This is a genomic window from Chitinophaga barathri (assembly GCF_003807585.1).
In the GTDB taxonomy this organism is placed as follows: Bacteria; Bacteroidota; Bacteroidia; order Chitinophagales; family Chitinophagaceae; genus Chitinophaga; species Chitinophaga barathri.
The window spans coordinates 173,015-230,685 of sequence record NZ_RMBX01000008.1 but is presented as its reverse complement, the minus strand read 5'-3'; the positions used below and the strand labels follow the sequence as shown (position 1 = coordinate 230,685).

The following is a 57,671-nucleotide window of genomic DNA, read 5'->3' as shown; positions in this document are numbered from 1 at the left end:
CTCCGGCAGCCTGTTTGGGGCTTATGCGGGGCTCGCTATCATCATCGCCTGCCTGGGCCTGTTTGGCCTGGCCATGCTGGTGGCAAGGCAGCGCACCAAAGAGATCGGCATCCGTAAAGTGCTGGGCGCATCAGTGGGCAGCATCACCGCCTTATTGTCCAAAGATTTCCTGCAGCTGGTAGCCATATCCATCCTGATCTCCTCGCCGCTGGCCTGGTTCGGAATGAACAAATGGCTGGCGGAATTCCCGTTCAGGGTGGATTTTCCATGGTGGTCCTTCGCCGCGGCAGGCCTGCTGGCGTTGCTGATTGCTTTCCTGACTATCAGTTTCCAGTCTGTAAAGGCTGCATTATTAAACCCCGTGCGCTCCCTGCGCTCGGAATAACGCTGACTGACTATGCTCCGTAATTACTTTAAAATAGCGCTGCGTAATTTGTGGAAACACAAAACCAATACGTTCATCAACCTGCTCGGGCTCACGGTGGCATTCACCATTTGCCTGCTGCTGTTGCTGAGCGTATATTTCGAGTTTTCGTTCGATAAGTTCCACCAGCAGCCGGAAGACCTTTACAGGACCTATTTTAAAGTACAGCAGCCCGAAAAGCCCATATTGCAGTCCTCCATGCCGGAGCCTATGCTGAAGGCGCTGAAGGAGCAGTTTCCCGCGGTGCAGTACGGCACACGTTACAACCGCAACGGCTGTGAGATCGTCTACAACGGCAAACATTTTTTCAATGAACTGGCTTTCGGAGATCCGGACTTTTTTACCATGTTCAATTTCCCGCTGGAGAAAGGAAATGCCCCGCAGGCGCTGGAAGGCCGTAACAATATTGTGCTCACTCGGGCCACTGCCAATGCTATTTTCGGGAACGAAAACCCGATCGGCAAGCAGCTGCAGGTGCAATCCGGCGGCCCCTGGAAGGCGTTTATCGTGAGCGCTGTGGCGGCGGAAATTCCCACGACTTCCAGTATCCGGTTCGATGCGGTGGTTCCGTTCGAACATGGGTTCACTTATCCCGCGACTGTTGGCAAATGGGACGCTACCAATCATGATATTATCCTGCGCCTGAAACACGGTACGGATGTGAAAGCCTTTGAAAAGGCTGTGCAGGGCTTAATAAACCTCCAATACAAAGACTACATCGGCGACCTGAAGAGGGATGGCGCTGTAGCTGCACCCAACGGGCAATACATGGAGCTGCTCATGCAACCTTACCTCAATATGCATACTGATAGCAGCATGCGCGGGGCAGGAGAAACCATCAGCCGGTCCTATCTCTACATGCTGCTGTCTGTAGCAGTGTTTGTGATGTTCATCGCCTGTATCAACTTTATCAATCTTTCCGTTGGCCGCTCCTTCACCCGAACCCGGGAAGTAGGATTGCGCAAGACGCTTGGCGCCCTGCCTTTCCAGGTAGGTTTACAGTTCTGGGGCGAGGCGGCTATTATCTGCGCGCTGGCGCTGCTGATCAGCATACCTGTTTTTTACGTCGTACTGCCTTATTACAAAGCCGTTTTCGGCAGCAGTCTTGAAACGGGGGTACTGAACCAGCCCGTCATAATAGCGAGCATCATCGGGAGCTTTTTGCTCGTAACACTTTTGGCGGGCGGTTATCCCGCGCTGGTAATGACCCGCATGGACGCCGTGAATATCCTTAAAGGAAAACTGAGACTGAAAACCTCCGGCGGACTGCGCAACGGCCTCATCATCGGGCAGTTCGCCATCGCCATCCTGCTGATAGGCTGCACACTGGTGGCTTGGAATCAGCTCAACTTTTTACGTGCCCGCCCGCTGGGCTACAACTCCAGCCAGGTGGTGAGCATCCCCGTTGGCCAGGAAGTGAATGGCCGCGAAGCCCTCGAGCTGCTGCGCCAGAAACTCAATGCGGAGCCTTCCGTGCTTAGCGTGACCGGTCTTTCGAAGAACATGGGCGTGGGCATAGACGGCGGCAGTTATACCTTCTCCCTGGGATTTGATTATAAAAACCGCAACATCAGCATGGAATGGCTGAATGTGGGGTATGACTTCACACAAACCATGGACCTTGCCATGGCAAGCGGCCGCGACTTCTCCCGCAACTTTTCCACGGACAGCAGCGGCATCGTGATCAATGAACAGATGGCCAGGAAGATGGGGGTGAAAGATCCTGTGGGAGAAATATTGCAGATCGAGGAGCTGAACCTGCCGATGAAAGTGATCGGCGTGGTGAAGGACTTCAACTTCCAGAGCCTGCACAGGCCGGTGGAGCCGATGGGCCTCGTGATGTATAAAGAGATGCCCATCAATTACCTGCTGGTAAAAGTGCGGCCGGACAACCTGCCTGTGATCATGGGCAAGCTGAAGACTCACTGGGCGCAGATCGCGCCGCGCTCCGAGTTCAGGGGCAGTTTCCTGGACGAAAACATTAACCGCCAGTATAACCGTGAAGAACGGTTCACACAGATATTCGTATATGCCGCAGTGGTAGCGATCGTGCTTTCCTGTCTCGGCCTTTTTGCCCTCGCCGTGCTCGCCATCATGCAAAGGACCCGTGAGATCGGGATACGCAAGGCTTTGGGCGCTTCCACCGTCAGCATTGTACAACTGATCACTAAAGATTTTGTAAAACTGATCGTGATCGCCATGATCATCGCCACGCCGCTGGCCTGGTATTTTATGAGTATCTGGCTGAAGGATTTTGCTTTCAGCGTTCAGATTCAATGGTGGTGGCTGCTGGCTGCCGGCCTGATAGCCCTCGCGGTAGCACTTTGTACGATCGGGTACCAGTCCCTGAAGGCCGCATTTGCCAACCCGGTTAAATCTCTTAAAACTGAATAGTATGCTGAGAAATTATATCAAGATAGCCTGGAGAAACCTTTGGAACAACAAAGCATTCGGCATCATCAATATAGCCGGTCTGACCATCGGCCTCACCTGCTGCATGTTCATTTTATTGTGGGTGGCCAATGAGTGGAACTTCAACCGGAACCACGATAAACTGGATAACATCTACCAGGTGTACGAGCAGCAGTATTATTCGCACGACGAGATACTGACGGTAACCGCTACCCCCGGCCCGCTTGCGGACCAGATGAAGGCGGAAACGCCCGGCATACTGAAAGCCGGCCATTTGTCCTGGAGCAGCGAAATGCTTTTTTCCGCCGGGAGCAAACACCTGAAATTTGAAGGCCAGTACGCGAACAACGATATCTTTTATGTTTTTTCTTTCCCCTTTATTGAAGGCGATCCCGCTACCGCGCTGAAACGCCCCAATGACATCGTGCTCACGGAGAAAGTGGCCAGGAGCCTGTTTGGGGACGCCAAAGCCGTTGGCCAGATCGTGCGGGTGGACAACAAACATGATTATATGGTTTGCGGTGTGATGAAAGACCTGCCGCTGAACTCGACTTTCACCTTCACCTGGCTGCTGCCAATGGACAGGCTGGCGGAAGAAAATCAATGGCTGAAAAACTCCTGGACGAGCAATGCTCCCCGTACCTACGTACTCCTCGATCCCAAAGCGGATTTCGAAAAAGTGAATGCCAGGGTGAAAGGCGTGATACAACGGAACGCGTCGGAATCCAAAACGGAGGTATTCCTCTACCCCTTCGAAGATATTTACCTGAAAGGCCAGTTCGACAAAGGCAAACTGACCGGTGGACGCATTGAATACGTAAGACTGTTCATCATTGTGGCGGTTTTTGTATTGCTGATCGCCTGTATCAATTTTATGAACCTTTCCACCGCGCGGGCCATCCAGCGCAGCAAGGAAGTGGGTGTACGCAAAAGCATCGGTGCCGGCCGGCCCGCGCTGATCTGGCAATTCCTCGGAGAGTCTTTCGCGCTGGTGTTCATCGCTTCAGTGCTGTCCGTACTGCTGGTATGGGTACTGCTGCCGTTTTTTGAAACAATGGTGAACGTAACGCTGACGGTGAAAATATTTACCTGGTACAACCTGCTGGGTCTCTTTTTCCTTGCGCTGTTCACCGGTTTTGTAGCAGGCAGTTACCCCGCGTTTTACCTCTCTTCCCTGGACCCTGTGGCCACGCTGAAGGGCGGTATGCTGCGGCTTCGTACCAGCGCTATCTGGCTGAGGAAAGGGCTGGTGGTATTCCAGTTCGTGATCTCCACGGTCCTGATCGTAGCCGCGTTCCTGATTTACCAGCAGATCCAGTTCATCAAAAACCGTAACCTTGGCCTGAACAAAGACCAGGTGGTATATATCCTGAATGAAGACAACATCCAGAAAAACGAAGACGCTTTCCGTAATGCACTGGCAGGGATGCCGGGTATTGTGGCCTCTTCCACATCGGACCAGCTGCCGATCAAGGTGGGCAGCAACTTCCAGGGCGTTTCCTGGCCAGGCAAAGGCGCGGACGAATCCGTGCTGATCGATTACCTCTGGGTGGGATACGATTTTGAAAAAACAATGCAGCTGGAAATGGTGGAAGGCCGGACATTCTCTCCCGCATATCCTACAGACCAGCGTGGCCTGGTGATCAACGAGACGGCGGCGAAACTGATGAAGCTGAAACGCCCCTACGTTGGCCAGCTGCTGACAGTAGAAGATGAACAGCGGCCCATACTGGGTGTTACCAAAGATTTTTCCAGCAATCACCTTTCCAGGAAAATAGCGCCCACCTTATTGCGTTACGCCAACGGCAGCAACCGCTACGTGCTCGTCCGCATCCAGCCGGGCAAGGTGGATGCCGCGCTGGCCAGCCTCGAAACCGTGTACAAAAAATTCAACCCGGAATATCCCTTCAGCGTAAAATACATGGATGACTCTTTTGCAAAAATGTATAGCAGCGAGCAGGTGATAGGCCGCCTTTCCGCCAGCTTCACGGTCCTGGCCATCCTGGTGGCCTGTCTTGGATTATTTGGCCTGGCTACTTTCACCGCGCAGCAACGCACGAAGGAGATTGGTATCCGTAAGGTGCTGGGCGCCACTATCGGCCAGATATTGGTGTTGCTCAGCAAAGAGTTCCTGCGCCTGGTGCTGATTGCAGTAGCTATCGCGATGCCATTGGCCGCTTATTTTATGCACGGCTGGCTGGAAAAATTCGCTTATCACGTGGAGATCGCCTGGTGGGTATTTGCCGTAACCGCGCTGCTGGCCATTGTGCTGGCGATGCTGACGGTGAGTTATCAATCTGTGAGAACGGCTCGTATGAACCCGATCAAATCACTCAGAACAGAATAACCTATGATCAGGAACTACATCAGGATTGCATTGCGCAACCTTTGGAAAAACAAGTTCATGTCAGTTGTGAACATCCTTGGCCTCAGCGTTGGCCTCAGCGCTGCGCTGGTGATATGGATGATCGTGCATTACGATCTTTCCTTTGATACCTTCCACAAAGACAGGGACCGTATGTACCGTGTAGTTTCGAAGCTGGACTTCAACAAGATGATCATCAAAACCTCCGGTGTGCCTATTCCAATGCTGCCCGAGCTCCGGGCCAACGTGCCGGGAGTGGAAAAAGCGGCGCTGATCTACCAGTATTCGCCTAATGTCAAAATAAAGGAACAGAAATTCGGTGTGCAGAAACGCATTGCGTTTGCCGAGCCGGAATATTTCAGCCTGATCGATTATAAATGGATATATGGTTCACCCGCTGTGCTGAAAAATCCATTGCAGACAGTACTCACAGAAGAGCGCGCGGCACAGTATTTCCCCGGGACCGCTTTGCAGGATGTGATCGGCAGGGAGGTAACCTACGATGATTCCATCAGGGTGGCTGTGAGCGGTATCGTTCAATCCCTGAAAGGAAATACTGACTTTACTTTCCAGGAATTTGTATCCATGCAGACGGTCCTCTCCGATCAGGGGCTTAAGAAAATGCGCGGCTGGGATGCATGGAACAATTTTAATTCCGGTATCAGCATGTTTGTGAAGCTGAGGCCTGGCGTTGAAAAGGAAAAGATCGAAGCGCGGATCATGGGTATCACCAAGGCTCATGATGATGAAGATTCCAAAAACCAATATACCCTGCAACCCTTGCGGGAGATACATTTTAATTCGGAGATCGGCGCCTTTGACCAGCGGCAGGCGAACCTGCCGGTATTATACAAACTCGGTGCGCTGGTGGTGTTCCTGCTGTTGCTGGGCTGTATCAATTTCGTGAACCTGCAAACCGCGCAGGCGGGTGAAAGGGCGAAAGAGATCGGGATACGTAAGTCGCTGGGCAGCTCCAAAGGAAGAGTGATACTGCAGTTCCTCGGTGAAAGTTTTGTGCTTACCGCATTTGCAGCTGCATTATCTGTATTGATGGTGCCGGGCATATTGTCCGCATTCAATAGTTTTATCCCGGATGGCGTGACCATGGCCATGTTCGCCGAATGGCAGATATTCCTGTTCATACCCATACTGGTGCTGCTGGTAGGACTGATGGCGGGTATTTATCCGTCCTTTGTACTGGCGCGTTTCCAGCCGGTGGCTGTGCTGAAGAACCAGGTACATGGCATCAAAGGCAAAGCACGCCTGCGCCAGGTGCTGACCATTTCGCAGTTCAGCATAGCGCTTGTACTAATTATGGCTACGGTTATTGTAGGCGAACAGACAAAATACGCCTATCGCAAAGACCTTGGTTTCGACAAAGAAGCCCGGTTTTTCCTGAAAGCTCCCGGCTCAAGAGCCACTACAGAAGCATTGAAAGCCAAACTGGACGCTTTCCCGGAAGTGGAAATGCTCAGTTATGGATATTCCGCTCCCTTGTCCCTGGGCACCAGCTCCACCACCATGTCCCTGGGGACCGGTGAAATGGCTGAAAAGGCAATGGTGGAAGCAAAATACATCGACGCCAATTATGTTCCTTTTTATAAGATCAAGCTGCTGGCAGGGCGCAACATCCTCCCGTCGGATACCGCCCGCGAAATGCTGATCAACGAAAGTTATGCCCGCGCGGCTGGCTTTGCAAAACCGGAAGACGCTATCGGGCAGCTACTCTCGTTTAATGACAAAAAAAAGCCGGTGGTGGGCGTCGTAGCGGACTTTCATACAAAAGGCATGCAGACGGAAATAATGCCGCTGGCCCTTACATCAGACTGGCTGGCTAAAACTTCTCTGCATGTTTCCCTGCACCGCGATGCGGACGTTCACCGCACAATGGACAAGATCAAAGCCGCCTGGAATGAAGTGTTCCCGAACGACGAATTCAAAGCTACATACGTGGATGATGCGCTTGAGATTTTTTACCAATCAGAAAAGAGGCTGAACCAGCTGCTGAGCTGGGCTACAGGTGTGGCGATCTTTATCAGCTGTCTTGGTTTGCTGGGTCTGGCTATTTATGCCACCCGCCAGCGTACCAAAGAGATCGGGATACGGAAGGTGCTGGGCGCCAGCGTGGGCAGCATTGTGATGCTCTTCAGCAAGGACGTGACAAAACTGATCTGTATCGCGGCATTCATTGCGACAGGCATTGCCTGGTACGCCATGGATTCCTGGCTGCAGAACTTTGCTTATCATATCAATATTCCCTGGTGGGTATTTCCTTTGGCGGCCGCGGCAGCACTGCTGCTCGGGCTGGTCACGGTAGCCTCACAGGCATTTAAAGCAGCCATGGTAAACCCGGTGCGCTCGCTGAAATCAGAATAAAAACATTACAGGTTATGTTCAGGAATTATCTCAAAATAGCGTGGAGGAACATCTGGAAAGCAAAACAGGTGTCTGCTGTGAATATCGTAGGCCTGGCGGTGGCTATTGCAGCCGCATTGCTGTTGTGCATTACCGTGTACAGGGAGTTTTCCTTCAATGATTTCCAGGAGAAAAAGGATTATCTCTACGAAGTGTACAAGGAGGATTTTCATGCGGATAAAACCGAATCGCAGTCCAACATGAGTTACCCGATGGGCCCTGCCCTGAAGGCGGAAATACCCGGCATTAAAGAAGTGGTGCGGTTTGCCAACGACGCTTCCGTGATGAACGTAGGCGAGATTTCCCAGAGCATCGGCCTGCGATTTGTAGACAGTTCTTTCCTGAATGTGTTCACATTTCCCGCCGTCAGCGGCAACAGCGCACTGGGGATGAATAATGTGCAGATCACAGAAAAAATGGCCGGTATCTTTTTTAAAGACCAGGACCCTGTGGGCAAAACAATCCGTCTCCGCGTGGGAAATGAATGGAAAAGTTATGTCGTGGGTGCAGTAATGAAAAACGTGCCGGATAATTCCAGCATCCGCTTCGATGCCCTGCTGCGGCTGGAAAATCATCCCAGCTTCCCGGAAGACCGGGAGAACTGGGGCAATTTCAGCCTGGAGATATTCGTTCAGCTCAATCCCGGTGTAAAACCGGAAGATATTGAGCGGAGGGGCAAAACCTTTCTCGAAAAACATTATACCGAAGATATTGAGCGGATGAAAAAGGCGGGTGCGCGGAAAGATAAATTCGGCGGCGTACAGCATATGGGGCTTACCCCGATAAGCGAGATACATTTCAGTAATAACAGCAATCTGCAGGATGCAAAAAAGCCCATACTGTATATGTTGTTGTTCATAGCGGCATTCCTGCTGTTCATCGCGAGTATCAACTTCCTGAACCTCACGCTGGCACGCGCTTTCACCCGCGCCAAGGAAGTGGGTATGCGCAAAATGCTGGGCGCGGCAAGGATACAACTGGTATTGCAGCTCTGTGGCGAAGCCCTGGTGCTTTTCCTGATATCGCTGGTGCTGGGCCTTGCTATCACATATTTTGTGCTGCCGTTTTACAACGCGATGTTTTTTGCAAAAGCGGTGTATGCCTTTGGCATATTGCTGCAGCCGAAATTCCTGGTGGGTATACTGGCCGCGCTGCTGATCATCAGCCCGCTGGCCGGCGGATATCCCGCATGGGTATTGTCCCGCACGCATACGCTGCTGGTGCTGAAAGGGAAGGTTTCTTCCGGAAGGACCAATTATTTCCGCAACACGCTGATCGTTACACAATTCGTTTTTTCCTCCCTGCTGATCTGCGGGACTATCATTGCCTGGCAGCAAATGAGCTACCTGCGCGACAAACCGCTGGGATTTAATACACATGAGGTGGTGAGCATTCCCGTGAGCAAAGACCTGGATGGTCACCTGCTGCTTGCGCGGCTGAGAACGGAACTTGCACAACAGCCGGACATTCTCGCCGTTTCCGCTTCCGGCCATAACCTCGGCCGGGGCAAAGACGGCAGTCAATCTACTTCCATTATCACCTTCGAACTGGAGGGGAAAGAAATAAGCTCGCACTGGCAGGCTGTGGACTACGACTACATCCGGACCATGGACCTGAAACTGCGCGGCGGCAAAGACTTTGACCCGAAGATGGGGCTTGATTCCTTCGGGCTGGTGATCAATGAAAAAATGGCAAAACAGCTTGTAGGCGCGAAAGACGCGGTGGGTTACCGTTTCAGGATGGATAACGAAGGGCCGGAATATCATATAAACGGTGTAGTGAAGGATTACAATTTTAAGTCCCTGCACGAGGAAATAGGACCGCTCACGATGTACCTGAACCAACAGGACGAGCCGCCGGCTTACATTTTTGTGAAAACAAAACCCGGCAACCTGCCCGCTTCCATGTCCCGCATCGAAGCGGCCTTTAAAAAAGCCGCTCCGGGCCAGACATATCTGGCATCATTTGTAAACGAAAACACGGAAAAACAATACAAGTTCGAATCCACGCTGATGAAGATCTTTATCTGCGGGGCGGTACTGACTATCATTATTTCCTGCATGGGCCTGTTTGCCATCGCGATGCTTACTATCGGGCACCGTACGAAGGAGATCGGCATCAGGAAAGTGCTGGGCGCCAGCGCCGCGGGCATAGCCGGGCTTATTGCCAGGGATTTCCTGAAACTGGTGGCGCTGGCCATCCTGATAGCCACACCGGTGGCCTGGTACGTGATGAGCGAATGGCTGAAAGGGTATGCTTACCGGATAAATATCAGCTGGTGGGTGTTTGTACTGGCAGGGCTGGTGGCGGTGTTTATAGCGGCGGCCACGGTGAGCTTCCAGAGCATAAGAGCCGCTCTGATGAACCCTGTGAAGTCGCTCCGTTCAGAATAATCAATAAATTTTTTTACATTAATATCATGATTCAACTGCGCAACATCTCAAAACATTACCCGGTCGGGTTTGGCAAACATGAAATATTAAAGGAAGTGAACCTGGTGATTCACGAGGGGGAGTTTGTGTCTATCATGGGCCCTTCCGGTTCGGGGAAGTCTACCCTGTTGCACATCCTTGGGTTGCTGGAAGAGCCTTCTGACGGGGAATACCTTTTCCAGGGGGAGCTGGTCCACAAAATGAACGATAAAAAACGGACCCAGCTGCACCGGGGCGCCATTGGCTTCGTATTCCAGGCGTATCACCTGATAGACGAGCTGACGGTGTATGAAAATATCGAAACACCTCTTCTGTATAAAAACATGCCTTCCTCGGAGCGTAAAAGCCGTGTTGCGGATATTCTTGACCGTTTTAACATGGTAGCCAAAAAGGACCTGTTCCCGAACCAGCTTTCCGGCGGCCAGCAGCAGCTGGTGGGCATAGCCCGGGCCATCGTGGCTGAGCCGACGGTGATATTTGCGGACGAGCCTACCGGCAACCTGCATTCCGACCAGGCCAAATCCATCATGGAACTGTTTGCAGAGCTGAATAAAAAAGACGGCATCACCATCGTCCAGGTAACCCATTCGGACCTTAACGCCGGTTACGGGAATAAGGTCATTGAAATTATGGACGGCCGGGTAAAGTAACCTCTTCATTATTTTCCGGAAGCTAAAAACTCATCATATGATGTTTTACCTTAAATTCGTGTGGCCCGGAGCCATACCTACTAGTAATTTGCCATCTATCAAGTACGGCCGCATGGTGTCAACTCAATTAATATATTTTTGTCAGGCTATGAAAATAAAGTCCCTTGCAATCGCATCGATACTGGCTTTTGTTTTGTTTGCCAACCCGGTAGCAGCCCAGGATAACTGGAGCTATCAGCGTGCGCTGGACTATGCGCTTTCCCACAACCTGACCCTCCAGCAGAGTGTGCTGCAGCGGCGTCTCCAGGAGCTTACCCTGAAGCAGAACCGGATGTCCCAGCTGCCTACCGTCAACGCAGGCGCGAACGCCGGTTACCGTTTCGGCCGCTCTATTGACCCTACTACCAACACCTTCGTGACCCAGACCCTCTTCAATGCGGGCCTGAATATGAGTTTCGACGCGGATCTTTTTGGCTGGTTCACCAAACAAAATACCATTGCCGCCTCAAAATACCAGGTGTATGCCGCCAATTACCAGCTTGAAAAAGCCCGTAATGACATGGGCGTGAACGTTGCCAATGCCTTCCTCCAGATATTACTGGCCAATGAACAGGTGAAAATCAGCAAATCGCAGGTGGACCTGAGTATCGCCCAGCTGGACAATACCAAAAAACTTGTGGCGGCGGGTTCCGTGCCGGAAAGCAACCAGGCGGACCTGGAAGCTCAGCTGGCGAGGGATAGTTCCACACTGGTGACCGCGGAAAACAACGCCGTGATCAGGGTGCTGACCATGAAAGCTTTACTGAACCTCGATTTTGCGGTTCCTTTTAATACCGAGCTGCCTAAAGAAATTGAGGCGGTGCCGCTGCTCAACCTCTCCGAAACCGCTCCTGAAATGGTGTTCAGCGCAGCGCTGGCCAACCAACCGCAGTATAAAGCGGACGAAGCGATGGTAAAAGCGGCGAACCGCAGCCTGGCAGCCGCAAAAGGGGCCTTGTACCCGAGCCTCAGCATTGGCGGCGGCGCGGGAACCAATTATGCCAATTCCAATTATCAGCAGTTCGGCCCGGCTATTCCTTATGTAGATACCACCGGTTTTGTGAACGTGAACGGTACGTTGTATCCTTCCCTGAAAGCTGGCGCCTTCAGGCAGAGCAGGCTGACGCCCTTCGGTGAACAGTTCAGCAATAACTTCGGTCAGAATGTCGGTATCACCCTCAGCATACCCATCCTGAACGCATGGCAGCTGCGCGGAAACGTGGAAAGAGCGAAGATCGACCAGCAGGATAAACTGCTCACGCTGGACATCAACCGCCAGAAACTCCGCCAGGACATCTACACCGCGCATGCGGATGCGGTAGGCGCCCTGCAGAAATACCAGGCGGCCATTACTACGGAACGAGCCTCCCAGAAAGCGTACGACTTTGCCACCAAACGTTTTAACGTGGGCCTGTTGAACACCGTGGAATATGTAACAACTCAGACGAACCTGTTCAGAGCGCAGATAGATAAAGTATCGGCCCTGTACGACTATATATTTAAAATCAAATTACTGGAATTCTATCGCGACCAGCGAATAACGCTATAGTATTCCGGGGCACAGAAATACAAAGCGTATATGAAGAAGAAAAAGAAACTGCTTTTCTGGATTATCGGCGGCATTGTCCTGTTGATAATCCTTGTTCTGTTTATAAAAGGTTCCGGCAAAGACGAGGGCATCAAAGTGGCCGTCGATAAAGTAGCCAAAAGGGACATCATCGAAGTGGTTTCTGCCAGCGGAAAGATCTTCCCGGAAATCGAGGTGAAGGTAAGCTCCGACATCTCCGGGGAAATTACCGACCTGATGGTGGAAGAAGGAGATTCCGTGGTAAAGGGACAGGTACTGGCCCGCATATACGCTGATATTTACGGCTCCGCAAGGGACCGTGCCGCCGCATCCGTAAGCCAGTCCCAGGCGGAACTGGCGAACAGCGACGCCGCCCTGAGCGCGTTCAAAGCCCGCCTGGACCAGTCCAAGGCAGCATTTGACCGTAACTCGGAGCTGCTCAAACAAAAAGTGATCTCCCGCTCCGAATTTGAAACGGCGGAAGCAACCTATAAAGCTGCCCTGGCGGACTTCAACGCCGCCACCCAGCGCATCAACAGCAGTAAATTTGCCGTTGCCAGCGCCCAGGCGAACCTCACGGAAGCCAACAAAAACCTTGGAAGGACCACCATCACGTCCCCGATGGGCGGAACCGTTTCCCTTCTTTCCGTAAAAAAAGGCGAACGCGTGGTAGGTACAGCGCAGATGACCGGTACGGAAATGCTCCGCATTGCCGATATGGCTACCATGGAAGTGCAGGTGGACGTGGGAGAAAACGACATTCCGAAAGTTAAGTTCGGCGATTCCGCCCTCATTGAGGTGGATGCTTATACCAACCGCAAATTCAAAGGCCTGGTAACCCAGATCGCCAGCTCCAGCAAGGGCGCGGCCACAGCCACAGCGTCCACTTCCTCCGCGGAGCAGGTAACCAACTACGTGGTACACATCCGCATCCTGCCTTCTTCCTACGCGGACCTCATGGATCCGAAATTCCCGCGCAGGTTCCCCTTCAGGCCCGGCATGAGTGCGAACGTGGACATACAGACGCGCACGGAAAAACAGGTGCTGTCCATCCCGATCAATGCCGTGACCACCCGCAACCCGGCGGATACGGCGAAAAAGGATGAAAAGAAGGGCCCGGCCCAGGCTGGTAATGCGGCACCCGCTGCCGAAGACACCAAGCGCGACTTTAAGGAAGTAGTGTTCCTGCTGCAAAAAGACAATACCGTAAAAATGGCTGAAGTGACCATAGGCATCCAGGACGATAACAACATCCAGGTCAAGTCCGGCATCACGGAAGGGCAGGAAGTGATCAGCGGCCCGTACACGGCCATTTCACGCCTGCTGGAGAATGGCAAAAAAGTAAAAGTAGTACCGAAATCACAACTCTTCGAAGAGACGAAATAGGCGTAAAAAATTCAGGAAGGGGCATACTTTACCGTATGCCCCTTTTTTATTGTCCCCCTGAATTTATTTACATTGCAGAAAAATCGGGAAACAGTTGAGCATGGGTAATCATATCGGAATAATCGGGAGCGGTAGTTGGGCTACAGCTATTGCCAAGATCCTGACGGACAACAATCAGAACATACATTGGTGGATACGCAGTGAAGAGACCATCCGCCATCTGCAATTACGCCATCATAACAAACATTATCTTACTTCAGTATATTTTGATACGCGGATGCTCCAGGTGAATAATGACCTGGCGGAAGTCGTAAGGTCCAGCGACACGCTGATCCTGGCCGTTCCCTCCGCTTTCCTGCGGCAGGTGCTGGAAACGCTCCCCGCGGACGCATTCAATGGTAAACAGGTGGTTTCCGCCATCAAAGGGCTGGTGCCTGGTACCAACCAGCTGATCAATGAATACCTGGCGGACCAGTTTGGCCTGCCTCCGGAAAGTTATTTTACCATCACCGGCCCCTGCCATGCGGAAGAAGTGGCGAATGAAAAGCTCTCCTATCTTACCTTTTCGGGCCTGGATGCAGAGCGTACGGAAGAACTGGCCGCGCGATTCAACAACAGTTACCTGCAAACCATCGTCAATAAAGACCTGTACGGTGTACAATTCGCCTCCGTGCTGAAAAACATCTACGCCATGGGCGCCGGTATTGCACACGGGCTTGAATACGGGGACAACTTCCTGAGCGTGTTCATCACCAACTGTTTCCGTGAAATGCAGGAATTCCTCGAAAAATACGAGCAGTTCCAGGCAGGGCACGGCAAAGAGGCCATGGTACACAATTACAACGCCAGCGCCTACCTAGGGGACCTGCTGGTAACCTGTTATTCCCTCCACAGCCGCAACCGTACTTTCGGGAACATGATCGGGAAAGGATACAGCGTAAAAGCCGCCCAGCTTGAGCTAAATATGATCGCCGAAGGTTATTACGCCAGCCGCTGCATCTTCGAGATCAACCAGGAGATAGGAGCCTACATGCCTATTGCGCAAAAGGTCTACAGTATTCTCTGGGAACACCTGCATACAGAAGAAGCTTTCCTGGAAATAGAGAAGGGGCTTGTTTAGAAAAACATCGCGGCTGCGATGCCGTCCGCAAAAAACTTGCCTTCGCGGGTGAGCCTGAGCATGGATGTTTCCTGCTGCATCCAGCCCTTTTCGATAAACTCCGCGCCTGCTGAAAGCAGCTGCAGGCTTTTGTCCTGGCCGAACCGGGCGGACACTCTTTCGAGATCGCACCCAGCCTGGGTGCGCAGCGAGATCATGATATATTCGTTCAGCGCCATCTGCGGGCTCAGCACTTCCTTCTCAAAAGGTAACGCGCCCTTACGGATGCTTTGCATGTACAAAGAATTATTGGCCACGTTCCATTGCCGGCTCTGCCCGTTGAACGAGTGGGCGCTCGGCCCCAGCCCCAGGTAAGGTTTCCCCTGCCAGTAACTGCTGTTGTGACGCGAATACATGCCCGGTTTCGCGAAATTGGATATCTCGTAATGTTCGTATCCCGCTTTTTCCAGCGCCTGCATGAGCATCCCGAAATGATGCGCCGCGCGGTCCGGGTCGATGGGCGGGATCTTGTGATGCTGGATGAAGTTGTCCAGCGCGGTGCCTGGCTCCACGGTAAGGGCATAACAGGAAAGATGCGGAATGCCGAGGCTGATGGCCCGGGCGATATTTTCCTCCCAATGCGCATCAGTGAGGGTGGGGCCACCGTAGATAAGGTCTATACTGATATTATCGAAACCCTTTTCCCGTGCGGTTTCCAGGCATTGAACGGATTGGGCGGCGTTGTGGGCGCGGTTCATCCAGCGCAGGTCTTCTTCAAAGAACGACTGTACGCCTATGCTCAGCCGGTTCACGCCGGCGTCACGCAGGGCCTGGAGATTTTCAGCGGAAAGATCGTCAGGATTGGCTTCCAGGGTGATTTCCGCGTCTTCGGTCACGGTGAAGTATTTCCGGAGGGTATCCAGCAGCGACCGGATGGCCGCGCCTGACAGCAGGCTGGGAGTGCCTCCGCCGAAATAGACGGTCTGCACGGCCTGGCCTTCGAGGTATGCCTGCTGAAGGGCTGCCTCCACATGAATGCATTCCGTAACCTCATCCCGGTACTGGAGCGAGGTGGAGAAATGAAAGTTGCAGTAATGACAAGCCTTTTTACAGAAGGGAATATGAATATAGATACCGGCCATGAGTTGTTTTAAGAAAGAATTCGCGGGATTATTTGCAAACCTCGAAAATACATGTGAGTTTTGTTGATATTTTTGGAACAAGAATAGTTAATTGCATTATCATAAATCTTACAGACCGTTGCGAACCTGGATGTTGTACATGTTGCTGATGATCTGCTCACTGAGCCTCCGGGCGCAGTCGGACAGTGCTGTTAAAAAACCGGCGCGCCCCAAACCCGCCGCTGCGGCTGTACGCAAAGTTAAGATAGATTCCGCGGTTACGGCGCCTTTGCCCGTAAAGGACTCCATTGCGCTGCGGGATTCCCTGGCAGCGGCCGCTGCGCCCAAAGTACATGCATACGATACGGTTATGCAGGCTTTGGAGAAAAAACACATGTATCTCAACCGCGAAGGCAAACCGCTGCAATACGACATCAATCCCGCCCGGAAAGACAGTTCGCAGGACTGGCTGGTGTATGTAGTGGCGGGTGTGATCCTGCTGCTGGGCATCATCCGGACCGCTTACCTGAAATATTTTTCCGACCTGTTCAGGGCCTTTTTTAACCCTACACTTAGCCAGCGGCAGCTGAAAGACCAGCTTTCACAGTCACCGTTCCCGAACTTCCTGCTGAACGCATTTTTTGTGATCAGCCTGGGGCTGTACCTATACCTGCTTATGTACCGGCTGGATTACCCGGCGGACGCCATCGCATGGATGCTGATACCCGGCCTGATGCTGCTGGTAGGCGTGATCTACACGGTAAAATACATTGTGCTGCGGTTTTGCGGGTGGCTTTTCGGGAACGAGGAGCTGATAGATGCGTATGTGTTTATTCTCTACCTGATCAATAAAGTGCTGGGGATACTTTTAGCGCCGTTCCTGGTGATATTGGCCTTCTGTAAGCCTGAAATTGCGGCAACATGCCTCTATATTTCATTATTTTTTATTGTATTACTGGTTGTGTACAGGTACGTAAGGTCTTATTCCCTGGTCCGCCAATATCTCTCTTTCAGCAAATTGCATTTTTTTCTTTACCTTTGCGCATTCGAAGTAGTGCCGGTTTTAATAATTACAAAGGTACTTTTACTTTGGTTAACTGGTAATCCGTAAGATTACTGCTATTGTTAACACAAGAGCAAATTACGTATGATAAAAGGCGGGCCAAAAAAAGATTTGCAGGAGAAACAACTAACGATCCTAATTTCCCAACCTAAGCCAGAGACAGAGAAATCACCTTATTTCGACTTAGCAAAGAAATTCAACGTTCGCTTGGATTTTCATCCTTTCATCCGCGTGGAAGGAGTGCCGGGTAAAGATTTCCGTAAGCAGAAAGTGGACATCATCACTTATACTGCTGTTATCTTCACCAGTCGGAATTCGGTAGACCACTTCTTCCGCGTTTGCGAGGAGCTGAAAGTAAAAGTCTCACAGGATTGTAAGTACTTCTGTATAACAGAAGCCGTGGCGTTGTACCTGCAAAAGTTCATCCTCTACCGCAAACGCAAGGTTTTTTACGGAGCGGACGGCTCTACCAAAAGCCTGCTGGAAGTGATGAACAAACACCGGGAAAATGAAAAATTCCTTTTCCCGAGCTCAGACAGTCAGAAAAAAGACATCGAGGAATGGTTAAAAGCCAACAAGTGCGAATATGCCACAGCCTCCCTGTACAAGACTGTTTCGACTGATGTGAAAGATGTATTAGCGAAGACGGAATATGACATGATCGTATTCTTTAGTCCTTCCGGTGTAAAATCTCTCTTTGAGAATATGCCGAAATTCAAACAGAACGGCACACACATCGGTGCATTCGGACCAACCACTTCCGCTGCCGTGGAAGAAGCAGGTCTGCGCCTGGATGTGAAAGCCCCCGCCCCGCAGGCGCCATCTATGGTTGCCGCACTGGAACAATTCCTCCAGGGATTGGGGAAAAAGTAAAACAGTAACGAAAAATTTATAGAAAAGGGAGCATCCGCAGGATGTTCCCTTTTTGTTTTAACCTACTTTCGTATTGATTACGATACCCTTAACTGATCATTACATGGCAAACCGTTTAGCAAAGGAAACCAGCCCCTACCTGCTCCAGCATGCCCATAATCCTGTGGACTGGTACCCCTGGGGAGAAGAGGCGTTCCGGAAGGCCGAAGAAGAAAACAAACCTATCCTGGTGAGCATTGGCTATGCGGCCTGCCACTGGTGCCACGTGATGGAGCGGGAAAGTTTCGAGAACGAAACCACTGCGCAGCTCATGAACGAGCACTTTGTGAATATCAAGATAGACCGGGAAGAACGCCCGGACATAGATCATATCTACATGGATGCATTGCAGGCAATCGCCGGTAACGGCGGATGGCCGCTGAATATGTTCCTCCTGCCGGACAGGCAGCCGTTTTACGGCGGCACCTATTTCCCGCCGAAACAGGCCTACAACCGTCCCTCCTGGACAGAAGTGCTGCTGGCCGTCTCCGATGCGTTTAAAACGAAGCGGAAAGACCTGGAGGAGCAGGCTGCGAACCTCACACAACACCTTAATCAAAGCAACCAGTTTGGCGTTAATACCGTGGACCTCGGGCTTCCCAAAGAGGAGCTTTTCACGCAGGCGCAGGCGGATGCCATGGTGCTGGCCCTGCTGGGGCAGGCGGACAAAGAGTGGGGTGGCTTTGGCCATGCACCGAAATTTCCAGGGTGTTTCTCCATCCAGTACCTGCTGCGCCATTACCGCACCAATAAAGACGAAGCGGCGCTCAGGCAGGCGCTTCTTTCACTGGACAAGATGATCGACGGTGGCATTTACGACCAGCTCGGCGGCGGTTTTTCGCGGTATTCAACCGATGAAAAATGGCTGGCCCCGCATTTCGAAAAGATGCTGTACGACAATGCCCTGCTGGTGGACACGCTTTGCGAGGCTTACCAGCTCACCGGCAATAAACGTTACGCACAGACCGTCCGGCATACGCTGGCATTTATACAAAGAGAAATGACCTCTCCCGAAGGAGGCTTCTATTCCGCGCTGGACGCGGATTCGGAGGGAGTGGAGGGTAAATTTTACGTATGGGGCGAAGAAGAGGTGGACCAGCTGCTGGGCCCCGATGCGCCTGCGTTTAAAGCATATTACGATATCAGCCGGCATGGCAACTGGGAGGATGTGAATATTCTCTGGGCGCCCCGGCCGCTGGAAACGGTGGCGGAGGAGCAGGGGATGACGGCCGCGGCGCTGGAGGCATTGCTGGAAAGAAGCAAACCTGTGCTCATGGCAGCCCGCGACAAACGCATCCGCCCCGGCCTGGACGACAAGATATTGCTGGGCTGGAACGCGCTGATGATCCACGCCTGCTGCAAGGCAGCGGCGGCTTTGGGAGACGGTGCTTATCTGGCCATGGCGGAAGCCGCGATGGGCTGCATTCTGAAAAATATGCGCAAGCCCGGGGCATCCCCGGCGTACTGGCATACGTATAAGGAAGGTAGCGCGCGTTATCCCGCTTTTCTTGACGATTATGCCAACCTCATCCGCGCCCTGATAACTTTACAGGAAACATCCGGCAACCTGGAGTGGGTTCGTACGGCAGGGGAACTGGTTACTTTTGTGTTAGAACAATTCAGCGACGAAAACCTGCGTTATTTCTATTACACCGCATCCGGGCAGGCCGATGTGATCGTACGTAAGAAGGAGATATATGACGGGGCGGTGCCCAGCGGCAATGCGGTGATGGCTCATAACCTTTGGCACCTTTCCATTGTTTTTGATAAGAGCGAATGGGCGGAAAGGGCCCTGGGCATGACGGCCGGGCTGTCTCAGACGTTGATCCGGTACCCGACGTCCTTCGGGGTATGGGCAGCGATGATCATGCGGCTGGTGCAGGGCACGCCGGAGCTGGCGGTGGCCGGGCCGGCATACAAAGAGCGGATCCGGGAGCTGAATGAACTGTATATTCCTTATAAAGTGTTGCTGGGGGCTGATGCAGAGGCTGGGGATATGCCGCTTTTGCAGCAGCGGATGCAGCAGGGGAGGACCCTGATATACCTCTGCCGGGATTACCAATGTGTTAAGCCTGTCGAATATATATCAGAAATAACTAATTTAATATGAAATTTGTTGTAATTTGCAATCCCTTTGATAAATTAGCGCTTGAGAGGAAAAAATAACCGCAATAATATCAAAATAAATATTATATTTATATTAGATGCGTATATGATCCTGACAGGCAAGCGTTTGCAGATGACCCCAAATGGGAGTGCGCCATGGTCAATTTGTGTGAGGTAGGGCAGTTTGCATAATAAAATGTTAAAAGGTGCGTTTAAATATGTTACGTAGCCCTGATATGTGGAATTGAAAAAGTTGGGTGAAAACTAACTACGGATTAAAATTATTTATTACATTTGCTATCTTTCTGATAAACAACCAGGTGAAAAGTGTGACTAAAAATGATATCAAGCGCGTGCAGACACATCTGGCCGGTTCAGGAAAAATCATCGTATTCTAATGAAAGTCACCCTTATGAAGCTTAATTATTGTAGTGGGCTGTTGGTCATACTGCTGCCGGTTCTCCTGGCCAGCTGCGGTGGTGGTAAAACCCCCAAAAACGCACAAGGTCAGCTGATAGGTGTAAGTCCCCGGCCGAAGTACACTCCCCCCGTACCTTACGGAATGGTATATGTGCCTTCCGGAACTTTTCACATGGGTCCCAGCGATGAAGATGTGAACTACGCCTATACGGCGCGGAACAAAGCCATCTCCATTTCCGGGTTTTACATGGACGCCACGGAGATCACCAACAATGAATACCGCCAGTTCGTGAACTGGGTGACGGATTCCATTGCGCACATCCTCCTCGGTCATGTGAAAAACGATAATGGGCAGGACTATGTGGACTGGAAACAGAAGATCAACTGGAAGGACAAAGCCACCTACGAAAAAGTGGACGCAATGATCTACGCGGCAGACGACCGTCTGTACGGCCGCAAGGACATTGACGTGCGCAAGCTCCTTTATCACCAGGAAACCTTCAACTGGGAAAAAGCGAAGCTGCGGGAGAATAAAGACAAGCCGCGCAACACCTTCATCGAGAAGAAAGATGTGGCTATCTATCCTGATACCCTCTGCTGGATCAGGGATTTCTCCTACGCTTACAACGAGCCCATGACGCGTATGTACTTCTGGCACCCCGCCTTCGACAATTACCCGGTGGTGGGCGTAACCTGGCACCAGGCCAGCACTTTCTGCGAATGGCGCAGTAAGTTCTGGGAAGACTACCGTACCTCCAAGAAACAATTCACTGAAGATAAATTCCAGCTCCCTTCCGAAGCGCAGTGGGAATATGCAGCCCGCGGCGGCCGTGAACAGGCTCCTTACCCCTGGGGCGGTTATTATATCCGCAACAAAAAAGGCTGTCTGCTCGCGAACTTCAAACCGGGCCGCGGTAACTATCCTGAAGACGGCGGTTTTTACACCGTACGCGCGGATGCTTACTGGCCTAACGACTATGGCCTGTACAACATGGCAGGTAACGTAGCGGAATGGACACAGGACATTTTCTACCAGAATGCTTACTCTTTCACTTCAGACATGAACCCTTATCTGAGAATGGATATTCCGGATAACGCGGCGCCGAAGATGAAACGTAAAACCGTAAGAGGCGGCAGCTGGAAAGATATCGGACACTTCCTCCAGAATGGCACACGTTCTTATGAGTACCAAGACAGTGCAAAATCCTACATCGGCTTCCGCTGTACGATCGCCTTCCTGAGCAGGTCTAAAAACGATTTCAACCGTAAGTAGGATACATTAGCTGACAACCATCCTTGATAAAACCGTAAAATCGAAAGACATGGCAAACCTGAAACGAGCTTTTTTCCTTTTAATCACCCATAAACTTAAATTTTAACCTATGGCTATGAATCCTAACACAGCGAAATGGCTAAACTTCTTTGTATGCGTAGGTGCATCAGTAGTGATCATCGGAGCATTATTTAAACTCCAGCACTGGCCTGGCGCAGACGTAGCGCTGATCCTCGGTCTGAGCGTGGAAGCACTCATCTTTTTTGTGTACGCCTTTGTACCGGACACCAGCCATGCACCTGCACCCGCAGCTGTAGCCGGAGGTAGCCCCGCACTGGCGAACATGGACAAAATGCTCCAGGAAGCGGACATCACGCCCGCAAACCTGAGCCGCCTGAGCGAAAACTTCACCAAGCTCGGCTCCACCGTTGACAAAATGCGCGATATCAGCGACGTGGTTGCTGCTACCGGCGATTACACGCAGAAAACACGCGAAGCAGCTTCCGCTATCGGTAATGTAACACAAGCTTACACGAACGCAGCAGCAGCGGTTTCCACTTTCAATAACGCATCCGAATCTACCCGTAATTTCCATGAGCAGGTACAGTCCATGACCAAAAATCTGGCTTCCCTCAATGCCATCTATGAACTGGAATTACAGGATACCAATAACCACCTCAAAGCCATGAACAGCTTCTACAGCAACCTGCTGAGCGCTTCCCAGGCTATGAGCGGCTCCGTTGACGACGCTAAGAAAACACAAGAGCAGATCACCCTGCTGGCGCGCAACCTCGGTAACCTGAATACTGTTTATGGCAATATGCTCACGGCAATGCAAGGCAGATAAGGTAACGCAATAGTGACTAAACAAGACACAATCATCTAAAACTTGTAATTAACTATGGCATTACCAAAAGACCCCAGGCAGAAGATGATCAACTTCATGTACCTGGTGCTCACAGCCATGCTGGCTTTGAACGTATCCGCCGAAATTCTGAATGCATTTGACATCGTAAATAATTCAATTACTACATCCAACACCTCGATCGATAGCAAAAACAAGGTAACGTATAATCAGTTCGATGAACTGGTGAAAACGGATGCCGCGAAAGTTGGTCCCTTTAAAGCCAAAGCAGAAGAAGTGAAAAAACTCTCTGCTGATGCCCATACCTATATAGAAAATCTTAAAAAAGAAATCATTACTGCAAGCGATGGCCTGAATGAAAAAGGTGAGATGAAAGGAAAGGATAACCTTGATGCTGCAACGCGCATCATGGAGAACCAGAAGAAAGGCCCCGCATTACAGCAACAGCTTCAGGGACTGAGAACAAAAATGCTTGCGCTTATCGATCCGAAAGACCGCAAGGCTTTCGAGCAGAACCTTCCGCTGAAAGTGGATGATCCGGAACAGAAAGGCCCGGTGAAAAAAAGCTGGACTACCTACCACTTCAACATGGTACCGTCTATCGCCGCCATCACCCTGCTGAGCAAGTTCCAGAACGACGTTAAAAACTCAGAGGCGATGATCATTGACAAACTGCTGTCCGAAGTGTCTGAAAAAGACTTCAAATTCGACCAGCTGGATGCATTCGTATCACTGAACTCTAAAAACTTCACCGCTGGCCAGACACTTGAAGCCACTGTGGTAATGGGCGCTTACAGCTCCACTGTAAATCCCACCATCGTGATCAACGGCCAGCCCGTGACCGCTCAGGCAGGTAAAGGCGTATATACCACACAGGTAGGCGCTATCGGCGAACACTCCATTTCAGGTACTGTTCAGCTCACCAAACCTAACGGCGAAGTAATCACAAGACCGTTTACCGAAACGTATAAAGTAGGTGCTTCCGCAACCTCCATTTCCGCGGACAAGATGAACGTAATTTATGCAGCGCTGCAAAACCCGGTGTCTATCACTGCCGCCGGTGTGCCTGCTGAAAAGATCGTTGCATCCGTTAGCGGCGGTGGCGCTCAGATCACTAAAAGAGGTCCGGGCGAGTTCGTAGTAACCGCATCTCAACCAGGTACCAAAGCCGTGATCACCGTTTCCGCGGAGATCGACGGTAAAATGAAAACGCTGGATTCCAAAGAATTCCGTGTGAAAATGGTACCGGATCCTACGATGAAGGTAGGTGTAAGCAAAGGACCGCTGATGAAGGTTGCTGACTTTAAAGCACAGCAGGGTCTTCGCGCAGACCTGGAAGATTTCGTATTCGACGGTGTACGTTATGCTGTAGTAGGCTACCGTATGTCCATCGACTCAAGAAGCCGCGAATATGCTGAGGGAGAAGCCACTTCCGAATACTGGCCTAAAAACGCCGAGATCGTGAATTCCCTCCGTCAGTTGAAAGCCGGTGACATGGTGTACTTCGAGAACATCCGCGTAAAAGGCCCGGATAACAAGGTACGTTCCATGCAGAACATCAATTTCAAGATCAATTAACGTAACAAATTAATTACTGGGCTATGCGAGCAGTAATATTGAAACAAATCAGCTGGAGTGCATTTTTGGTGATCATGCTGGCGTCTACGTCAGCAGAAGCACAGACCCGCCGAGGCGGTAACAGGACCACGCCGCCCGCCAATCAACCGGCGCAGCAGCAACCTGCTACCAATCCCGCTACCGGAAGACCGGTAACCGTACCCCCTGCCCCGGCAGGCACGGACCCGGCCACCATGCAGCAGCAGGCGCCCCCGCCTTCTTTAAGGCAGGATGGCATCGGCACGCCCGTGGACACGCCGCGTAAATCCCTCCGTATAGATGGTGTTTCCGAGAAAAGCCCGATCCGCGACCGTGTGCCCATCACGTATGATCACATCCGCGAAGACGACAAGTTCTGGGAAAAACAGATCTGGCAGGTGATAGACATCCGCGAGAAAATGAACCTCCCCTTCCAGTACAACGTGGAAGACGAAACTGGTGTAAACCAGCTGCTGATCAATATTCTGCTCAATGCGATCAGGACCAAGGAAGTAGAAGCTTTCAGCCCCATAGATGACCGTTTCAGCACCGTTATGAGCTATGATGAGATCATGACGAAACTGACCGGCGAAGTGAGGTCTGTAAGAAGCGTAGACCCCGTTACAGGCGAAGAAAAGCTGGTGGAAACCAGGGATGAATTTAACCCTGAGACCATCAAACAATTCAAGATCAAGGAAGTATGGGTGTTTGACCAGGAAGCCTCCGCGCTGAAGGTCCGCATCCTGGGTATTGCGCCCATGGTATCCCGCATCAACGACGATGGGTCCATACGCGCCTCTATCCCCCTGTTCTGGCTGTATTACCCTGATCTTCGCCCCGTACTGGCCAAATACGACGTTTACAACCAGAATAATGACGCATCTACCATGACCTGGGAAGACCTTTTCGAAATGCGTTTCTTTACCAGCTATGTGGTGAAAGAAAAGAACGCTTTCAACAGGGATATCAATTCCTACATTAAAGACGGTGTAATGCGCCTCCTCGAAGGACAGGCCATTAAAGACAAGATCTTTAATAAAGAACAGGATCTCTGGGAATACTAAGATGTAACGTTCAAATCCTGCGAACAATAATGAAAGCTGCCTTCCGCATGGGAGGCAGTTTTTTTTTATCTTACACCGGTGAAAGAACTCCGTTCCGCCATACACGCGCTGGTGCCGCTCCCGGATGATACCTGGGAAGCGATGGCCGCCTGCTGGCATCCTGTGGAGTTCAAACGGAAAACGGTGATCACCGCCGCGGGAGACACGGAACGGTACACTTATTTTGTACTGGATGGTCTGCAAAGGGCCTTCAGCCTGGCCGAGGGGGAGAAAGAAGCCACCCTGATGTTCTCTTACAAAGGTTCCTTTTCCGGCATCATCGATTCATTTTTCCTGCAGCAGCCCAGCCGGTACTATCTTGAAACGCTCACGCACAGCGCTTTCCTGCGCATTTCTTTTGCGGACGTTAGCCGGCTGATGCAGGAGCATCCGCTGATCGCACACTGGGTACACCTCGGGGTGGTACAGGCCCTGGCCGGGGTGATGGAAAGAATGATAGAGGTCCAGACGCTGGGCGCCGAACATAAATTCCGCCGCCTGCTGGCCCGCAGCCCGCATGTGCTGCAAATGATCCCGCACAAATACCTCGCTTCCTATCTCGGCATCGATCCTGCTACGTTCAGTAAACTGCTGGGTAGCGCCCGGATCTGACCACATTGCAAACATCGTATCCAATTCTTACAAAAATCTTGGCGCAGGCAAAGATTTAAGCTTTGGGCCACCTGTACCTTTGTGTTGTCATTAAAAATTGAATCATGCCTGTTTTTCAAACAGCAATCCTGCTGCAAAATCTCCGGAACGATGTGAACGGCCTCACGAACGCCCTCAACACAAAGATTGCCACCCAAACCAGCGCGGCCATACTTCATCAGCCTTCCCCGGGCAGCTGGAGCGCCGCACAATGCCTTGAGCATTTGAATGGCTACAGCAGGTATTACCTGCCCGCGCTTGAACAAGCCATTAACAAAGCAGAAAAGAACAAATGGATAGCACTGCCACAGTTTCGCAGCGGCTGGCTGGGCAATTATTTTACCAACCTCATGCAACCCAACCCTGACGGGGCTTTGAAGTCGAAGATGAAAGCTCCGAAAGGCTACCGCCCCGAACCCCAATTGGATGCGCCCGCCATCCTCGCTGAATTTATATCGCACCAGGAAAAAACGCTGGCCCTTCTCCAACGCGCAGAAAAAGTAAATATCTCCCGCCTGCGCATCCCCATCTCCATCTCCAGGCTCCTCAAACTCAAAGCAGGAGACACTTTCCGCTTCCTCATCGCACACGGGCAACGTCATATGCTCCAGGCTCTCCGGGCCATCAATACCGTCACCGGCGGCAACAAAACTGCGGTCACAATGCAGTACCTCGAAGAGCAGTTTCGTTAATCAGAACAGCAGTAGGGAAAATCGCTTGAAAGTCAATCCTGTTGGGCATTCCAACATGTTTGTATTTTTGTGGTGATAACAAATTCTTAACAACTGCTATACGTTGTTCATACTACTTTAGTAAAAGAATAATAATCTGGAAAGATCGGTCCCCGATTCTTATCGGGACCATCAAAAATAAATCTGTGTCTTTTAATGGTTAACTTGGGGAAAAGAGCCTGGTTCTCAAACCGGGCTCTCGTCATTTTATGAAGTCTGGGGAGCATCCCCGTGAAAATGCTGATAGATAAGCTGGGCTTTACTTTGACCTACCTCTTTTACTAAGTCCTCCAGCGATAATTGTTTCACTTTATTCACCGAACGGAAGGTTTGCAACAACTGTGTAGCGGTATTTTTGCCAATGCCTTTGATGTCTTCCAACTCGTTTTTGAATGTGCCTTTGCTTCTTTTCTGCCGGTGGAACGTAATACCAAAGCGGTGCACTTCGTCGCGGATGCGGCGGATAAGTTTTAGACTCTCGCTGTCATAGGGAAGTTTAATGCTTTCCTTATCTCCCGGGAAAAATATCTCTTCTTCATTTTTCGCAAGGCCCACTACCGTCATGCTGCCGATGAGGTTGAGCTTACGGATGCTTTCCATAGCGGCGCCGAGCTGCCCTTTACCGCCGTCTATGATCACCAGCTGGGGCAAAGGCTGCTCTTCGTTCAAAAGGCGGTTGTAGCGCCGGAAAACCACCTCTGTCATCGATGCAAAGTCATTGATGCCTTCCACCGTTTTGATGTTAAAATGCCGGTAGTCTTTATTTGACGCTGTCCCATCCTTGAACACCACGCAGGCGGAAACGGGATAACTTCCCTGGAAGTTCGAGTTATCGAAACATTCGATGTGCACGGGAAGTTCCTGCAATTCAAGATCGGCCTGCAACTGGTACAGTACTTTCTTTTTCTCCATGTCCGTTTTGCCTTCCAGGTGCAGCATTTTCTTTTTCCGTAATTCTTCGCGGAAATAGGTCACATTTTTTTCGGAGAGATCGAGCAGCTTCTTTTTATCGCCGCCCCGGGGTACGGTGAGCGTTACACCTTCTTCGGGAAACTCCACTTCAAAGGGCAGGATGATCTCTTTCGCCATGCTCTGAAACGCTTCGCGGAGATACGCGATGGCATAGGCCATCACCTCATCGTCCGTTTCTTCGAGCTTCTTTTCCAGCGTCACGGTTTTGGTATCGGCAATGGTGCCGTTCAGCACGCGGAGGTAGTTCACGTACGCAAAGTTGCCTTCGGACAGGATGGTGAACACGTCCACATTCCCCACTCTTGAGCTCACGATGGTGGAGCGGCTCTGATAGGCCTGGAGGCTTTCGATCTTTTTACGTTGTATTTCCGCCTTTTCAAATTCCATATTCATGGCATGTTCCTGCATCTTCGCTTTGAAGATGTTCAGCACAGGGGAAAGGTTGCCGCGCAGGATCTCTTTCACCTGCTGAAGCCCTTCCCGGTAATCTTCCTGCGTTTGCAGCCCTTCGCAGGGGCCTTTGCAATTGCCGAGGTGATATTCCAGGCAGACCTTGAACTTCCCTTTTTTGATATTCTGCTCACTCAGGTTCAGCGAGCAGGTGCGGAGGGGGATATTGTAACGGATCACTTCCAGCACTTCGCGCACCCTGCCCACGGACGTGAACGGCCCGAGGTATTCGCTGCCGTCTTTGATGATGCGGCGGGTGAGGAACACGCGGGAAAAAGGCTCGTGTTTGATGATGATAAAAGGGTAGGTCTTATCATCTTTCAGGTTGATGTTGAATTTCGGCTGGAATTGTTTGATGAGGGAGTTTTCCAGCAAAAAGGCGTCCTGCTCGGAATCCACGATGGTAAACTCGATGTGATGGATAGACTCCACCAGCTTCCGTGTTTTGTAGTTATCATGGTTCTTGACAAAATAGGAGCTGACCCTTTTGCGGAGGCTTTTGGCCTTCCCGATATAAAGCAGTTCCCCTTCCGTGCCGAAATACTTATAGATACCGGCATGAACGGGTAATGTATGGGCTATCTGTTGAAACTCTGCGGCTGTCATGTATGTTTCGTTGTCGGTTGAAACCAGGCCTGTACTTCCAGGCTTTCAGGTTTCAGGAAAATGATCTTCTGGTAAGTGCTCACCCTGAGCTGTTTGTTACGTTCGTACAGCACTTCCTGGCGGTATTCATACACCAGGTTTTTGGTGTAGGACGATACCTGGGCGGTCTTGATACGGCCTTCTTTGTCCACGTCAAGGATAAGCTGGGCGGGCCAGGTCTGTTTGCCTTTGGTGTGGTAAATGAAGGTGGTATCGCCGTGAAACTGGTCTGCAATGGTGTCTATCTGGTAAGCGTCCAGGAGGGAGGGTTTGTTCACATCCGCGTCCATCAGCGGCCTGAAGAGGGCTTGCAGCCCGGCGCTGTCCTTTACCGGCAGGGAATCGGTCTTCCCGTTCACCCGTACGACCTTTGTGATCCCGATCTGCTGTGCTTTCATGCGCGCGATCTCCTCCCAGCAATAATTGCCGAGGGCGCGGTAACTCATATCTTTCTGAAGGGAAGCCGGTTTATCGGGCTGCGGGCTGCAACCCGCCGTTATCAGTGTGCAAAGGAAAATGATCCAAACTACAGGTCTCATACTGGCAAATTTAATGGGATCAGGGGGAAAATGGCGGCAAAAAATAATGCGCCGTGAAAACGGCGCATCTGATGCATGAGCAAATCTGTCGAGAGCACTAAAAAGATATATAGTCAGGTTATTTTTTCACTTCAATCCGGCTTAACAGCACCGGGTTCGTCATAGACGAATAATCATATTGATAAATGCCTTCCACCGCGCTCACCAGCAGGCGTTTTTCCCCGGGGAAAGGGATGACGTCGTAGGCGTTCAGGCCGGTTTGTGTACTGGCGATGGTAATATTCGCCGGCGATGGCGCATTCAGGAAACGGAGCCCGTGACCGCCTTCGCAGATGAACAGTTTGCCGTTGTCTATCCCCAGGCCGTGCGGGTTGCTCATCTGGTAAGTTGCCAGCTTCACAGGACGGTCCACGTCTTTTACGTCGTATACCTGGAGCTCGTTTACGGTGCCTGCGCAAAAATTACCAGTGCGCACCGTTACATAAGCCGTGGTACCTTCCACCACTATCGGGTCGCATGCGTTTACGTGTATGGCTACGGAGCGGCGGGCCGGCTTTTCCGGGTCCACCAGGTCATAAATGAACATGGCGCTTGTACTGCCGATGTACAGGTAATCCTGGTAAGGGAAAATGGTTTCGATCCCTCCGCCGACCGGCACGGGCGTTGGCGCTTTCACCGGGTCGGATGGCGTGGCGATGTTGTAGCTGGTCAGCTGGTAACGGTCCACTGTGTAAAGGTGCCCTTTTGTGATGGCGAACCTTGCCATAGACCCGCCTTTTCCTGTACCGCCACCGCTTGACGCTTTAAAGCTGGAGGAGGCAAAAAAGAGCATCTGGTTGTCAAATTCCACAAAATCGTCTCCCTTCGTATCCTTACAGCCATGCGCGTAAGTGGTGTCCCGCTCTGAATATCCTACCAGGATGGAATCCCTTTGCGCGCTGGGGGTGCCCAGCCATCTGCCCATATCGTCCACCACATAACCCATCACATCGTCAAACCGCTTCAAAAACCTGATATTGCTGAGATCGCTTATGTCGAAGACCAGGAGGTCCCGGAAACTGTCGGCATAAAGGATATTGTCCTGCACTGCCATATCCGCGTTCCCCATCACGTTCAGGAAAGAAACTTTCCTGGGGGAGGAGGGCTGGCTGTTGTCGATGATATGAATACCTTTTGCGGGTTCACTCACCAGTATATAATTCCCCCTGGTATAGATCTTGCCTGTTTTGGCAATATCCCGGGCCGGCATGGTCTGTACCGCTGTGGCCCTGACATCGCTTAATGCCATGTAAACGGGGGTATAAATTTTTGCTTTTGTGACGCTCTGACAATTCTCTTTCACACAACCGTTCAGTGCCAGCGACATCACCGCAATAAGTGGGATGGATAAAAGACTGTGGCGCATAGGGAGCATGGAATTTGAAGGTAAAACGGGAGGGAAAACAAAAAAGTTACAAGGGGGGAAAAATAAAGCAAAAAAGAGGCTGGCACCTTTGTTTGTGCCAGCCTCCTGTATTGTTAAGCAGAACTAAATCGGTGTTTATACGAGCACGTTACCCGTCATTTCCGGCGGTATGGGCAGGCCCATGAAATGCAGGATGGTCGGGGCGAGGTCTCCCAGTTTGCCATTTCTGATCGGGCCTTTGAAATCGTGGCTTACGATAAAGAAAGGCACCAGGTTCAGGGTATGCGCCGTGTTGGGCGTACCATCTTCGTTGATCATGTAATCGGCGTTGCCATGGTCTGCGGTCACGAAGATCACATAGTCGTTCAGCAGCGCTGTGGTCACTACCCTGGCCACGCAGGCGTCCACGGTTTCAACGGCTTTGATGGCGGCGGGCCAGATGCCGGTATGCCCTACCATGTCTGCATTTGCGAAGTTCAGCACGATAAAGTCCGCGGTCCTTTGCTCCAGTTCGGGCACGATCAGGTCCGCCAGTTCGGGCGCGCTCATTTCCGGTTTCAGGTCGTAAGTGGCCACTTTGGGCGAAGGCGCCAGCAGGCGTCTTTCGCCAACGAAGGGCTCTTCGCGGCCGCCGGAGAAAAAGAAGGATACGTGGGGATATTTCTCGGTTTCAGCGATGCGGATCTGGGTTTTACCGTATTTCTCCAGTACTTCGCCGAGTGTCATTACAAGGTTGTCGTTGTCGAAAATGATATGCACGCCGCGGAAAGACTTGTCGTATTCCGTCATCGTGGTATAGTTCAGCGCCAGGGGCTGCATACCGAAGGCGGGGAATGCCTCCTGCGTGAGCACTTCGGTGATCTCGCGGCAGCGGTCCGTTCTGAAGTTGAAACACAGCACGGCATCACCTTCCTGGATGGTGGCGATGGGTTTCTGCGCCTCGTCGGTCACTATGATCGGTTTGATAAATTCGTCGGTTACGCCTTCCGCATAGGATGCTTTGATGGCGGTGAGCAGGTCATGGGTAGGAGTGCCCAGGCCCAGTACCAGGGCATCGTAAGCGAGTTTCACCCTTTCCCAGCGTTTATCCCTGTCCATGGCGTAATAACGGCCGGTAACGGATGCGATGCGCCCGGTGGTTTGCAAGAGGTGCGCCTGCAGGTCTTCCAGGTAGCCGAGGCCGCCTTTCGGATCGGTGTCGCGGCCGTCTGTGAACGCGTGGATGAACACTTTTTTCAGCCCGCGTGCAAACGCAATGCTGGTCAGGGCTTTCAGGTGATTGATGTGGGAGTGTACCCCGCCGTCGCTCACCAGGCCAATGAGGTGAAGGGCTTTATCGTTGTTCAGAGCGTAGTCCATGGAAGCCTGGAGGGCTTTGTTCGCCGCCAGTTCCCCGGTGCGTACGGCTACATTGATGCGTTGCAGCTCCTGGTATACAATCCTTCCTGCGCCGATATTGAGATGGCCTACTTCGGAATTCCCCATCTGGCCGTCGGGCAGACCAACGTCTTCGCCGCAGGTAACCAGTGAACTGTGGGGATATTGCTCATATAAACTGTCTACAAAAGGAGTATTTGCGTGCTCGATGGCATCTGCGGCCGGTACTTTGCCCTCGCCCCAGCCATCCATGATGATCAGGATCGCTCTTTTAGTTTCCATACTTAAATCCGTTATTGAATGAATCGGGTCGTGAAATTAATAATAACATCCCTTTCCGTATTTAAAATTTTTGTGTTGTACCGCTTAATGTGAAGGCGTGCAAGGGTAGCTCCGGTTGAAGGGACGGATATACTACTATGAAAGATATTGCGTAAGTATATGATTGTTATAGGAGTTGCGGAGGTGAGGCGGACTTGATGCGGAGTTGATCCGGAGGCGATGCGGCCTGGCCGCAGCCTGGTGGCGGGCGGGCGGTTTTGGGCCAGGAAAATTCGCATCCGGGCGATTTTCATATATCATTCATTCTTAATGCAGAAGAACAAAGTACATAGCACAATAATGGGATATTGATTGAACATCAACAGTTTGGCATAGTTTTGGTTCCATCAGCAGTTGATAAAAGTATAAATCGAATCAAAAAACGGATAATGAAAAAGTTAATCTTTGTGCTGGGGGTATTGTTGGCGGGCGGTATGTTCACAGCCTTTACCTTGATGGCCGGTCCCTTCGAGGACGTGGTAAGCGCCATTAAGCAGGGGGATGCTGCCAGCCTGAGTAAAAGCCTGGATAACACGGTAGAGATCAACATTGCCGGCAAGAACAATTCCTACAGCAAAGCACAGGCGGAGATCATTCTGAAGGATTTTTTCAGCAAAAACTCGGTAAAGTCTTTCGAGATCCTCCACAAAGGCGGTGAAGGAGGCGGTTCCCAGTTCGGTATTGGTAACCTTGTAACTTCAGGCGGCAATTTCAGGATGTCCTTTTTCCTGCAAAAAAAAGGGAACGTATTGGTATTGAATGAATTAAGATTTGAATCCAAATAAAGAACGATAGCTTAAGCAAAAGGAATTGAAGGCTGTCCCGTTTTTCACGGGCAGCCTTTTTGTTTGTAACTTGCCTTCAATTTTGCACGGATATGTTACAGAAAGAAGCATTGGAACAATTTATCAGCAGTGCCCTGGCGGAAGACATCGGTAGCGGTGACCATTCCACCCTGGCGTCCATACCCGCTGGCGTACGGGGTAACGCACAGCTGAAGATCAAAGAGAACGGCATCCTCGCGGGGATGGAAGTAGCAGCGGCTATTTTCCGCCACCTGGACCCGGAAACGAAGTTTAAGCCCCTGAAAAAAGACGGAGACGAAATGATCTTCGGAGAGCTGGCTTTTGAGGTGGAAGCTTCCGTGCGTACCCTGCTGATGGCCGAACGCCTGGTGCTGAACTGTATGCAGCGTATGAGCGGCATCGCTTCCCTCACGCGGAAATACACGGATAAGCTGAAAGGTTACCGCACAAAAGTGCTGGACACCCGCAAGACCACCCCTAACTTCCGGATGCTGGAAAAAGAAGCCGTATTGATCGGCGGCGGCGTGAATCACCGCATCGGCCTGTACGACATGATCATGCTCAAGGATAATCATATCGATTTCAGCGGTGGTATTACGCCCGCGGTGAATAATGTAGTGGCATACCTGGCGCAGCAGGGACTGAACCTTAAAATAGAAGTGGAAGCGCGTACCCTCGCCGATGTACAGGAAATATTGTCCGTTGGCCAGGTACACCGCATCATGCTCGATAATTTTACACCAGAGCAAATCCCCCCGGCACTTGAACTGATACAGGGCCGATACGAAACCGAAGCATCCGGCGGCATCACGCTGGAGAATGTGGAGGCTTACGCCAAAACAGGTGTGGACTTCGTATCCGTCGGTGCTATCATTCACCACGCCGTCAGTCTCGATCTGAGCCTGAAAGCCGTTATCCATCCCAACAAATAAAGTCCTTTGAGGAAGATACTTATTATCATCAACCGGAAAGCCGGGACAGACCGCGAAAAGCAGATGGGTGCGGCCATCCGGCAGCAGTTGCCGCCGGAGCGCTTCAGCGTGGAAACCACCTATCTCCAATATCTCGGCCATGGCACGGACCTGGCGCGTGAAGCGGTGAAGCGCGGTGTGGACACCGTGGTGGCGGTTGGTGGAGACGGTTCTATCAATGAAATCGCCCAGGGCCTGATCGGTACGCGTACGGCGCTGGCGATCGTTCCGCTGGGCAGCGGCAACGGCCTTGCGCGTGCGTTGAAGATCCCACTGGATGTAATGCAGGCGCTGCAGGTAGTGGCCGATGGCCGCAAGATGCCGATGGACGCAGGCTTTGCGAATGAACACCTTTTCCTGAGCAACGCGGGCGTAGGCTTTGATGCGTTGATCGCGGACCGCTTCAGGCATTCCAAAAAAAGGGGCCTGATCAATTACGCGCGGCTGGTGATCGGCGGCTTTTCCGCATATGATCCCGCGCATTATTCGATCAATACAGATGGTATTGAGAGCAATGAAAAAGCATTCCTGATGACGGTGGCGAACGGGAACCAGTTTGGGTATGAATTTAAGCTGGCCCCCCAGGCCAGCGTGTTCGACGGCGAGCTGGACGTATGCCTCATGCCGCCGGTAAGGTTCTGGCACCTGCTGCCTGTGAGCCTGCATTCACTGCGCGGCACGATAGACCGCAGCCGTTTTATGAAACATTTTAAAGGAAAGGAAATAACAGTCAGCAGCCCTGAGCTGAACTGCCTGCAGGTGGACGGCGATGCGGTGCCGCTGAATGGTAAAACTGTGTATTTTCGTGTTGTGCCCGGCGCGTTGCAGATCATCGTTCCGCAGGGCAATTAAAACTTACGGTTATGAGCAAGAAAAAAAACACCTCCAACGGCATTGTATATTCCACCGATCCCGGTTTCCAGTACCAGGAAGAAGAACAACAGGAGCAGGATACCCTCCCGCCCGCGGAGCAACGCCTGAAAGTGAAGCTGGATACGAAACAGCGCGCCGGTAAAACCGTGACTGTGGTAGAAGGGTTCCTGGGAAAAGGAGAGGATCTTGAAAAGCTGGGCAAGGAATTAAAAACAAAATGCGGCACGGGCGGCAGTGTAAAAGACTGGCAGATACTGATACAGGGAGATTACAAGGAGAAGGTGCTGAAGTGGCTGCGGGACTGGGGTTATAAGGTTTCGTAATATCGTGAATCATTCACCGGCTCAGCGCCGGTGTCGCCAAATAAAAAAGGAAGGCTTTTACGGGCCTTCCTTTTTGTTTATGCAGAACCGATCAGCGGTTCACCAGTTTCATCCCACCTTCACTATACCGTTCGCCGCTTATCTGGTAACCACCCATCAGTGAATTGATGGATTGCAGATCATCATTGCTGAGTTGTACATCTACAGCCCCCGCGTTTTCCTGGAGGTATTTCCTGCGTTTGGTACCGGGGATGGGCACAATGTCCTCTCCCTGTGCCAGCAGCCAGGCCAGTGCCAGCTGAGCGAGCGTGCAGCCCTTGTCGCCCGCTACTTTTTCCAGTGCGGTTACGATGCGGAGGTTCTGCTCAAACGCTTCCTGCTGGAACCTCGGAAGGTTGCGGCGGAAATCCGTCGGGTCCAGGCTGCTGATGTCCCGAAGTGTGTTGGTGAGCGCGCCCCTGCCCAGCGGGCTGTAAGGCACGATGCCAATGCCCAGTTCGCGGGCGGTGGGCAGTATTTCTTTTTCGATGTCGCGCACAAAGAGGGAATATTCGCTTTGTAATGCTGTGATAGGGTGTACTGCGCTGGCTTTGCGGAGGGAGTTCGCGGACGCTTCGGACAGGCCGAGGTAGCGTACTTTACCGGCTTTCACCAGTTCCGCCATGGCACCCACTGTTTCTTCGATGGGCACTTTATCGTCCACGCGGTGGGAATAATAAAGATCGATCACATCCACGCCAAGTCTTTTCAGGCTTGCATCGCAGGCTTTTCTGAGATAATCGGGCGAGCCGTCGAAATAGGTGCTGCCGTCTTCTTTATAGCGGAAACCGAATTTGGTGGCGAGAAATACGTCTTTTCTACGGGTGGCCAGCACTTTGGACAGCTGTTCTTCATTATACCCCTGACCATACATATCCGCCGTGTCCCAGAAGTTGATACCCAGGTCCAGCGCGAGTTCCAGGGTGGCCTGCGATTCCTGGTCGTCCCGCTGCCCGTAAGCGAAGGCCATGCCCATGCAGCCCAGCCCGATGGCTGAAACTTTCTCTCCTGACTTGCCTAAAGTTCTGTATTGCATTGTGAATAGGATTTATGGATACAAATGTACACCCGGCCTGTTTCACGGCAATTGCATGATTCAAACGGTAAGTTGCAAAATTCAGTGGATTTTTCGAATGCGGCACCAGCGCAGTTTTGACGGGAATTGCAACAGATGTTGCAGTTTTATATTTGGCAGGTCAAAAAAGAATATACATCTTGTATGCCTCCATTTATTGACCAAAATCAGGGGATCATTCCCGTGACTGGCGTTTTTGGAGAAGCCGATCGAATATTGTCTTTACAAATTCCACTTCTCCAAAAGCCAGTTGTCAAACTGGCTTTTTCATTTCTCTCAGAAGCCAATACCAGCGTACTTTTCAACTCAGGTAGCAAAAATAAATTCCACTTCGCCGAAGCCGAGTTCCAGTATTTCTTTTCCTTTTTCGAGACAGAGCCGCCCGTCCGGCAGCACATCATGAATAGTTCCCTGGAAAATTTCGCCGTTGATCTTGTACAGCGCCGGTTCGTGAAGGCGGTAAAGGTGTTCTTTGTATTCGGCCAGCCATGTATCGAACACTGCGGGATGCAAACGGCTGTAGCGTTCTTCGAGGCAGCGGCAGAGGTCATATGCCAGTTCCAGGCTGTCCCAGGTTTTGCCGGTGATCTGCCGAAGGGAAACAGGATTGGCGAGGTGTTCGGGAAACTTCGGGGTGTTAATGTTGATTCCCAGGCCGGCGATGGCATATTGCCATATATTTCCGCGTAAAACGTTCTCTATCAATATGCCACCTGCCTTTCTGTCACGCCAGTATATATCATTGCTCCACTTGATCCGGGTCTCTTCGCCGGCGTATTTGCTGAAGAAATCATAGGCCCCGAGGGATACTGCGACACTGAGCATAAACTGCTGATTCAGTGTGAGGGCGGGTTGCAGCACGGTGGTGAGCATAATGTTCTCCCCGGGCTCGGAGAGCCATTGTTTGCCGCGCTGTCCTTTTCCGGCGGTTTGCTCCATGGCAAACCAGGTACTTCCGTCTGCCACAGGCCCTGCATTGACCTGCCCCATGGCATAGTTATTGGTGCTGTTTATAGTAGCCAGCACGTGAAATGGGTTTCCTATCACAAAGCCGTTTTTACTTGAAAAGCAAAGTAAAGCATTTTCACAATTTTTTGCCGGCTGATTCGTCTACCTAGATACAGGCTGGTGTTCGTTATATTTTGACGCCGGTTTAGTAATTTTGGAGATTAAAGTTTATTTTTAACAAAAACAGCATTTTATTGGCACCCTTAACCATTCTGAATACCAGGAAAAAGGCGGTAACACGCATTAACAGGAACAGCAAGATATTTACAACTATCATAAAGGCCATACAGGAGAAAAAAGGGGAGAATGTCGTTTCCCTTGATCTGCGCAAGATCCCTGAAGCGGTAGCTGACTTCTTTATCATTTGTGAGGCCAATTCCAATAACCAAGTTAAGGCGATTGCGGACTTCGTGGAGGAAGAAGTGAAGAATGCCACGGAGGAAACACCGTACAAACACGAAGGTTTCACAGCCCAGCAGTGGATTCTGGTGGACTATGTGAACATCGTGTTACACGTTTTTATACCCGAAACCCGCAAATTCTACAATCTGGAAGAGATGTGGAGCGATGCAGAACGCATGGAACATCTTGAAAACTGAACAAAACCGCTGGTTTTGTATTAATTATTTGTATAAACAGACAACACTCATTCGTAAAGGAGCGAACGATCATGGAAAAAGGAGGCAACAACTATAATAACAAGGGATCAGAAAAATCTCCGAAGAAAGGGCCAAAGTTCAACATATACTGGGTGTATGCCATCATTGGTATTGCCTTGCTGGCAATGAACTTCGTGCCGCTTTCCAATCAGCCCAAAGAGCTTTCCGGCTTTAAGGAATTCCAGCAGCAGTATCTCCGCACCGGGGATGTCGATAAGCTGGTGGTAGTGAATAAAAGATTAGTGGAAGTATTCATTAAAAAAGACCGGCTGAAAGACCCCAGATACGAAAACGTCTCCAAAGGCCGTTTCGGAGCTGAAAACCCCGGACCGCACTTCCAATTTACCATTGGCAGCGTGGAAAGTTTCCAGAAAGAACTGGATAAAGCACAGGCTGATATGCCATTGGCGGACCAGATGAACGTGTCTTACACAGACCGTCAGAACTGGTTTGAGCCTTTGATGCAGATATTACTGCCCATACTGCTGTTGATCGGTATGTGGGTATTGCTGATGCGCAAAATGGGCGGCCCTTCCGGCGGAAGCGGCGGACCAGGCGGCATCTTCAACATTGGCAAATCAAAAGCCACCCTCTTCGACAAAGGCACCCGCGTGACCATCACATTCAACGATGTAGCCGGTCTTGACGAAGCCAAAGTGGAAGTGATGGAAATCGTGGATTTCCTCAAAAACCCGAAAAAATACACCGCCCTCGGTGGTAAAATACCCAAAGGCGCCCTGCTGGTAGGCCCTCCGGGCACCGGTAAGACGCTCCTGGCAAAAGCCATGGCAGGCGAAGCACAGGTTCCCTTCTTCTCCATGAGCGGTTCCGATTTCGTGGAACTCTTTGTAGGCGTAGGCGCCAGCCGTGTGCGCGACCTGTTCAAACAGGCCCGTGAAAAAGCACCCTGTATCATCTTCATCGATGAAATAGACGCGATCGGCCGTGCCCGTGGCAAAAACGTCATGATGAGCAACGACGAGCGTGAAAACACCCTCAACCAGCTGCTCGTGGAAATGGACGGTTTCGGTACAGACAGCGGGATCATCATCCTCGCCGCGACGAACCGGCCGGACGTGCTGGACAGCGCCCTGCTGCGCCCCGGCCGTTTCGACCGCCAGATCTCTATCGACAAGCCGGACCTGAACGGGCGTGAGCACATCTTCAACGTGCATCTGAAACCCATCAAGACTTCCCCGATCCTTGATATCAAGAAGCTCGCTTCCATGACCCCCGGCTTCGCCGGCGCGGACATTGCCAACGTATGTAACGAAGCCGCCCTCATCGCGGCCCGTAAAGGCAAAACCGAAGTGGAAATGGAAGACTTCAACGATGCAATCGACCGTGTGATCGGTGGCCTGGAGAAAAAGAACAAGATCATTTCCCCGGAAGAAAAAGAAGTGATCGCTTACCACGAAGCAGGCCACGCCATCTGCGGCTGGTATCTTGAGCACGCGAACCCGCTGGTGAAAGTGACCATTGTGCCGCGCGGCGTTGCAGCCCTGGGGTACGCACAATACCTTCCGAAAGAACAATACCTGTACAATACCGAACAGCTGATGGACGATATCTGCATGACCCTTGGTGGCCGTGCGGTGGAAGACCTCGTGTTTGGCAAAATATCCACCGGCGCGCAGAACGACCTGCAGGTGATCACCCGTATGGCTTACGCCATGGTGACCGTGTACGGTATGAACGATAAAGTGGGGAATGTGTCTTTCTACGATCCGAACAGCGAACAGGCTTTCACCAAACCTTATTCAGAAGAGACCGCTAAAATGATCGACAATGAAGTAAGGCTGCTGATCGAAAAAGCATACAACCGTACCAAGGCGCTGCTTTCCGAGAAGCTGGAAAACGTGAAGCTGCTGGCGCAGGAACTGCTGAAAAAAGAAGTGCTGTACAAAGATGACCTGGAACGTCTCATCGGTAAACGCCCGTATGAAACGCACAGGGAACATATCGTGCCGAACAAGGAAGGTATGACCACCGACGGTGTTCATCCTACAGACATTATCAATCCTTCACCAGCAAACGCCATTTCAGAATAGTAAGGAACGAGGATCAATATGAAAGTATCTCCAGCAAAAGAAAATATTCTCAAAAGGGTGAGAAATGCGCTCAGCCAGCCGGTTCAGCTGCCTTTCCCCCATGCGGAAGGCAACAATTCGGTGTTTGAAACGGCACATGAAGGCCTTGAGATAAAATTTGCCGAAGAGTTCTCCAAACTCCAGGGCAAGTTTATCTTCTGCTCCTCCCGCGACGAACTGGCCGAAAACCTGCAAACGCTCGTGGAGAATAAAGAATGGACGCATGTTCATTGCAAAACGCCTTCCCTGGAAAGCATCCTGAGACCGTACAACCCGGCATATCTCAACGTAGGCGACGAGCGTACGCTGGATGCCGCCATTACGGACTGTGAATACCTCATTGCCCGCACAGGCTCCATCATCATGAGCGCCGCGCAGCCTTCCGGCCGCGCACTGCCGGTATACGCGCCCTACCACATCGTGGTGGCCTATACGCACCAGCTCGTGTTTGACTTGAAAGACGGTATCAACAAAATGAAGGAAAAATACCCGGGCCAGTTGCCCTCCATGATCTCTTTCGCCACCGGCCCGAGCCGTACCGCGGATATCGAGAAAACACTGGTGGTAGGCGTGCACGGGCCCAAGGAAGTATACGTTTTCCTGCTGGATGAATAACAACATTTATTGAATACAAATACTTGTAAAATGCAAAAGGAAATCATCACTTTTGCATTTTACATTTAAGAAAAGGCCGTCATGGAAATATTACTGCCGCCGGGCAAGCGTGTTTATTTTGCATCAGACTTTCACCTGGGCGCTCCGGATATGGAGAAGAGCCGGGACAGGGAGCGCCTCGTCGCTCAGTGGCTGGACGAAGCGGCGAAAGATGCCGCGCACATCTTCCTCGTAGGCGATCTTTTCGATTTCTGGTTTGAATACAAACACGTAATTCCAAAGGGATATACCCGGCTGCTGGGCAAGCTGGCGGAGCTTCGGGACAAAGGCATCGGCATCTCCGTATTCATCGGTAATCATGACATGTGGATGGACGGATATTTTGAAGAAGAACTGGAGATCCCCGTGTACTTCGAGCCGCAGCAATATACGATCGGCGCAAAAAGATTCTACATCGGTCATGGGGACGGTCTTGGCCCTGGCGATCACGGTTATAAATTCCTGAAAAAGATATTCCGCAACCCGGTTTGCCGGTTCCTGTTTTCGTGCATCCCGCCGAACTGGGGCATTTCCATGGCTAACTACTGGAGCCGTAAAAGCCGCGCCGCCACCGGTTCCCAGCTGGAACAATTCCTGGGCGACGACCAGGAATGGCTGGCGATCTACAGCCGGGAGATCTTACAGCAAGAACATTTCGATTATTTTATTTTCGGCCACCGGCATCTCCCGCTGGACCTGAAAGTGGGAGAGCGCAGCCGTTACATCAATCTTGGCGACTGGCTTAATTATAATTCCTACGCAGTGTTCGACGGGGAAACGACGGAGCTGAAATACTACCGTAAATAGTCAGCCCAATATTTCATGCAGAATAGGCGGTGATTGCAGTTCCGTGAAATCGGGCAGGTGATGTTTGTAAAACTCCAGGTAAGCATAGAGCATATTCCTTCTCCGCTCTTTGTTCAGTTCAATTTTTTCAAGGTCAGCAAAGTTGCGGATATCCTGCAGGCGATCTGTAATATGACTGCTCACTTCATCCAGGTAATTGGTGTGATGTGGGGGAAGGTCTGTAAATACGCCTTCCTGCAAATCCAGGTAGGGCGTGTATTCAGAATAATGCCCGCCAAAGTGGAAACCCAGGTGGGCGGCCAGTTTGAGCGTAAAGAACAAAGGCAGGTTGGCCGCTACCGGTGTGGATTCCGTATCCAACGCCTTGAAAGTGTTTTCCGCAAAATCATACAGCTCGGGGGTATGCTCAGGCTGTTTCATCACTTTCTGCAACAGTTCTATCAGGTAAAGCGCCACCGTATTTTTTACGATGTTCACGTGCATGGACGTGTATACGTGCCCGAGTTTAAACTCGGAAATGCGTTGCAGGTTTTTCTGCTCGTGATGATATACCACGAGGTCCAGGATATTTCCGGGCTGGAGGATATTGCCTTTTGCAGCTTTCGGTTTGGAAGACCGCACACCATTTACGATATAGGACTGTATGCCGAACAGCTCCGTGAAAATACTCAGGATGAGGCTGGTATCGCCATATTTGACGGTCCGTAAAACTATACCGGGTGTTTTGTGCAGCATGTTGGCAAAATTCGGTGATCAGCGGATAAATACCAGCTTCGTGACGATCTTTTCTTTTCCGGTTTCATCGGAAGCCAGTACGAGGTATACGCCGCTTTGCGGGCGGTAGCCTGTGTAATCTTTCCCGTTCCACACCGCCTGCCCGCCCTGGGCACGCGTCTGGTACACGAGTTTGCCTGTAATATCCGTGATTTTAACGATAGCATTCCGCACCAGCCCGCGAATAGCGATAGTGCCTTCGTAGCCGTGAGGTACAGGGTTGGGGAATGCCATGACGTTGCTGCCTTGTTCGGCCGCGCCTTCCGTGGCCGTGCCTCGCCAGGAAATGAGCCCGGCGGCGGTGGCAAAAAATACTTCCCCGGTTTCAGGATGTACCGCGATGCGGTGGATGATGTTATCGGGGAGCGGGCTGTTGGCCGTAATAAAATGTTCGATGATGCTGCTGCCGTCCGGGCTCACGAGCCAGGCGCCGTTTTGCGTGCCTACCCATTTACGGTTGGCGCCGTCTACCGCGATGGTGTTCACCCTTTCGTTCTGAAAAAGATAACCCGCAAAATTATCCTGGCGCACTACCGGCCATATGGCATCGCAGCCCGCTGTGCTGAAGGTTTCCGGCGCACACTGTACCACGCCCACGCCGCGGGCCGTGCCGATCCACATCCAACCGTCCTTATCTTTTGCAATGCAATACACCTCTCCCGAAGGAAGATTCCCTCTCCCGGCTCCCGTCTGGAAAAGCTTCCACTGATCATCCTGTGTATTTTCCACCGTCGCGCCATGGTTCAGGACCAGCACGCCGCTGCCTCTTGGGGACACGATCCATTTCTGGTTGGAGTCATCTATCACGATCTGGCTCACCGCGTTCGCGATGTGAAAGATAGGAATGGTGAAACGTTGCCAGGTATTGTCTTTCCGTTTTACCAGCAGGTCGCCGTTTGCGCCGTAGGAGCTTGCCCAGAGATAACCTTCCGCATCTCTGGCCAGGCCGCTGATGAGGGAATCGCCGAGTGGTTTCAGCCCGGTGTAGGTGCCGCCTTCCGGGATTGTGAGAAGGCCGCCGCCAAATGAACCGGCGTACATTTCCTGTCCACCGGCCGATAAGGAAATGATATCGTGATAAGGAAGCGGAAAGGTATAATTATGCCATTCCTCCTGTTCAAAACGGTAAAGCCCCTGTGTATTGCCCTGCGGCTGCCAGCTGGCCGTCACCCCACCGGAAGCGGCCCACAGCGCATTGTTGTGAATGAACAGATCGCCGGTGGCGATACCCGCGGGAGAGTTGGGCACAAGGGATTCATATACACCGTTTTCATGGAGCACCAGGCCATTCCGCCCGTCCGCGATCCAGGTGCTGCCGCCTGTGATCACTGCATCCGCCGGGGACGTAATTAGATTGGGCTGGCTGTATTCCGCTATCACAGCGGGTTCCTGGGAAAGGCGCAGCACCTTGCCAGGCTGATGGAGAAATATGGTATTGGATTGAATGGAAAGACGCAGGACAGGAGCGGAGGCAGTGTACCACTTCACCCAGGCATTTCCCTGCAATGAGAACAATGTGTCCTTCACCCGGCCGATCACCAAAGCGCCCGCCACCCCGATCTCCGTCATGGGCTGGGAAGGAAGGCCGGCGGAAATATCCGCCCAGTTGCGCTGGTCCGCCAGGTTGCTGCCCTGGAGGGAAGCCCTTTTTACCCCCGTGGAGGTGGCTGCATAGCAGGTATTAGCGTTTACAGCGCAGGAAAATACGGTGCTGTTGAGCGCCGGGAGCCAGGTGTCTTCAATTTCATTCCGGTCCAGGTCCAGCACAACGATGCCCAGCCCGGTGCTGAGCAAAGCGCGCTGCCCGCTGAAGGCGATATGCCTGATCTGTTTGTCCCCGGAAGTCTGCCGATGCATGATCTCCGGGATATTCACCACATTTTCGTTGTGAAGGACGTCCAGGTTGCTGTTCCGGTAGGCGATCACCAGCGAAGCGCCGGCCTCATGCCAGGCAATGGCGGCAATCCCAGCGTCATGCAGGCCATTCACCTTGCTGTAGCGGGTAAATTCATGCCCCGGCTGGGAAACGGAGAAGAGGCTGTAAGGCGTGGCACAGAACACCGCGTCCTTTCCCGCCGCCACCGCTATGGCCTCCCGGCAGGGGAAATGCTCCCGCCATTGCCCGATGGGCAGCAGCTGGGCATAAGCGCCCGGAACGTAAAGGAAGAGGCAATACAGCAGGGTGCGGAGGAACATAACCCAAATGTAACAATTACGAATTATCCCTTATGCATAAATCGTAATGAATGGTTACCTTTATGGCCTTTACCAAATCAAACTAAGAAAAACTTATGTGGCAGCGCCTGGCAGGTTTTGTATTAAAATTCCGATTATGGCTTCTGGCTTTATTATTTGTAGGCACAGGCATCATGGCATTTTTTGCCAGCAAGGTGGAATTGTCTTATGAATTTACGGGCGCTATACCCAGGGACAATTCAAAGTGGCTTGAATACCAGTCATTTAAGAAACAGTTCGGGGAAGACGGCAATATGATGGTGATCGGTATAGAAACCGACAGCCTCTTCAGTATGCCTTTCTTTTCCGCTTACGTAAAACTGAACGACGAACTGCGGAAGATCCCGGCGGTGGAAAATACCCTCAGCATCCCCGTAGCGGTGAACCTTGTGAAGGACGACAGCACCCGCAAGCTCAAAGCCGTCACCCTCTTCCAGCCGTTGCCGCAGACGCAGGCCGAGCTGGACAGCCTCGCGAATGTTTTTTATTCTCTTCCCTTCTACCGGGGCCTTTTGTACAGCGATCATAGCCATACTTACCTGCTGGCCGTGCATATCAACAAAGAGGTGCTCAACTCCGCCGGCCGTATCAAGGTGGTGAACGCCATCTCGAAGACAGCCCTGGCTTTCGGCAAAGAACATAACCTGGATGTAAGGCTGAGCGGCCTGCCCATGATCAGGACTATCATGGCCACCAAAGTGGCGGATGAACTGAAAATGTTCCTCGCTATTTCCTTTGTGCTTACCGCTTTTATCCTGCTGATATTTTTCCGTTCCTTCAGCGCCGTGCTCATGAGTATGATCGTGGTGGCGATGGGCGTAATATGGTCCGTGGGCACGATCGTGCTCTGCGGATATAAGATCACCCTGCTCACGGGCCTCATTCCTCCGCTGATCGTAGTGATTGGGATTCCTAACTGTGTATATTTCCTCAATAAGTACCATACCGAATACGCCATTCACGGCGAAAAAACCGTGGCGCTGGTGCGTATGGTGCAGCGTATGGGCATCGTGACCCTGTTCACCAACCTTACTGCCGCTATCGGTTTTGGGGTGTTTTATTTCACCAGAAGCGAGCTGCTCAAACATTTTGGCGTAGTGGCAGGGGTGAATATCATGCTGGTATTCCTCATTTCCTTTATTTTCCTGCCCTCCGTACTCAGCTACCTGCCGCCGCCCAAAACCAAACATACCAGCTACCTGGACAACAAAGTATGCCGCGCGGTGCTGAACCTGCTGAATACCCTGGTGTTCAAATACCGCCCGATGGTATACCTGTTCACCGGCCTGATGGTGCTGGCCGCCGTCCTGGGCATGATGCGCCTGAAACCGGTAGGATTTATCGTGGACGACATTCCGAAAAAGGACAAACTTTATACAGACCTGAAATTCTTCGAACGGAACTTCAAAGGTGTAATGCCGCTGGAGATCGTGATAGACACGAAGAAGAAGAACGGAGTGGTGAACCTGCAAACGCTTACCAAACTGGATGAGCTGAGCGGCATCATCTCGCAGCAGCCCGCATTTGCCCGCCCGCTGTCTGTGGCGGAAGGCATTAAGTTCGCCAAACAGGCGTACTACAGCGGGGACAGCCTGAACTATGCGATCCCCAACCAGTTCGACATCGGGTTCCTGGCGCCTTACCTCCGTATGAAGGGCGGGGCGGACAGTGCTTCCATGTTCACCAAGCTGGTATCTTCCTTTATGGACAGTACCCGGCAGGTAGCGCGTATGAGCGTGAATATGGCGGACGTGGGCTCTGTGGAGCTGCCCCGCCTGATCGATTCATTGCGCCCGCATGTGAACAGGATATTTGACACCGCGCATTATAAAGTGACATTCACCGGCACGAGCATCATCTTCCTGGAAGGCAGCCGGTTCATCATCAACGGGTTGCTGGAAAGCATCCTGCTGGCGTTTGTGCTGATCGTGTTCTGTATGCTGTACCTGTTCCGTTCATGGCGGATGCTGATCATTTCGCTGGTGCCGAACATTATCCCGCTGCTGGTGACCGCCGGCGTAATGGGGTGGCTTGATATTGCCATTAAACCCTCTACGGTGCTGGTTTTCAGCATTGCGCTGGGTATTGCGATAGACGTGACTATACGGTTCCTGGTGAATTTCAAACAGGAGTTGCCGCTCAACAATTATGATATATCCGCCACCGTTAGGCAGACGATCAATGAAACAGGTTTGAGTATCATTTACACATCCCTGATCCTGTTTGCGGGCTTTATGATCTTTGCGTTCTCCGAGTTCCAGGGTACCAAAGCGCTGGGCTGGCTTACGTCTCTGACGCTGGTGATGGCCATGGTGACGAACCTGACGATCCTTCCGGCGATGTTGTTGTGGATGGAAAAGGCGTTAAAAAAGAAGGCGCAGAAGAAGGAATTATGGAAGGCGCTGGACGATGAAAAGGACCTGGAGATGAAAGAACTGGGGCTGGAAGACCAAAAAGATTAATGCGCTTATCCTTTATTTCTACCGCTCAAACAAATTAACATAGCAGGGGCATGATAATTATTTTCAATGTGATTCCTGTAAAATCATAGTCCGTGGCCGAAAGCCACGGATTTTTTTTGTCCCCGAAGTAAAATAATCTAGTAGGGTACGCTCATCACATACAAATCGCCGCTTATAATAAAGCATTATATATAGCGCGGAAAAAGTAAGAGGTTTAGTATGCCATTTCTAACCTCTTAGTCCATGAAAAATAAGTTCCTAAAGGGCGCTCATTTGTCCGAGCGTAAATTTAAGGAGATACTTAAGTTATTCTCCGAAGACCTGACGGCCACGCAGATAGCGAATATCAGCGGCGTCAGCAGGGTAACCATCAACAGTTACCTGAAAAAGATAAGGCTGCAGATCGTGAAATATTGCGAGTCGCTGCAACCTGAAACCGCCAGCGGTGCAGCCTCCTGGCCGCACAGGGCTAATTCCCTCCACCAGGGCTATGATACGGCTGTTGCTGTGAAAACAGACGTGGACCGTATCATCAAGCCGGTAATTTTCGGTATATACAAGCAGGACAACAAGGTGTTCACGGAGATACTCCCCGACGTGAGCAGGTCTATGATCCAGGCGATAGCCCGCGGCCGTTCCGTGCTGGAAACGGTTGGCAGTGCCGAGCGCATCCGCCGTTTTAACGGTGTGGTGGACCTTGGGCAATACCGTTTATACCATTTGGGCAACCATCATCACGATGTGGATGCGGGAAAAACGACCCTTGACGACGTGGATGGTTTCTGGGGCCTGACGAAGCACCGGTTAGCCAAATTCAAAGGTCTGAATCGGAATACGGCTTACCTGCACCTGAAAGAATGCGAGTTCAGGTACAATTACAGGCATGAAGAATTATACACTGTATTGCTCAACCTCTTAAAAACATTTCCTCTGAACTTATCTTGACCGGGTAATGTCAGCGTAAGCGGCGGATTGTAAATTGCCGGGAATCGGTATGTTTACGGTACCAGAATCTGTCGCTTATGAAAAAGACATTATCAATCTGTTTGATATGGGAGAATAATCCCATATCCGGTCAAGCCGTTAATCAGACACGCAGTAGCAATTCAAATCCTTTACTAGCAAGCATTTCAACCAATAAAGACATTGTGCGCGGACCCAGGTCTGTCGCATACGAAATCATTAAAGATCTCGATTTAGATTTTGGTTGATGATAAGCGGGTGATAATCTTGTCGCCTGCTTTTCTTTTTTATACCTCACCAAACTCCCGGTGACGGCGGAAAGCAGGCATTCTCTATAATGTCGAACTTATCCAGTATTACTCATAACCAAAAAAAAAATCTATGTCGCCTCCAAAAAAATTACAATTCAATTGCGTTAAAAAACCGTTAAGTAATTTATATTTGTCTGTTAAAATTTCGTTAAACAACTAAATTATGCTTATGAGGAAAGGTCTAACCGTGCTTTTCCTGCTCCTGGTATGCCTCTCAGGACAGGTATTAGCGCAGAGCCGAACCATTAAAGGAAAGGTTACTGCCGCCGAAGACGGCACCCCGATCATTGGGGCCACCGTTTTAGCAAAAGGAACAAATGTTGGTACCGTTACCAACACCGAGGGTGATTACACCCTGAACGTGCCTGATGGCGTGAACGAGCTGGTTGTGAAATTCATTGGTATGAAGGACACAGAAGCTAAGATCAACGGCGCTGTTGTAAACGTGGTATTGAGTACTGATGTACGGACCCTTACAGAAACCGTTGTTACCGCGAACGCTATCCGCAGAGACAAACGTTCACTTGGTTATGCAGCCCCTACCGTAAAGGCAGAGGAGATCACCAGGGGTCAGAGTGTTAGCCCGCTGAACGCCCTTACCGGTAAGGTAGCAGGTGTGAACATCACCAGTACCGCTTCCGCTCCCGGTTCTTCATCCCGTATCGTACTCCGCGGCGGTTCTTCCATTACTGGTAACAACCAGGCACTGCTTGTTGTGGATGGTGTGCCCATCGACAATGAAAGCATCATCGGCGGCGGCGACAGCCGTTCCGCTATCGACTTCGGTAACCGTGGTAACGACATCAACCCGGACGATATCGAAGATATCTCTATCCTGAAAGGTCCTGCCGCTGCGGCATTGTATGGTTCCCGCGCCTCCAACGGTGCGTTGATCATCACCACGAAATCCGGGAAGAAAGGCGGTAACAAAAAACAGGAGATCACATACACCTCCGCGCTGACTCTTTCCAACATCCTCAAACTCCCCGATTTCCAGAATGACTTCGGTCAGGGTTTCCACTTTGAGCCTGATCCGCTGGAAAACTTTAGCTGGGGTCCGAAATTCGACGGCGCGATGACAGAATGGGGCCAGGAGATCAACGGCCAACGCCTCTCCAAACCTTATTCCGCGCAACCCAACAACGTGAAGGACTTCTTCGAAATGGGCAAAGCATGGAACAATAACGTGTCCCTCGCAGGCGGCAACGAAAAATCCACCTATTACCTCTCGCTGAATGCCCTCAATTCCAACGGTGTAATGCCTTCCAACGTTGACCGCTACAACAAGTACGGCGTACGTTTCAACGGTAGCACCGAGCTCAGCAACAAGTTCTCTACCTCTATCGGTGTGAACTACAGCAAGATCAACAGCAACATGATCCAGGGTGGCCAGGGCGACGGTTCTGTATACGACAACGTATTGCAGACTCCCCGCGACATTCCCTTACAGGACATGGGTGATCTGAACAATCCTTATTACAGCTATGGCGACGTACTGCAGGATGCCGACGGTAACCCGCAGTATGGTTATTATGGTGCTTATACCAACAGCCCTTACTGGGTACTGAGAGATTTCAGGAACCTGAACGATGTGGACCGCGTTACGGGTAACTTCACCGTTACCTACAAACCGCTGGACTGGCTGAACATCACTGAAAGGCTGGGTGCAGACGTTTACTCCGACCGCCGCCGCATCAAACAGGCGAAAGCCGACCTGCTGCCCGCTGATCCGGGATGGACAGATAAACACCTCACCGGTGCGTATGAAGAAAACAAGATCAATCTGAGCGACATCGTTCATGACCTGATGATCACAGCGAAACATGATTTCAGCAAAGATTTCAATGCTTCGCTCATGGTCGGTAACAACATCCGCCAGCGTACCCTCACTACCCTGGAAGCAGGTACCAACTCTGCCGGCCTGGTAATTCCCGGATGGTACAACCTGGATAACAGCAACGGTTCTCCTGTTGCAACGAACTTCTACAGCCAGCGCCGCCTGGTAGGCCTGTACGCTCAGTTGGACCTCGCTTACAAGAATATGCTGTTCCTCGGAGCCACTGCACGTAACGACTGGTCTTCCACGCTGCCCGCAGCCAACCGCTCCTTCTTCTATCCCAGCGTGAACGGTTCATTTGTGTTCACCGAGCTGCTGAAAGACAGCAAGATCGGCGACTTCCTGAGCTATGGTAAAATCCGCGCCAGCTACGCTTCCGTGGGTAACGACGCCGATCCGTACCTGCTGCGCAACTACTATGTAAGAACGCAGATCCTGGGCGGTTTCGCCAACACACTGTTCCCCTTCGACGGTATCCCCGGCCTGACCGTGGGTAACACGATTGGCAATCCTAACCTTAAACCGGAAAGGACCAACGCGTTTGAAGTAGGTACTGAACTGAACATGTGGAACAACAGGTTGTCTTTAGACTTCTCTTATTATCAGAACAGGTCTAAAGACCAGATCTTACCTGCGCCGATTGCACCTTCCACAGGGTTCACCAACGAGATACTGAATACAGGCGAGGTAGAAAATAAAGGTGTGGAAATAGGATTCCGCGTTACGCCGGTAAAAACTTCCAGCGGCTTTACCTGGGAACTGTTCGGCACCTATACTAAAAATAAAAACACCGTTGTGTCCCTGCTGCCTGGTGTAGACCAGGTGATAGTAGGTGGTGTGTCTGGTATGAGCATCGTTGCAGCAGTAGGCCGTCCTTACGGTACTTTCTATGCACGCGATTACCTCAAAGATGACCAGGGCAGAATGGTGATCAACGCAGAAACCGGTTTGCCTCTGCTGACCGACGACGCACGTTACTTTGGTTCTTACAACCCCGACTGGATGGCTTCCTGGGGCACCAACCTCAGCTACAAAGGCTTCAGCCTGAGCGTACTGTTCGACACCAAACAAGGTGGTTACTTCTACTCCAGGACAAGCGACATCATGACTTTCGTGGGTACTACCCCGAGGACAGTGGTGAACGACCGTCAGCCGTATGTTGTTCCTAACACCGTGATCGAAGACCCCGCTAACCCGGGCAAATACATTGCGAACACCAGTGTGGAAACACAGTGGATGGACTTTTGGACAAACCAGTCAAGCGTGCCTGACGCAGCGCATATCATTGATGGTTCTTACATCAAGCTGAGAGAAGCAAGCATTTCTTATAGAGTGCCGAAATCACTTCTGAGCAGAACTCCGTTCGGTGACGCTTCTATTGGCTTTTTTGGTAACAACCTCTGGATCCACACTCCGAAAGAGAACATGTTCGCTGATCCGGAAGTTAACTCCGGCGGTGCGGGTAACGAACAAGGTTTTGACTTTACAGCCCAGCCTTCCCTGCGCAATTTCGGTGTGAACCTGAAAGTAAGTTTCTAACCTTTAGCTGAAAAAGAGAAATTATGAAAATGACAAAAGTAAAATCCATCATAGCGGCTTTAGCTGTAGCGGCCATCGTACTGCCGGGATGTAAAAAATTCCTGGACATCAACGAAAGCCCGAACTCTACCACCAAAGCCAATCCGGACCAGATCCTGCCTTCTATCGAGGCATCTGTTGCGCATGTGACCTCTTATCAATACCAGACTTACGGCAACTTCTGGAGCCAGTACTGGACGCAGAGGCCTAACGCAAGCCAGTTCCGCACGATCGACGCATACTCTTCCGGTCCGGCGGATTTCGACCGCGCCTGGGGTATCCTGTACGCAAACGGTCTGTCTGATACTGACTCCCTGATCTCACTGCAACACCTGCCTAAATTCAACCAGTGGTCTGCCCGCGCTTACATCCTCCGCGCATATGCATTTATGATGCTCACGGACGGTTTTGGCGACATCCCGTTGTCTGAAGCACTGCAGGGCTCCGGCAACCGTAGCCCTCACTACGATACCCAGGAAAGAGTGTACGACAGTGTCTTCCTCTGGATCCAGAAAGGTCTCGACCTGCTCGACCCTGACAACGATTATCAACCAGGAGCCGAAGACATCCTCGAAAATGGCGAAGGCTGGGCTGCATTCGGCAATACGCTGAAGCTGCGTGCTTACCTCCGTATCTCCGGTGTAAATCCGACGAAAGCAGCAGCCGGCATTCAGGCGCTGTACGCCAGCAACCCGGAGTTTCTCACTGAAAACTGGCAGATCAACTACGTAGACGTAGGGGGCAACCAATATCCCATCTGGGCTGAGGTACTTCAGCTGCAGATCCGTAACCAGGGCGCTTCTGGCACTGTAATGGATAAGCTGAAAGAATGGGGTGACACACGCATTAGCAGCTTCTTCAATAGGTACACTTACCCCCCCAATACTCCCGGGAACCCGCCACCGGCGTTCCTTTCCATCCCGCAAGGTGGTTACGACGGAGTACCCAGCACCACCCCGATGTCTAACCCGAGCGCCCGCGTAATGAGTGGCGCAGCTCCCGGCATCATCATCAGCGGTTCCGAGAGCTACTTCCTGCAGGCCGAAGCCGCACTGAAAGGCTGGGGCACCGGCAGCGCAGCAGCTCTTTACGAACAAGGTATCCGTGCCAGCTTTGCATGGGGCGGCCGCACAGACGCGGAAGCTACCACTTACATGGCCAACCAGCAGGTTGCATGGAACAGCGCAAATGTGGATACCCTCCAGAAACGCATCATCACCCAGAAATACTTCTCAATGGTAGGCAGCCAGGGTTTTGAAGCATGGAGCGAATGGCGCCGTACGCACTATCCAGAGTTCCTTGTAAGGTCCCAGGCTTCTGTGCTGGGCCCAAATTCAAGGCCTCAGCGTTTCGTTTATCCGCAGGCTGAGCTGACCAGGAACGCAAACTTCCCCGGTCTCCAGAACATCGACGTACCCGTTTGGTGGGCTAAGAAATAATACTTCCTTCAGACTATCTGATACGAGGGCCGGCTGCTATGCCGGCCCTCTTTTTTTGTCAACCCATCACGATAACTTTTATATAATATTCTATCACATGTTTGTGTAGTAGCTTTACTAGTTGAAAACCAGTATTTTGTGCCCCGACTGTTACCTGATTAACTTTTTTCTGTTCACGAGGCCTAAATGAAAATCTTATGAAACAAACGCTGTACTTATGGCTAATGACGGCTATAAGCATTCCTGGCGTTGCGCAAGTACCAACCGGAAAACCGGATACAACCGGCGTTCCACGGATGTTGGATGAAGTGGCGATTACCGGCTATTCCACCGCCACCCGCCGGCAATACACCGGTGCCGTTTCCACTATTCCCGGAAACCAGGTGAATAATGTGCCCATGGCATCTTTTGACCAATTGCTGCAAGGCCGCGCGGCCGGGTTGTATGTAGCGTCCGGCAGCGGCCAGCCCGGCGCTGCCGCAAGAGTGCTCATACGCGGCCAGGCTACCAACGGCGGCACCACCTCCCCTTTATATGTAGTGGATGGCATTGCTGTGGAAAGTGGCGTATTTATGTCCATGAACCCGTCGGACTTTGAATCGGTGATCATATTAAAGGATGCCAATGCGACCGCATTGTATGGCTCCCGCGGCGCCAACGGCGTGATCGTGATCAATACCAAAAGAGGGAAGGCCGGGGATATATCGCTGCGTTTTAACACCCAGCACGGTTTCTCACAACTCGCGCGCGATCATTTTGATATGATGAGCACACAGGAGCGCCTTCAGTTTGAAGAAGAAGTAGGCCGGGAAACCGGACGTACGCTTGGCGCCGGCTGGATATTTTCCCCGCTGAACCCAGCTAACGCAGCATTGCCCGCTGCTACCAAAACGCGTTATGCCGCCATCCTGGACAGTATGCGCCAGATCAACACCAACTGGCCGGACCAGTTCCTCCGCAGCGCCGCTCCCTTCCATGAATACGAACTTAGCGCCTCCGGCGGCACCGATGCCATCCGTTTTTATTCCTCCGCCAACTACCTGAGCCAGCAGGGCATTATCAAACGCTCCGGCCTTGAAAGATATTCCTTCCGCACAAACCTGGACGTGCGCACCAAAAAATTCACCGCGGCCATCAATACCGCTGTGGGCTATACGAACAATAACCTGGTAGAAAGCGAAGGTTCGTCCAACAGTGCCAATCCCATTGCGGCGGTCTATTACGCGCTGCCATATGAAGCGCCGTATGTGAACGGTGTGCTGATGCACAACGGCAACAAAAGCCAGCTCGGTGGTGCGTTTGACACACGCGAAGGTTCCAACGCCATTGAAAGGATGGAGAACTCCACCTATAAGATCAACCAGCTGAAAGGAATGATCAATACGGACCTGAAATATTATTTCACGGACTGGTTATACGCATCCTCCAATCTCGGTATGGACTACCGGGAAAATGTGGAGACCCGCACCATCAGGCCCGGGTCCCATAGCGGTAGCCAGGACGGTGTACCCGGCAAACAGGGCATGCACCGGGAAGAAATGATCCGGTATTACCAGTTCACCGCCACTACCGGCCTCACATTCGACAGGACCTTGCAGGAAAAACACCGTCTCACCGTTGGCGGATTCTACGAATTTAACCGCATCAAATATTCCAACATGGCCGTAACCGGCTATGGCATTACGCCAGGGCTGGACGGTACATTGTCCGGCATCACGCCGGGCTCCGCGCTGAACAGTTTCATCCCGCAGGTAGGCGGGCGCAAAACCGGCTCCGCGTTGATATCGCTGGTAGGCCTTGCGCGTTACCTGTACGATGAGAAATATTCACTCAACGTGAGTTACCGCAGGGACGGCTCTTCCACACTCCCGGAGAAGAACCGCTGGCATGGATTTTATTCCGTCGGCGCCGGGTATGACCTTGGACGGGAATCTTTCATGCAGCGCCTCAGCTGGATCAATACACTGCGGATACGCGCCAGTTATGGTTCTTCCGCCGCGCCATCCGCACAAAACTTTGCATATGCCGCAGGCTACGGCGCCAGCCGTTACGACGGCTCTCCAGCAGTTATCCCCACTTCCGTAGGTAATTCAGAATATAACTGGGAATACACCAATACTTTCAACGCCGGCCTGGATATCGAATTGCTGAACCGCCGCATCAGGCTGATAGCCGACTGGTATAACCGCAGTACCGAAGGCCTATTCCTCGAAGAGCAACTTTCACAAACCAGCGGGTTTTCTTCACGCCCCATCAACGCGGGCACCATCCGCAACCGTGGTATAGAAGCGGATCTTAGCGGGGATATTATCCGTACCAAAGACCTCACCTGGTCCGCCGGTTTTAATATCGCATTGAACAATAACCGTGTGATGGACCTTGGCGGGGCCAATGAGTTTACAATGGGTACATATATTATGCGTGTAGGCCTTCCCGTTAATTCGCATTATGTCGTTAAATGGGGCGGGGTAGACCCGCAAACGGGCAGGGCATTTTATTATGACCGGCAAAGTAAACCCACTTCAAGTTATAGCGTAGCCACGCAAAGCGTTGCGGACTTCGGCTCCTCCGACCCTCGTTACACCGGCGGGTTCTATACGCGCCTCAACTGGAAAGGATTTGCCGCGGATGTGTTTTTCACCTATGCACAGGATTTCCTCCGCTACAATTCGATTGAAATATATACGCTGAACAATAATTCTTTCGCGGCCAGCAACCAGGGCCGCAGGTGGCAGGACAGGTGGCGCAAACCCGGGGATATCACGGATATTCCCAGCTTCGCCGACACACGCAACTTCACTTCCCGCGACCTGCAGGATGCGTCGTACGTACGTTTGCGCAACGTAAAACTTTCATACACCATCCCTTCCCGGATACTGACGCCCACGCAATTCCTGCGCGGCGCCATCGTATACCTGCAAGGGCAGAACCTGCTGACCTTTACGAAATGGGACGGGTTTGATCCCGAAGACAACAACGGCAACGCCTTTTTTGAATACCCTTCGCCGCGCACGATCACCGCCGGCGTAAGCATACAATTTTAGCACATGAAACATCTTATCATATTCTGCATACTCGCGGGCTGGATGACTGCCACATCCTGCCTCGGTGAGCTGGACATCAAACCTACGGATATCAAGGACCAGGACGTGGCCTTTGAATCGGTGAGCGATGTAAACACCGGCGTATTGGGAGTTTACGCAGGCCTCGGCACATCTACCATCAGCATCAGTTCACTGCTGTCCGACGAAAATATGCTGCCCATCGAAAACACGGGTGGCAGGGGCATACAGGCTTTTAATTGGAAACAGGACCCGGTGAATCCCGATGTGATCGTTGCCTGGCAGAGTTTTTACCAGGTGCTGGACAGGGCGAACCGCATCCTGGATGTAATTGATGAAGTACCTTATTCCTCGCAGGAGGAAGCCTGGTTTAACCAGCTGAAGGGAGAACTGCTGGCGTTGCGGGCTTTCTGCCATTTTGAGTTGCTGCGGCATTATGCGGTGAATTATGATCCCGCGTCAGGCGGCATTGCGGTGATGACTTCTTCCGGCATCGGAAAGCCGGCGAGGGACGCGGTACAGAAAGTTTACCAGCAGATCAATGAAGACCTTGCACAGGCGAAACAATTGCTCCCCGCATCCTTAACAGACCCCGACCGCATCAGCCGTGTGGCGGCAACCGCCATGCAGGCCCGCGCGGCATTGTACCAGGAAAACTGGGATGCCGCCATCGCAGCCGCCACGGAGGTGATCAACGCCCTGCCGCTGGCTACCGCCGCACAGTTCCCCGACATCTGGACGGATAAGAGTACCGCCGAGGTGATCTGGAAATTAAAACGGGAAGCACAGGACCCGCGTTTTGGCGAGTTTTACCGTGATGGTACCGGTAAGGTATTATTTGCACCTTCATTTAAATTGATCACATCTTTTGACGCGGTTAACGACGTGCGTTTTAATACCAGCGTCCGCGATCTTACGCCCGCGGCCGCCACGCGCAGATGGACGGTGGCCAAGTATGTGGGAGGGCAGCCGGCGCTGGCGAACCTCGTGGATATCAAATTATTCAGGGTGTCTGAAATGTATCTTATCCGTGCGGAGGCTTATGCCATGAAAGGTGAGCTTGACAACGGCACGGATGACCTGAACGATCTGCGTGTTATGCGCATCAGCGGGTACACGGATGTAACCTTTGCGAATACCACCCTGCTGAACGATGCCGTACAGGCGGAACGTTTTAAAGAACTGGCTTTTGAAGGTCACCGTTACTACGACCTGCGCCGCCGCCGGCAGAATATTGTGCGTTTACCGCAGGATGTTATACAGGTGCCCGGTCAGCCCACAACGCTCACGCCGGACGATAAGGCGTATTATCTCCCTATTCCCTTAAAGGAAATACAGGCGAACCAGAATATGGCGCAGCATCCGA

41 protein-coding genes (2 of these 41 running past the window's edge) are annotated in these 57,671 nt (G+C 51.7%); 32 read left to right on the top strand and 9 right to left on the bottom strand.

The window, feature by feature from the left end; all coding sequences use genetic code 11:
• From EG028_RS16085 to EG028_RS16045, 9 genes are all read left to right on the top strand, one after another.
• Positions 1–385, top strand: partial view of an ABC transporter permease gene (locus tag EG028_RS16085; protein WP_120517574.1) — the end only. It extends 2,027 nt beyond the left edge of the window; 385 of the gene's 2,412 nt are visible here — the last part of the coding sequence; its start codon lies beyond the left edge, outside the window; the stop codon is at positions 383–385.
• Positions 386–397: 12 nt separating this feature from the next.
• Complete coding sequence (locus EG028_RS16080) at positions 398–2,818, top strand: ABC transporter permease (protein ID WP_120517573.1); 2,421 nt, start codon at positions 398–400, stop codon at positions 2,816–2,818.
• Position 2,819: 1 nt separating this feature from the next.
• A complete protein-coding gene (locus EG028_RS16075; RefSeq protein WP_120517572.1) occupies positions 2,820–5,183 on the top strand; it encodes an ABC transporter permease in 2,364 nt (787 codons plus the stop codon).
• A gap of 3 nt (positions 5,184–5,186) precedes the next feature.
• Positions 5,187–7,577: an ABC transporter permease gene (locus EG028_RS16070; RefSeq protein WP_120517571.1), complete on the top strand. Its 2,391-nt coding sequence runs from the start codon at positions 5,187–5,189 to the stop codon at positions 7,575–7,577.
• A gap of 14 nt (positions 7,578–7,591) precedes the next feature.
• Positions 7,592–10,009, top strand: a complete 2,418-nt coding sequence (locus EG028_RS16065; protein ID WP_120517570.1) for an ABC transporter permease — start codon at positions 7,592–7,594, stop codon at positions 10,007–10,009.
• A 26-nt stretch (positions 10,010–10,035) separates the two neighbouring features.
• Entirely contained in the window at positions 10,036–10,698 is a 663-nt protein-coding gene (locus tag EG028_RS16060; protein WP_120517569.1) for an ABC transporter ATP-binding protein, read from the top strand.
• A gap of 148 nt (positions 10,699–10,846) precedes the next feature.
• Positions 10,847–12,286 carry a TolC family protein gene (locus EG028_RS16055; protein ID WP_162946546.1) on the top strand — a complete coding sequence of 480 codons (1,440 nt, stop codon included), beginning with the start codon at positions 10,847–10,849 and terminating at the stop codon, positions 12,284–12,286.
• A 30-nt stretch (positions 12,287–12,316) separates the two neighbouring features.
• On the top strand, positions 12,317–13,690 hold the full coding sequence (locus EG028_RS16050; RefSeq protein ID WP_120517567.1) for an efflux RND transporter periplasmic adaptor subunit: 1,374 nt from the start codon (positions 12,317–12,319) through the stop codon (positions 13,688–13,690).
• 100 nt (positions 13,691–13,790) lie between these two features.
• Positions 13,791–14,810 (top strand): NAD(P)H-dependent glycerol-3-phosphate dehydrogenase, encoded by a 1,020-nt coding sequence (locus EG028_RS16045; protein WP_120517566.1) that lies wholly within the window; start codon positions 13,791–13,793, stop codon positions 14,808–14,810.
• Here the strand turns inward: EG028_RS16045 and hemW are convergent.
• A complete protein-coding gene (gene hemW / locus EG028_RS16040; RefSeq protein WP_120517701.1) occupies positions 14,807–15,931 on the bottom strand; it encodes a radical SAM family heme chaperone HemW in 1,125 nt (374 codons plus the stop codon). The two genes, EG028_RS16045 and hemW, sit on opposite strands and share 4 nt — an antisense overlap.
• A gap of 118 nt (positions 15,932–16,049) precedes the next feature.
• On the opposite strand from hemW, the gene EG028_RS16035 reads away from it, so the two are divergent.
• The 9 genes from EG028_RS16035 to EG028_RS15995 all read left to right on the top strand — a co-directional run bounded on the left by EG028_RS16035 (position 16,050) and on the right by EG028_RS15995 (position 26,591).
• Positions 16,050–17,021 (top strand): DUF4271 domain-containing protein, encoded by a 972-nt coding sequence (locus tag EG028_RS16035; RefSeq protein ID WP_123864689.1) that lies wholly within the window; start codon positions 16,050–16,052, stop codon positions 17,019–17,021.
• A gap of 159 nt (positions 17,022–17,180) precedes the next feature.
• Positions 17,181–17,846: a uroporphyrinogen-III synthase gene (locus EG028_RS16030; RefSeq protein WP_241559153.1), complete on the top strand. Its 666-nt coding sequence runs from the start codon at positions 17,181–17,183 to the stop codon at positions 17,844–17,846.
• A 103-nt stretch (positions 17,847–17,949) separates the two neighbouring features.
• Positions 17,950–19,995: a thioredoxin domain-containing protein gene (locus EG028_RS16025; protein WP_120517563.1), complete on the top strand. Its 2,046-nt coding sequence runs from the start codon at positions 17,950–17,952 to the stop codon at positions 19,993–19,995.
• Positions 19,996–20,403: 408 nt separating this feature from the next.
• Positions 20,404–21,684: a T9SS ring complex lipoprotein PorK/GldK gene (gene porK / locus EG028_RS16020; RefSeq protein WP_120517700.1), complete on the top strand. Its 1,281-nt coding sequence runs from the start codon at positions 20,404–20,406 to the stop codon at positions 21,682–21,684.
• Between the two features lie 115 nt (positions 21,685–21,799).
• A complete protein-coding gene (gene porL / locus EG028_RS16015) occupies positions 21,800–22,531 on the top strand; it encodes a type IX secretion system motor protein PorL/GldL (RefSeq protein ID WP_241559152.1) in 732 nt (243 codons plus the stop codon).
• Positions 22,532–22,585: 54 nt separating this feature from the next.
• Positions 22,586–24,127: a type IX secretion system motor protein PorM/GldM gene (gene porM / locus EG028_RS16010; protein ID WP_120517561.1), complete on the top strand. Its 1,542-nt coding sequence runs from the start codon at positions 22,586–22,588 to the stop codon at positions 24,125–24,127.
• A 23-nt stretch (positions 24,128–24,150) separates the two neighbouring features.
• Positions 24,151–25,209 carry a type IX secretion system ring subunit PorN/GldN gene (gene porN / locus EG028_RS16005; RefSeq protein ID WP_120517560.1) on the top strand — a complete coding sequence of 353 codons (1,059 nt, stop codon included), beginning with the start codon at positions 24,151–24,153 and terminating at the stop codon, positions 25,207–25,209.
• Between the two features lie 78 nt (positions 25,210–25,287).
• Positions 25,288–25,860: a Crp/Fnr family transcriptional regulator gene (locus tag EG028_RS16000; protein WP_241559151.1), complete on the top strand. Its 573-nt coding sequence runs from the start codon at positions 25,288–25,290 to the stop codon at positions 25,858–25,860.
• A 104-nt stretch (positions 25,861–25,964) separates the two neighbouring features.
• Complete coding sequence (locus EG028_RS15995; protein WP_120517559.1) at positions 25,965–26,591, top strand: DinB family protein; 627 nt, start codon at positions 25,965–25,967, stop codon at positions 26,589–26,591.
• A 246-nt stretch (positions 26,592–26,837) separates the two neighbouring features.
• On the opposite strand, the gene uvrC is transcribed toward EG028_RS15995, so the two are convergent.
• From uvrC to gpmI, 4 genes are all read right to left on the bottom strand, one after another.
• A complete protein-coding gene (gene uvrC / locus EG028_RS15990) occupies positions 26,838–28,658 on the bottom strand; it encodes an excinuclease ABC subunit UvrC (protein ID WP_120517558.1) in 1,821 nt (606 codons plus the stop codon).
• Positions 28,655–29,236 (bottom strand): hypothetical protein, encoded by a 582-nt coding sequence (locus EG028_RS15985; protein WP_120517557.1) that lies wholly within the window; start codon positions 29,234–29,236, stop codon positions 28,655–28,657. Before EG028_RS15985 ends, uvrC begins: the two co-directional genes overlap by 4 nt.
• 118 nt (positions 29,237–29,354) lie before the next feature.
• Positions 29,355–30,524 carry an LVIVD repeat-containing protein gene (locus tag EG028_RS15980; protein WP_162946545.1) on the bottom strand — a complete coding sequence of 390 codons (1,170 nt, stop codon included), beginning with the start codon at positions 30,522–30,524 and terminating at the stop codon, positions 29,355–29,357.
• A gap of 252 nt (positions 30,525–30,776) precedes the next feature.
• Positions 30,777–32,300, bottom strand: a complete 1,524-nt coding sequence (gene gpmI, locus EG028_RS15975; protein ID WP_120517555.1) for a 2,3-bisphosphoglycerate-independent phosphoglycerate mutase — start codon at positions 32,298–32,300, stop codon at positions 30,777–30,779.
• 428 nt (positions 32,301–32,728) lie between these two features.
• Between gpmI and EG028_RS15970 the strand changes: the two genes are divergently transcribed.
• From EG028_RS15970 to EG028_RS15955, 4 genes are all read left to right on the top strand, one after another.
• Positions 32,729–33,124: a DUF4783 domain-containing protein gene (locus EG028_RS15970; RefSeq protein WP_120517554.1), complete on the top strand. Its 396-nt coding sequence runs from the start codon at positions 32,729–32,731 to the stop codon at positions 33,122–33,124.
• Between the two features lie 92 nt (positions 33,125–33,216).
• Positions 33,217–34,077 (top strand): carboxylating nicotinate-nucleotide diphosphorylase, encoded by an 861-nt coding sequence (nadC, locus tag EG028_RS15965; protein WP_120517553.1) that lies wholly within the window; start codon positions 33,217–33,219, stop codon positions 34,075–34,077.
• 6 nt (positions 34,078–34,083) lie between these two features.
• Entirely contained in the window at positions 34,084–34,968 is an 885-nt protein-coding gene (locus EG028_RS15960; protein ID WP_120517552.1) for a diacylglycerol/lipid kinase family protein, read from the top strand.
• Between the two features lie 11 nt (positions 34,969–34,979).
• Positions 34,980–35,312, top strand: coding sequence for a translation initiation factor (locus EG028_RS15955; RefSeq protein ID WP_120517551.1), 333 nt, complete (start codon positions 34,980–34,982; stop codon positions 35,310–35,312).
• A 91-nt stretch (positions 35,313–35,403) separates the two neighbouring features.
• Here EG028_RS15955 and EG028_RS15950 read toward each other — a convergent pair whose 3' ends face one another.
• Together EG028_RS15950 and EG028_RS15945 are read right to left on the bottom strand one after the other, a co-directional pair.
• Positions 35,404–36,387, bottom strand: coding sequence for an aldo/keto reductase (locus EG028_RS15950; protein ID WP_120517550.1), 984 nt, complete (start codon positions 36,385–36,387; stop codon positions 35,404–35,406).
• Positions 36,388–36,732: 345 nt separating this feature from the next.
• Positions 36,733–37,452: a biotin--[acetyl-CoA-carboxylase] ligase gene (locus EG028_RS15945; RefSeq protein ID WP_241559150.1), complete on the bottom strand. Its 720-nt coding sequence runs from the start codon at positions 37,450–37,452 to the stop codon at positions 36,733–36,735.
• A gap of 176 nt (positions 37,453–37,628) precedes the next feature.
• On the opposite strand from EG028_RS15945, the gene rsfS reads away from it, so the two are divergent.
• The 4 genes from rsfS (at position 37,629) to EG028_RS15925 (ending at position 41,644) form a co-directional block, all read left to right on the top strand.
• Positions 37,629–38,033: a ribosome silencing factor gene (rsfS, locus tag EG028_RS15940; protein ID WP_120517548.1), complete on the top strand. Its 405-nt coding sequence runs from the start codon at positions 37,629–37,631 to the stop codon at positions 38,031–38,033.
• Positions 38,034–38,104: 71 nt separating this feature from the next.
• On the top strand, positions 38,105–40,144 hold the full coding sequence (gene ftsH, locus EG028_RS15935; RefSeq protein ID WP_120517547.1) for an ATP-dependent zinc metalloprotease FtsH: 2,040 nt from the start codon (positions 38,105–38,107) through the stop codon (positions 40,142–40,144).
• A gap of 18 nt (positions 40,145–40,162) precedes the next feature.
• Positions 40,163–40,798, top strand: coding sequence for a LutC/YkgG family protein (locus tag EG028_RS15930; protein ID WP_120517546.1), 636 nt, complete (start codon positions 40,163–40,165; stop codon positions 40,796–40,798).
• An 81-nt stretch (positions 40,799–40,879) separates the two neighbouring features.
• A complete protein-coding gene (locus EG028_RS15925; protein ID WP_120517545.1) occupies positions 40,880–41,644 on the top strand; it encodes a UDP-2,3-diacylglucosamine diphosphatase in 765 nt (254 codons plus the stop codon).
• On the opposite strand, the gene recO is transcribed toward EG028_RS15925, so the two are convergent.
• Both recO and porZ read right to left on the bottom strand, forming a co-directional pair.
• Positions 41,645–42,379, bottom strand: coding sequence for a DNA repair protein RecO (gene recO, locus EG028_RS15920; RefSeq protein WP_120517544.1), 735 nt, complete (start codon positions 42,377–42,379; stop codon positions 41,645–41,647).
• Positions 42,380–42,397: 18 nt separating this feature from the next.
• A complete protein-coding gene (gene porZ / locus EG028_RS15915) occupies positions 42,398–44,614 on the bottom strand; it encodes a type IX secretion system anionic LPS delivery protein PorZ (RefSeq protein ID WP_120517543.1) in 2,217 nt (738 codons plus the stop codon).
• Positions 44,615–44,709: 95 nt separating this feature from the next.
• Here porZ and EG028_RS15910 point away from each other — a divergent pair, with 95 nt between their 5' ends.
• From EG028_RS15910 to EG028_RS15885, 6 genes are all read left to right on the top strand, one after another.
• On the top strand, positions 44,710–47,115 hold the full coding sequence (locus EG028_RS15910; RefSeq protein ID WP_120517542.1) for an efflux RND transporter permease subunit: 2,406 nt from the start codon (positions 44,710–44,712) through the stop codon (positions 47,113–47,115).
• 243 nt (positions 47,116–47,358) lie between these two features.
• Positions 47,359–48,060 (top strand): IS1595 family transposase, encoded by a 702-nt coding sequence (locus EG028_RS15905; protein ID WP_120517541.1) that lies wholly within the window; start codon positions 47,359–47,361, stop codon positions 48,058–48,060.
• Positions 48,061–48,558: 498 nt separating this feature from the next.
• A complete protein-coding gene (locus EG028_RS15900; protein ID WP_120517698.1) occupies positions 48,559–51,765 on the top strand; it encodes a SusC/RagA family TonB-linked outer membrane protein in 3,207 nt (1,068 codons plus the stop codon).
• 23 nt (positions 51,766–51,788) lie between these two features.
• Positions 51,789–53,243, top strand: a complete 1,455-nt coding sequence (locus EG028_RS15895; RefSeq protein ID WP_120517540.1) for a SusD/RagB family nutrient-binding outer membrane lipoprotein — start codon at positions 51,789–51,791, stop codon at positions 53,241–53,243.
• Between the two features lie 296 nt (positions 53,244–53,539).
• Complete coding sequence (locus EG028_RS15890) at positions 53,540–56,287, top strand: SusC/RagA family TonB-linked outer membrane protein (RefSeq protein ID WP_162946544.1); 2,748 nt, start codon at positions 53,540–53,542, stop codon at positions 56,285–56,287.
• A 3-nt stretch (positions 56,288–56,290) separates the two neighbouring features.
• Positions 56,291–57,671, top strand: the 5' portion of a protein-coding gene (locus tag EG028_RS15885) for a RagB/SusD family nutrient uptake outer membrane protein (RefSeq protein ID WP_120517538.1). 14 nt of this gene lie beyond the right edge of the window; 1,381 of the gene's 1,395 nt are visible here — the first part of the coding sequence; its start codon is at positions 56,291–56,293; the stop codon falls past the right edge of the window.

Excerpts from the sequence above, each read along its gene's own strand:
- porL (WP_241559152.1), top strand. The coding sequence starts at position 21,800 with ATGAATCCTAACACAGCGAAATGGCTAAACTTCTTTGTATGCGTAGGT.
- EG028_RS15985 (WP_120517557.1), bottom strand. The coding sequence starts at position 29,236 with ATGAGACCTGTAGTTTGGATCATTTTCCTTTGCACACTGATAACGGCG.
- EG028_RS16070 (WP_120517571.1), top strand. The coding sequence starts at position 5,187 with ATGATCAGGAACTACATCAGGATTGCATTGCGCAACCTTTGGAAAAAC.
- recO (WP_120517544.1), bottom strand. The coding sequence starts at position 42,379 with ATGCTGCACAAAACACCCGGTATAGTTTTACGGACCGTCAAATATGGC.
- EG028_RS16060 (WP_120517569.1), top strand. The coding sequence starts at position 10,036 with ATGATTCAACTGCGCAACATCTCAAAACATTACCCGGTCGGGTTTGGC.
- porZ (WP_120517543.1), bottom strand. The coding sequence starts at position 44,614 with ATGTTCCTCCGCACCCTGCTGTATTGCCTCTTCCTTTACGTTCCGGGC.
- porK (WP_120517700.1), top strand. The coding sequence starts at position 20,404 with ATGAAGCTTAATTATTGTAGTGGGCTGTTGGTCATACTGCTGCCGGTT.
- EG028_RS15950 (WP_120517550.1), bottom strand. The coding sequence starts at position 36,387 with ATGCAATACAGAACTTTAGGCAAGTCAGGAGAGAAAGTTTCAGCCATC.
- EG028_RS16050 (WP_120517567.1), top strand. The coding sequence starts at position 12,317 with ATGAAGAAGAAAAAGAAACTGCTTTTCTGGATTATCGGCGGCATTGTC.
- EG028_RS16025 (WP_120517563.1), top strand. The coding sequence starts at position 17,950 with ATGGCAAACCGTTTAGCAAAGGAAACCAGCCCCTACCTGCTCCAGCAT.
- ftsH (WP_120517547.1), top strand. The coding sequence starts at position 38,105 with ATGGAAAAAGGAGGCAACAACTATAATAACAAGGGATCAGAAAAATCT.
- EG028_RS15930 (WP_120517546.1), top strand. The coding sequence starts at position 40,163 with ATGAAAGTATCTCCAGCAAAAGAAAATATTCTCAAAAGGGTGAGAAAT.
- EG028_RS16080 (WP_120517573.1), top strand. The coding sequence starts at position 398 with ATGCTCCGTAATTACTTTAAAATAGCGCTGCGTAATTTGTGGAAACAC.
- EG028_RS16065 (WP_120517570.1), top strand. The coding sequence starts at position 7,592 with ATGTTCAGGAATTATCTCAAAATAGCGTGGAGGAACATCTGGAAAGCA.
- EG028_RS15905 (WP_120517541.1), top strand. The coding sequence starts at position 47,359 with ATGAAAAATAAGTTCCTAAAGGGCGCTCATTTGTCCGAGCGTAAATTT.
- gpmI (WP_120517555.1), bottom strand. The coding sequence starts at position 32,300 with ATGGAAACTAAAAGAGCGATCCTGATCATCATGGATGGCTGGGGCGAG.
- EG028_RS15890 (WP_162946544.1), top strand. The coding sequence starts at position 53,540 with ATGTTGGATGAAGTGGCGATTACCGGCTATTCCACCGCCACCCGCCGG.
- EG028_RS15895 (WP_120517540.1), top strand. The coding sequence starts at position 51,789 with ATGAAAATGACAAAAGTAAAATCCATCATAGCGGCTTTAGCTGTAGCG.
- uvrC (WP_120517558.1), bottom strand. The coding sequence starts at position 28,658 with ATGACAGCCGCAGAGTTTCAACAGATAGCCCATACATTACCCGTTCAT.
- hemW (WP_120517701.1), bottom strand. The coding sequence starts at position 15,931 with ATGGCCGGTATCTATATTCATATTCCCTTCTGTAAAAAGGCTTGTCAT.
- EG028_RS15910 (WP_120517542.1), top strand. The coding sequence starts at position 44,710 with ATGTGGCAGCGCCTGGCAGGTTTTGTATTAAAATTCCGATTATGGCTT.
- EG028_RS15970 (WP_120517554.1), top strand. The coding sequence starts at position 32,729 with ATGAAAAAGTTAATCTTTGTGCTGGGGGTATTGTTGGCGGGCGGTATG.
- EG028_RS16075 (WP_120517572.1), top strand. The coding sequence starts at position 2,820 with ATGCTGAGAAATTATATCAAGATAGCCTGGAGAAACCTTTGGAACAAC.
- EG028_RS15925 (WP_120517545.1), top strand. The coding sequence starts at position 40,880 with ATGGAAATATTACTGCCGCCGGGCAAGCGTGTTTATTTTGCATCAGAC.
- nadC (WP_120517553.1), top strand. The coding sequence starts at position 33,217 with ATGTTACAGAAAGAAGCATTGGAACAATTTATCAGCAGTGCCCTGGCG.
- EG028_RS16045 (WP_120517566.1), top strand. The coding sequence starts at position 13,791 with ATGGGTAATCATATCGGAATAATCGGGAGCGGTAGTTGGGCTACAGCT.
- EG028_RS15900 (WP_120517698.1), top strand. The coding sequence starts at position 48,559 with ATGAGGAAAGGTCTAACCGTGCTTTTCCTGCTCCTGGTATGCCTCTCA.
- porM (WP_120517561.1), top strand. The coding sequence starts at position 22,586 with ATGGCATTACCAAAAGACCCCAGGCAGAAGATGATCAACTTCATGTAC.
- EG028_RS15955 (WP_120517551.1), top strand. The coding sequence starts at position 34,980 with ATGAGCAAGAAAAAAAACACCTCCAACGGCATTGTATATTCCACCGAT.
- EG028_RS16055 (WP_162946546.1), top strand. The coding sequence starts at position 10,847 with ATGAAAATAAAGTCCCTTGCAATCGCATCGATACTGGCTTTTGTTTTG.
- EG028_RS15995 (WP_120517559.1), top strand. The coding sequence starts at position 25,965 with ATGCCTGTTTTTCAAACAGCAATCCTGCTGCAAAATCTCCGGAACGAT.
- porN (WP_120517560.1), top strand. The coding sequence starts at position 24,151 with ATGCGAGCAGTAATATTGAAACAAATCAGCTGGAGTGCATTTTTGGTG.
- EG028_RS15980 (WP_162946545.1), bottom strand. The coding sequence starts at position 30,524 with ATGGCATTAAGCGATGTCAGGGCCACAGCGGTACAGACCATGCCGGCC.